Origin of the sequence: Mucilaginibacter sp. UYP27, from assembly GCF_040547175.1 — a bacterium.
GTDB lineage: Bacteria > Bacteroidota > Bacteroidia > Sphingobacteriales > Sphingobacteriaceae > Mucilaginibacter.
On sequence record NZ_JBEPPE010000004.1, the window covers coordinates 57,547 to 115,217 of the forward strand.

The 57,671-nt window shown below is 42.5% G+C and carries 55 protein-coding genes and 1 tRNA gene (2 of these 56 only partly in view); 29 read left to right on the forward strand and 27 right to left on the reverse strand.

Annotated elements, in window-relative coordinates; genetic code table 11:
• The 3 genes from ABIB39_RS14440 to rseP all read left to right on the forward strand — a co-directional run.
• Window positions 1–1,220, forward strand: partial view of a GH3 auxin-responsive promoter family protein gene (locus ABIB39_RS14440; RefSeq protein ID WP_354430869.1) — the 3' portion only. 280 nt of this gene lie to the left of the window's left edge; 1,220 of the gene's 1,500 nt are visible here — the last part of the coding sequence; the start codon falls outside the window, past its left edge; the stop codon is at window positions 1,218–1,220.
• 69 nt (window positions 1,221–1,289) lie between these two features.
• Window positions 1,290–2,465, forward strand: a complete 1,176-nt coding sequence (locus ABIB39_RS14445) for a 1-deoxy-D-xylulose-5-phosphate reductoisomerase (RefSeq protein WP_354431162.1) — start codon at window positions 1,290–1,292, stop codon at window positions 2,463–2,465.
• 16 nt (window positions 2,466–2,481) lie between these two features.
• Window positions 2,482–3,813 carry an RIP metalloprotease RseP gene (gene rseP, locus ABIB39_RS14450; RefSeq protein WP_354430870.1) on the forward strand — a complete coding sequence of 444 codons (1,332 nt, stop codon included), beginning with the start codon at window positions 2,482–2,484 and terminating at the stop codon, window positions 3,811–3,813.
• A 242-nt stretch (window positions 3,814–4,055) separates the two neighbouring features.
• On the opposite strand, the gene ABIB39_RS14455 is transcribed toward rseP, so the two are convergent.
• The 4 genes from ABIB39_RS14455 to ABIB39_RS14470 are packed head-to-tail and all read right to left on the reverse strand — an operon-like array spanning window position 4,056 to window position 8,695.
• A complete protein-coding gene (locus ABIB39_RS14455) occupies window positions 4,056–4,658 on the reverse strand; it encodes a DUF4199 domain-containing protein (protein WP_354430871.1) in 603 nt (200 codons plus the stop codon).
• 25 nt (window positions 4,659–4,683) lie between these two features.
• Complete coding sequence (locus ABIB39_RS14460; RefSeq protein ID WP_354430872.1) at window positions 4,684–5,352, reverse strand: hypothetical protein; 669 nt, start codon at window positions 5,350–5,352, stop codon at window positions 4,684–4,686.
• An 11-nt stretch (window positions 5,353–5,363) separates the two neighbouring features.
• Complete coding sequence (locus ABIB39_RS14465; protein ID WP_354430873.1) at window positions 5,364–6,617, reverse strand: dihydroorotase; 1,254 nt, start codon at window positions 6,615–6,617, stop codon at window positions 5,364–5,366.
• A 20-nt stretch (window positions 6,618–6,637) separates the two neighbouring features.
• On the reverse strand, window positions 6,638–8,695 hold the full coding sequence (locus tag ABIB39_RS14470; RefSeq protein ID WP_354430874.1) for a BatA domain-containing protein: 2,058 nt from the start codon (window positions 8,693–8,695) through the stop codon (window positions 6,638–6,640).
• Between the two features lie 241 nt (window positions 8,696–8,936).
• Here ABIB39_RS14470 and ABIB39_RS14475 point away from each other — a divergent pair, with 241 nt between their 5' ends.
• A complete protein-coding gene (locus ABIB39_RS14475) occupies window positions 8,937–10,493 on the forward strand; it encodes a M28 family peptidase (protein WP_354430875.1) in 1,557 nt (518 codons plus the stop codon).
• A 91-nt stretch (window positions 10,494–10,584) separates the two neighbouring features.
• On the forward strand, window positions 10,585–11,349 hold the full coding sequence (locus ABIB39_RS14480; protein ID WP_354430876.1) for a DUF72 domain-containing protein: 765 nt from the start codon (window positions 10,585–10,587) through the stop codon (window positions 11,347–11,349).
• Here the strand turns inward: ABIB39_RS14480 and ABIB39_RS14485 are convergent.
• From ABIB39_RS14485 to ABIB39_RS14505, 5 genes are all read right to left on the reverse strand, one after another.
• Window positions 11,306–11,593 carry a hypothetical protein gene (locus tag ABIB39_RS14485; protein WP_354430877.1) on the reverse strand — a complete coding sequence of 96 codons (288 nt, stop codon included), beginning with the start codon at window positions 11,591–11,593 and terminating at the stop codon, window positions 11,306–11,308. The two genes, ABIB39_RS14480 and ABIB39_RS14485, sit on opposite strands and share 44 nt — an antisense overlap.
• 59 nt (window positions 11,594–11,652) lie before the next feature.
• On the reverse strand, window positions 11,653–12,381 hold the full coding sequence (locus ABIB39_RS14490; RefSeq protein WP_354430878.1) for a hypothetical protein: 729 nt from the start codon (window positions 12,379–12,381) through the stop codon (window positions 11,653–11,655).
• 15 nt (window positions 12,382–12,396) lie between these two features.
• Window positions 12,397–14,712 carry a family 20 glycosylhydrolase gene (locus ABIB39_RS14495; protein ID WP_354430879.1) on the reverse strand — a complete coding sequence of 772 codons (2,316 nt, stop codon included), beginning with the start codon at window positions 14,710–14,712 and terminating at the stop codon, window positions 12,397–12,399.
• Between the two features lie 181 nt (window positions 14,713–14,893).
• The gene (gene trxB / locus ABIB39_RS14500) at window positions 14,894–15,850 is read right to left on the reverse strand and encodes a thioredoxin-disulfide reductase (protein WP_354430880.1); all 957 of its coding nucleotides are present in this window, start codon (window positions 15,848–15,850) and stop codon (window positions 14,894–14,896) included.
• 150 nt (window positions 15,851–16,000) lie between these two features.
• The gene (locus ABIB39_RS14505) at window positions 16,001–17,176 is read right to left on the reverse strand and encodes a dipeptidase (RefSeq protein ID WP_354430881.1); all 1,176 of its coding nucleotides are present in this window, start codon (window positions 17,174–17,176) and stop codon (window positions 16,001–16,003) included.
• 215 nt (window positions 17,177–17,391) lie between these two features.
• Here ABIB39_RS14505 and ABIB39_RS14510 point away from each other — a divergent pair, with 215 nt between their 5' ends.
• The 3 genes from ABIB39_RS14510 (at window position 17,392) to ABIB39_RS14520 (ending at window position 18,718) form a co-directional block, all read left to right on the forward strand.
• Window positions 17,392–17,709 (forward strand): ArsR/SmtB family transcription factor, encoded by a 318-nt coding sequence (locus tag ABIB39_RS14510; RefSeq protein WP_354430882.1) that lies wholly within the window; start codon window positions 17,392–17,394, stop codon window positions 17,707–17,709.
• Window positions 17,709–18,212 carry an SRPBCC family protein gene (locus tag ABIB39_RS14515; RefSeq protein ID WP_354430883.1) on the forward strand — a complete coding sequence of 168 codons (504 nt, stop codon included), beginning with the start codon at window positions 17,709–17,711 and terminating at the stop codon, window positions 18,210–18,212. Before ABIB39_RS14510 ends, ABIB39_RS14515 begins: the two co-directional genes overlap by 1 nt.
• Before the next feature lie 77 nt (window positions 18,213–18,289).
• Complete coding sequence (locus ABIB39_RS14520) at window positions 18,290–18,718, forward strand: VOC family protein (protein WP_354430884.1); 429 nt, start codon at window positions 18,290–18,292, stop codon at window positions 18,716–18,718.
• Window positions 18,719–18,970: 252 nt separating this feature from the next.
• Here ABIB39_RS14520 and ABIB39_RS14525 read toward each other — a convergent pair whose 3' ends face one another.
• Complete coding sequence (locus ABIB39_RS14525; protein WP_354430885.1) at window positions 18,971–20,599, reverse strand: acyl-CoA carboxylase subunit beta; 1,629 nt, start codon at window positions 20,597–20,599, stop codon at window positions 18,971–18,973.
• 146 nt (window positions 20,600–20,745) lie between these two features.
• On the opposite strand from ABIB39_RS14525, the gene ABIB39_RS14530 reads away from it, so the two are divergent.
• The gene (locus ABIB39_RS14530; protein WP_354430886.1) at window positions 20,746–21,207 is read left to right on the forward strand and encodes a hypothetical protein; all 462 of its coding nucleotides are present in this window, start codon (window positions 20,746–20,748) and stop codon (window positions 21,205–21,207) included.
• The gene (locus tag ABIB39_RS14535; protein WP_354430887.1) at window positions 21,207–21,701 is read left to right on the forward strand and encodes a T6SS effector amidase Tae4 family protein; all 495 of its coding nucleotides are present in this window, start codon (window positions 21,207–21,209) and stop codon (window positions 21,699–21,701) included. The genes ABIB39_RS14530 and ABIB39_RS14535 overlap by 1 nt, the downstream gene beginning before the upstream one ends.
• Here ABIB39_RS14535 and ABIB39_RS14540 read toward each other — a convergent pair whose 3' ends face one another.
• On the reverse strand, window positions 21,702–22,286 hold the full coding sequence (locus ABIB39_RS14540; protein WP_354430888.1) for an LOG family protein: 585 nt from the start codon (window positions 22,284–22,286) through the stop codon (window positions 21,702–21,704).
• 123 nt (window positions 22,287–22,409) lie between these two features.
• On the opposite strand from ABIB39_RS14540, the gene ABIB39_RS14545 reads away from it, so the two are divergent.
• Complete coding sequence (locus ABIB39_RS14545) at window positions 22,410–22,934, forward strand: hypothetical protein (protein WP_354430889.1); 525 nt, start codon at window positions 22,410–22,412, stop codon at window positions 22,932–22,934.
• 107 nt (window positions 22,935–23,041) lie between these two features.
• On the opposite strand, the gene guaB is transcribed toward ABIB39_RS14545, so the two are convergent.
• The 3 genes from guaB to ABIB39_RS14560 all read right to left on the reverse strand — a co-directional run bounded on the left by guaB (window position 23,042) and on the right by ABIB39_RS14560 (window position 27,321).
• Window positions 23,042–24,511, reverse strand: a complete 1,470-nt coding sequence (gene guaB, locus ABIB39_RS14550; RefSeq protein WP_354430890.1) for an IMP dehydrogenase — start codon at window positions 24,509–24,511, stop codon at window positions 23,042–23,044.
• Between the two features lie 189 nt (window positions 24,512–24,700).
• Window positions 24,701–25,984 carry a M16 family metallopeptidase gene (locus ABIB39_RS14555; protein WP_354430891.1) on the reverse strand — a complete coding sequence of 428 codons (1,284 nt, stop codon included), beginning with the start codon at window positions 25,982–25,984 and terminating at the stop codon, window positions 24,701–24,703.
• Window positions 25,985–26,052: 68 nt separating this feature from the next.
• Window positions 26,053–27,321, reverse strand: coding sequence for a M16 family metallopeptidase (locus ABIB39_RS14560; protein WP_354430892.1), 1,269 nt, complete (start codon window positions 27,319–27,321; stop codon window positions 26,053–26,055).
• A gap of 258 nt (window positions 27,322–27,579) precedes the next feature.
• Between ABIB39_RS14560 and ABIB39_RS14565 the strand changes: the two genes are divergently transcribed.
• Window positions 27,580–28,137 carry a HEAT-like fold family protein gene (locus tag ABIB39_RS14565; protein ID WP_354430893.1) on the forward strand — a complete coding sequence of 186 codons (558 nt, stop codon included), beginning with the start codon at window positions 27,580–27,582 and terminating at the stop codon, window positions 28,135–28,137.
• Window positions 28,138–28,183: 46 nt separating this feature from the next.
• Here the strand turns inward: ABIB39_RS14565 and ABIB39_RS14570 are convergent, their stop codons facing one another.
• The 3 genes from ABIB39_RS14570 to clpB form a co-directional block, all read right to left on the reverse strand.
• Entirely contained in the window at window positions 28,184–28,528 is a 345-nt protein-coding gene (locus ABIB39_RS14570) for a phosphoribosylpyrophosphate synthetase (RefSeq protein WP_354430894.1), read from the reverse strand.
• 145 nt (window positions 28,529–28,673) lie between these two features.
• Complete coding sequence (locus ABIB39_RS14575; RefSeq protein WP_354430895.1) at window positions 28,674–30,290, reverse strand: hypothetical protein; 1,617 nt, start codon at window positions 30,288–30,290, stop codon at window positions 28,674–28,676.
• Window positions 30,291–30,494: 204 nt separating this feature from the next.
• Window positions 30,495–33,092 (reverse strand): ATP-dependent chaperone ClpB, encoded by a 2,598-nt coding sequence (gene clpB, locus ABIB39_RS14580; RefSeq protein WP_354430896.1) that lies wholly within the window; start codon window positions 33,090–33,092, stop codon window positions 30,495–30,497.
• A gap of 61 nt (window positions 33,093–33,153) precedes the next feature.
• On the opposite strand from clpB, the gene ABIB39_RS14585 reads away from it, so the two are divergent.
• Window positions 33,154–33,309 carry a hypothetical protein gene (locus ABIB39_RS14585; protein WP_354430897.1) on the forward strand — a complete coding sequence of 52 codons (156 nt, stop codon included), beginning with the start codon at window positions 33,154–33,156 and terminating at the stop codon, window positions 33,307–33,309.
• A 296-nt stretch (window positions 33,310–33,605) separates the two neighbouring features.
• On the opposite strand, the gene ABIB39_RS14590 is transcribed toward ABIB39_RS14585, so the two are convergent.
• The 3 genes from ABIB39_RS14590 to ABIB39_RS14600 form a co-directional block, all read right to left on the reverse strand.
• Window positions 33,606–35,033 (reverse strand): ATP-dependent DNA helicase, encoded by a 1,428-nt coding sequence (locus ABIB39_RS14590; protein ID WP_354430898.1) that lies wholly within the window; start codon window positions 35,031–35,033, stop codon window positions 33,606–33,608.
• A gap of 421 nt (window positions 35,034–35,454) precedes the next feature.
• A complete protein-coding gene (locus tag ABIB39_RS14595) occupies window positions 35,455–36,150 on the reverse strand; it encodes a hypothetical protein (RefSeq protein WP_354430899.1) in 696 nt (231 codons plus the stop codon).
• A 41-nt stretch (window positions 36,151–36,191) separates the two neighbouring features.
• Window positions 36,192–36,899, reverse strand: a complete 708-nt coding sequence (locus ABIB39_RS14600) for a hypothetical protein (protein ID WP_354430900.1) — start codon at window positions 36,897–36,899, stop codon at window positions 36,192–36,194.
• A 196-nt stretch (window positions 36,900–37,095) separates the two neighbouring features.
• Between ABIB39_RS14600 and ABIB39_RS14605 the strand changes: the two genes are divergently transcribed.
• The 4 genes from ABIB39_RS14605 to coaD all read left to right on the forward strand — a co-directional run bounded on the left by ABIB39_RS14605 (window position 37,096) and on the right by coaD (window position 39,726).
• Window positions 37,096–37,908: a DUF3822 family protein gene (locus ABIB39_RS14605; protein ID WP_354430901.1), complete on the forward strand. Its 813-nt coding sequence runs from the start codon at window positions 37,096–37,098 to the stop codon at window positions 37,906–37,908.
• The gene (locus ABIB39_RS14610) at window positions 37,884–38,417 is read left to right on the forward strand and encodes an RsmD family RNA methyltransferase (RefSeq protein ID WP_354430902.1); all 534 of its coding nucleotides are present in this window, start codon (window positions 37,884–37,886) and stop codon (window positions 38,415–38,417) included. The genes ABIB39_RS14605 and ABIB39_RS14610 overlap by 25 nt, the downstream gene beginning before the upstream one ends.
• A gap of 16 nt (window positions 38,418–38,433) precedes the next feature.
• Window positions 38,434–39,012 (forward strand): GDP-mannose pyrophosphatase NudK, encoded by a 579-nt coding sequence (nudK, locus tag ABIB39_RS14615; RefSeq protein WP_354430903.1) that lies wholly within the window; start codon window positions 38,434–38,436, stop codon window positions 39,010–39,012.
• A 252-nt stretch (window positions 39,013–39,264) separates the two neighbouring features.
• Complete coding sequence (gene coaD, locus ABIB39_RS14620) at window positions 39,265–39,726, forward strand: pantetheine-phosphate adenylyltransferase (RefSeq protein WP_354431163.1); 462 nt, start codon at window positions 39,265–39,267, stop codon at window positions 39,724–39,726.
• On the opposite strand, the gene ABIB39_RS14625 is transcribed toward coaD, so the two are convergent.
• A complete protein-coding gene (locus tag ABIB39_RS14625) occupies window positions 39,695–40,282 on the reverse strand; it encodes an NUDIX hydrolase (RefSeq protein WP_354430904.1) in 588 nt (195 codons plus the stop codon). The two genes, coaD and ABIB39_RS14625, sit on opposite strands and share 32 nt — an antisense overlap.
• 49 nt (window positions 40,283–40,331) lie before the next feature.
• Between ABIB39_RS14625 and pyrE the strand changes: the two genes are divergently transcribed.
• From pyrE to ABIB39_RS14655, 6 genes are all read left to right on the forward strand, one after another.
• The gene (gene pyrE, locus ABIB39_RS14630) at window positions 40,332–40,973 is read left to right on the forward strand and encodes an orotate phosphoribosyltransferase (RefSeq protein ID WP_354430905.1); all 642 of its coding nucleotides are present in this window, start codon (window positions 40,332–40,334) and stop codon (window positions 40,971–40,973) included.
• Window positions 40,974–40,981: 8 nt separating this feature from the next.
• Entirely contained in the window at window positions 40,982–41,377 is a 396-nt protein-coding gene (locus tag ABIB39_RS14635) for an SRPBCC family protein (protein WP_354430906.1), read from the forward strand.
• 594 nt (window positions 41,378–41,971) lie between these two features.
• Window positions 41,972–42,463, forward strand: a complete 492-nt coding sequence (locus ABIB39_RS14640) for a hypothetical protein (RefSeq protein WP_354430907.1) — start codon at window positions 41,972–41,974, stop codon at window positions 42,461–42,463.
• Between the two features lie 155 nt (window positions 42,464–42,618).
• Window positions 42,619–43,155, forward strand: a complete 537-nt coding sequence (locus tag ABIB39_RS14645; RefSeq protein ID WP_354430908.1) for a hypothetical protein — start codon at window positions 42,619–42,621, stop codon at window positions 43,153–43,155.
• Between the two features lie 10 nt (window positions 43,156–43,165).
• Window positions 43,166–43,906 carry a sensor histidine kinase gene (locus ABIB39_RS14650; protein WP_354430909.1) on the forward strand — a complete coding sequence of 247 codons (741 nt, stop codon included), beginning with the start codon at window positions 43,166–43,168 and terminating at the stop codon, window positions 43,904–43,906.
• Between the two features lie 74 nt (window positions 43,907–43,980).
• A complete protein-coding gene (locus ABIB39_RS14655) occupies window positions 43,981–44,652 on the forward strand; it encodes a response regulator (protein WP_354430910.1) in 672 nt (223 codons plus the stop codon).
• A gap of 130 nt (window positions 44,653–44,782) precedes the next feature.
• Here the strand turns inward: ABIB39_RS14655 and ABIB39_RS14660 are convergent, their stop codons facing one another.
• Window positions 44,783–47,038 (reverse strand): hypothetical protein, encoded by a 2,256-nt coding sequence (locus ABIB39_RS14660; RefSeq protein ID WP_354430911.1) that lies wholly within the window; start codon window positions 47,036–47,038, stop codon window positions 44,783–44,785.
• Between the two features lie 346 nt (window positions 47,039–47,384).
• Here ABIB39_RS14660 and ABIB39_RS14665 point away from each other — a divergent pair, with 346 nt between their 5' ends.
• Together ABIB39_RS14665 and ABIB39_RS14670 are read left to right on the forward strand one after the other, a co-directional pair.
• Window positions 47,385–49,013: an ABC-F family ATP-binding cassette domain-containing protein gene (locus ABIB39_RS14665; protein ID WP_354430912.1), complete on the forward strand. Its 1,629-nt coding sequence runs from the start codon at window positions 47,385–47,387 to the stop codon at window positions 49,011–49,013.
• A 30-nt stretch (window positions 49,014–49,043) separates the two neighbouring features.
• Window positions 49,044–49,862 (forward strand): carboxypeptidase-like regulatory domain-containing protein, encoded by an 819-nt coding sequence (locus ABIB39_RS14670; protein ID WP_354430913.1) that lies wholly within the window; start codon window positions 49,044–49,046, stop codon window positions 49,860–49,862.
• Between the two features lie 6 nt (window positions 49,863–49,868).
• On the opposite strand, the gene ABIB39_RS14675 is transcribed toward ABIB39_RS14670, so the two are convergent.
• Complete coding sequence (locus ABIB39_RS14675; protein WP_354430914.1) at window positions 49,869–50,756, reverse strand: class I SAM-dependent methyltransferase; 888 nt, start codon at window positions 50,754–50,756, stop codon at window positions 49,869–49,871.
• Window positions 50,757–50,887: 131 nt separating this feature from the next.
• On the opposite strand from ABIB39_RS14675, the gene ABIB39_RS14680 reads away from it, so the two are divergent.
• A complete protein-coding gene (locus tag ABIB39_RS14680; RefSeq protein WP_354430915.1) occupies window positions 50,888–51,082 on the forward strand; it encodes a hypothetical protein in 195 nt (64 codons plus the stop codon).
• Between the two features lie 74 nt (window positions 51,083–51,156).
• Here ABIB39_RS14680 and ABIB39_RS14685 read toward each other — a convergent pair whose 3' ends face one another.
• From ABIB39_RS14685 to ABIB39_RS14695, 3 genes are all read right to left on the reverse strand, one after another.
• Window positions 51,157–51,330 (reverse strand): hypothetical protein, encoded by a 174-nt coding sequence (locus tag ABIB39_RS14685; protein ID WP_354430916.1) that lies wholly within the window; start codon window positions 51,328–51,330, stop codon window positions 51,157–51,159.
• A gap of 66 nt (window positions 51,331–51,396) precedes the next feature.
• Window positions 51,397–51,990 carry a response regulator gene (locus ABIB39_RS14690; RefSeq protein ID WP_354430917.1) on the reverse strand — a complete coding sequence of 198 codons (594 nt, stop codon included), beginning with the start codon at window positions 51,988–51,990 and terminating at the stop codon, window positions 51,397–51,399.
• Window positions 51,991–53,177: 1,187 nt separating this feature from the next.
• On the reverse strand, window positions 53,178–53,471 hold the full coding sequence (locus tag ABIB39_RS14695) for a Bor family protein (protein ID WP_354430918.1): 294 nt from the start codon (window positions 53,469–53,471) through the stop codon (window positions 53,178–53,180).
• Between the two features lie 255 nt (window positions 53,472–53,726).
• Between ABIB39_RS14695 and ABIB39_RS14700 the strand changes: the two genes are divergently transcribed.
• Window positions 53,727–53,803 (forward strand) — tRNA-Lys (locus tag ABIB39_RS14700).
• An 88-nt stretch (window positions 53,804–53,891) separates the two neighbouring features.
• Window positions 53,892–55,214: a phage integrase SAM-like domain-containing protein gene (locus tag ABIB39_RS14705; protein WP_354430919.1), complete on the forward strand. Its 1,323-nt coding sequence runs from the start codon at window positions 53,892–53,894 to the stop codon at window positions 55,212–55,214.
• A gap of 148 nt (window positions 55,215–55,362) precedes the next feature.
• Here ABIB39_RS14705 and ABIB39_RS14710 read toward each other — a convergent pair whose 3' ends face one another.
• Entirely contained in the window at window positions 55,363–55,857 is a 495-nt protein-coding gene (locus tag ABIB39_RS14710; RefSeq protein WP_354430920.1) for a hypothetical protein, read from the reverse strand.
• A gap of 525 nt (window positions 55,858–56,382) precedes the next feature.
• Here ABIB39_RS14710 and ABIB39_RS14715 point away from each other — a divergent pair.
• Window positions 56,383–57,671, forward strand: the 5' portion of a protein-coding gene (locus tag ABIB39_RS14715) for a DEAD/DEAH box helicase family protein (RefSeq protein ID WP_354430921.1). The gene runs 553 nt beyond the window's last position; the window shows 1,289 of its 1,842 coding nt (coding positions 1–1,289); its start codon is at window positions 56,383–56,385; the stop codon falls past the right edge of the window.

Below are 57,671 nucleotides of genomic sequence, written 5' to 3' on the forward strand. Positions count from 1 at the left end.
CCTATCTTGCAAAAACTTCGGGCACAACATCGGGCGTTAAATATATTCCCATCTCTAAAGAGAGTATGCCCGAGCATATCAAAGCCGCGCGAAATGCGTTGTTAAGCTATATCCACGAAACAGGCAAGGCCAACTTTGTAGACGGTAAAATGATATTCCTGCAAGGCAGCCCCGTGCTGGCAGAAAAGTATGGCGTACAAACCGGGCGCTTATCTGGCATTGTAGCGCACCATGTACCTGCTTATCTGTTGAAGAACCGACTGCCATCGTACCAAACCAACTGTATTGAAGACTGGGAGGAAAAGGTAGATGCCATTGTAAAGGAAACCGCCAATGAAGATATGCGGCTGATCTCGGGCATACCACCCTGGTGCCAAATGTATTTCGACAGGCTCTCGGCAGTATCTGGCGGTAAAAAGATCAGGGAAATCTTCCCCAACTTTAAACTGTATGTGCATGGCGGTGTGAATTTCGAACCTTACCGCGCCCGTATGGAGGAGAGCATCGGTTTCAAGATCGATAGTATCGAAACCTACCCTGCATCCGAAGGGTTTATCGCCTTTCAGGATTCGCAAAAGGATAAGGGATTGCTGCTGATGGTCGATGCAGGCATTTTTTACGAATTTATTCCATCGGAAGAGTATTTTAACGACAATCCAACCCGCATCAACCTAAAAGATGTGGAGCTTGAAAAAAATTACGCGCTCATCATGAACACCAGCGCGGGTTTATGGGGATATAGTTTAGGTGATACGGTAAAATTCGTATCTAAAAACCCTTATAAAATTGTGGTAAGCGGCCGCATAAAACATTATATCTCCGCCTTTGGCGAGCATGTAATTGGTGAAGAAGTTGAGCAGGCATTAATGGGTGTTGCTACAGAAGAGGGCGTTGACGTTATTGAGTTTACCGTTGCGCCGCAGGTAGCCCCTGCCGATGAATCGTTGCCCTACCACGAGTGGTTCATCGAGTTCGGTAAAGAACCTAAAAATATTACAGCATTTGCTTTAAAGGTAGACAAGGCGCTTCAACAGAAAAATATTTACTATTTTGACTTGATAGAGGGTAACATATTGCAAGCTTTAATAGTCAGAAGTTTAAAAAAAGATACTTTTATAAACTATATGCGCAGCCAAGGCAAACTCGGCGGCCAAAATAAAGTACCGCGCCTGTCGAACGACAGGAAGATAGCTGATGAATTGCAAAAGTTTATACAATAGTTAAAACGCAAGAAACAACGTCGTTGCGAGGCACGAAGCAATGACGTATAACATACATATTTGGACAAAATCAAAAACATAGCCATCCTTGGCTCTACAGGCAGCATAGGCACACAAACACTTGAGGTTATCCGCGATAACACTCAGCTGTTCAGGGCTTTTATGCTTACTGCACATTCAAATGCTTACTTACTTATCGAGCAGGCTATTGAGTTTGCGCCGGCCTACGCCATCATTTGCGACGAAAGTAAATACCTGGAAGTTAAAGTGGCCCTTGCCCATTTACCTACCAAAGTTTTAGGCGGATACGAGGCTATCAAAGAAACGGTTACCCATCCGGATATCGATGTGGTGCTTACCGCAATGGTTGGCTTTGCAGGCCTTGAGCCTACCATCAATGCAATAAAGGCAGGTAAAGACATCGCATTAGCAAACAAAGAAACCCTGGTGGTTGCAGGTGAGATTATAACCGGCCTGGCTAAAGAACATGGCGTTAATATTTTACCTGTTGATAGTGAGCACTCGGCTATTTTCCAATGCCTCGCGGGCGAGCAGCGTAATAAGATCGAAAAGATAATCCTGACTGCTTCCGGCGGGCCGTTCCGTGGCAGATCTGCCGAGTTTTTGGCAAATGTAACCCGCGAGCATGCCCTTAAACACCCCAACTGGGTTATGGGCGCCAAGATCACTATAGATTCAGCATCGTTAATGAACAAAGGTTTGGAAGTGATAGAAGCCAAATGGTTGTTCGATTTGCAGGCCGACCAGATAGACGTTATTGTCCATCCGCAATCTATTGTACACTCATTAGTGCAGTTTGAGGATGGCTCGATAAAAGCGCAGATGGGCTTGCCGGATATGAAGTTGCCTATCCAGTACGCCTTAACCTACCCTAACCGCGTTAAAACTAACTTTAAGCGTTTTAATTTTATTGATTACCCAAGCCTGACGTTTGAGCAGCCGGATCTTGCTACCTTTCGTAACCTTAAACTCGCTTTTGATGCCTTGGAACGTGGTGGTAATATGCCCTGCATAATAAATGCCGCAAACGAGGTGGCGGTAGCCGCTTTCCTGAAGAATGAAACAGGATTTTTAACGATGAGCGATATAATTGAAACCTGCATGCAGCAAATTAGTTATATACCGGCACCGTCGTTAAACGACTATTTGAATACTGATAAAGAAACACGCATATTTGCGCAAAATTTAATACAAAAAATGCCGTTAAAGGCAGTACGATCTTAATACATAAATATAACGGATGAGCGTTTTGATAATGGCCGGCCAATTAATACTTGGTCTTTCAATTTTAGTGATACTACACGAGTTTGGGCACTTTTTAGCAGCCCGCGCGTTTGGGATAAAGGTTGAGAAATTTTACTTGTTTTTTGATGCCTGGGGAGTAAGTCTTTTTAAATTTAATTATAAAGGTGTTGAGTACGGCATTGGCTGGTTACCATTAGGTGGCTATGTAAAAATTGCCGGTATGATAGATGAATCTATGGATACCGACCAACTAGCAGGCCCGCCGCAACCATGGGAGTTCCGTTCTAAACCGGCCTGGCAGCGCTTAATTGTAATGCTTGGCGGTATCATCGTTAATATTATAGTGGGTATTTTCATTTTTTGGGTGTTAACCATCCGTTATGGCGAAACCTACACGCCAAATGCTAATATCAAATACGGTATTGTACCAGGTAAGATAGGTACCAAAATGGGCCTGAAGGCAGGTGATAAGATCAACGCGGTAAATGGCAAGCCTATTGTTAGGTTCGAGGACCTTATAAGCAGTAAGGTGTTGCTTGATAAAACCGTACTAAACGTTCAGCGAGGTAATGAGACTCTTGACATACAGGTACCTCCTACCATCTTGAATGATCTTTCTGATTTTGGTATAGAAGAATTTATAAACCGTGCCCCTCGTATTAAATTTACTATAGGTACAATTGCGCCTAACGGCGGAGCACAAAAAGCCGGTTTAAAAGTTGGCGACAGTATAGTTGCCGTTAATGGTACACGGGTAGACTATTTTGACCAGATGCAGGATCGGTTGCATGAAAATAAAAATAAACAGGTAGATCTTTCTATAATCCGTAACAATACGCCCTTACAGGTTAGGGCCCAGTTAGATACAGCAGGTGTTTTAGGTTTTAAACCAAAGCCCGATCTGCCTAAAGAGATAACCGTTAAATATGGTTTTTTTGCATCACTACCTATCGGAGCTACCAAGGCATGGGGTATGTTTACCGACAACGCTAAGGGAATAGGTAAAATATTTACCGGTCAGGTTAAAGCTCGAAAGGCCATATCAAGTCCTATAGGCATAGCGGTAATGTTCGGCAGCCATGTAGACTGGATCCGTTTTTGGAGCCTTGTGGGCTTTCTTTCAATGGTATTAGCGCTAACAAACCTATTGCCTATCCCGGGATTAGATGGCGGGCACACCGTTTTCCTCTTAGTTGAGATGATAAAGGGCAAACCGCTTAGCGACAAATTCCTGGAACGCGCGCAGATAGTTGGTTTTGTGTTACTGATATCCCTAATGGTATTTGCCTTTGGTAACGATATTGTTAAACAGGTAATGAAAAAATAATTTTTTTCAGAACGAAAAGATAATTTAAAAGCCGCTTCAGTTTGAAGCGGCTTTCTTGTTGATATTATATGATACTGCAAATGTTCTGATTGTGGTATTGCCATGCATGTTAAATACCAGGGCGGCGGCCCTGTAAACTATCACAAGCGTCCCGCATGTGGTAGCATCAGTAGGTGACTAAACACTAACAAACAAGCCCGTCTGAATAACAGACGGGCTTGTTGTATTTACATCAGCGAAAACTATACTGTTGGGTCACTTTCTAATTCGGCATCAGTGCTAAACGTATGGCCTTCCTTTTTAAGGAATGCTGCAAGTATTAAAGAAAGCACAAACAAAAATATAATTGTGATAAAAACTGCTTGCACTTGCTTGCCAATTGTTGGGGCCTTTTGCTCATCAAATTTCTTCTGAATGTCGTCTACCTGTTTATCAATAGCTTCCTGGCTGGCATTGCTTTTTTCGAGCATCTGGGTGATCGCGGTGGTCATCGACGCTTCCATTTTCGGAACCATGTCTGGCTCTATAACTTTAGCAAAAAGCATATCCCTAACCAAAAATTGTACAGCAAACGATATAAGCAACATGATAAAGATGCCCGATGTTGCCTGCCTGAAATTCCAAAAACCACCAATTTTTGTTCTTAGTTGTTTACTGTATATAACAGCCAGTGCTATCGGAATTATAACCGATAGTAAAACCGGGGCGGCAGAGATAAGTATGATAGACGTTGTAGAGGTCATCACGTAAAATGAAAGGATACTTACCACTGTAACTATTACACCAAGTACCAACCCCAGCGGAATAGCATTCTTTTTAATTGATTTGTTTAGATCTTCACTCATGATAATGAACAGGTTTATATTAGGTTTATTTAAAGCTATACAAAATTTCTACAACGGCCATATCAAATGGCTTATTTACGGCATTTTCTGCAATAGCTGTTTTATCCGCATCACCAGCTTCCGGGTTTTGGAAGAAACAAATCATTGGGTAAAACAACTCTTTTACTTCAGAATCCTCCGGGATGGTTTTAGCTACTTTGGCTACTTCAGCAACGGGGCTTTCTATTAATATCTGGTGGGCTATAACGGGCTCGTAAATGCGGTATTCGTCTTGAAACTCGTCCTCATCTACCAATAAAAATTCTTTCAAATAATCTTCCAGTTCCGGGTCGATATCTTCATCTTCGCACTCGTTTAGATATAAAAGCAGGTTTAAAAGCTCGGTGCCACGGTCAAGGGTTTGCTCCTCAATAGCTTCCCACTCCGGGGTTTCCAGGTAATCGTCGTCCAGTTTTTTAACGTCTTCGCTAAAAAAGTTGATCATCAGCAGATCGAAGAAAACTTCACGAAGTTCCTCCAGCTTTGGTTCATCGTCAAATACGGCGTCAAGCGATTCAACTTTGGTCATAAAGTCATCGTCTGACGAAAAAACCGCTTCGAATTTAGCGGAAAGGGCTGCGGCATCAAAGTCACCATATTGCGTAAAAGCCTGTAAAGCGCCGTTAACGGCTGAGCTTACTTTCGGGTCGGTCATGATTTATATATTTAGTTTTTTAAAACTTTGTTGTTATTACAGGTTAACAATACTTTTCCTTTTAAGTTCTGCCCCATAAATGGCGAATTGTAACTTTTTGAACGGTTGCTTGCGCGGCTGTACTCCCACTCGCCATCGGTGCTGAATACCACCAGGTTTGCGGTTGCACCTTCTACTATGGATGCGGGATCAATATTTAAGATCTTACGCGGGTTGATAGCTAATTTCTCTACGATCTGCCCAGCATTTAACCCCGACTGCAAAGCCAGCGAAAAAGCTGTTTGCAAGCCGATGATGCCATACTCGGCAACTTCAAACTCAACATCTTTAAACTCAATTTCGTGCGGGGTATGCTGTGATACAATGGCGTCTATAGTACCATCCTGCAAACCTGCTCTCAAAGCATCAACATCCTTTTGGGTACGCAGGGGTGGTTTAACTTTATATAGGCTGTCGAAGCCCATTAAAGCCTCATCGGTAAGTATTAGGTTATGTGCAGCAACATCGCAGGTGACTTTTACGCCTTTGCGTTTTGCTTCGCGGATAAGCTCTACAGCGTGTACGGTAGATATGGTAGTAAAATGGATCTCTGAATTGGTGTCCTGGGCCAGGTATAGGTCGCGGGCTATCATAAGTTCTTCGGCAAGCGCGGGGATACCCTTCATGCCCAGCATGGTGCTTACCACGCCCTCGTTCACCTTTGCTTTACCGGCAATAGAGGTATCTTCGGGATAAGAGATCACCTTTGCGCCAAAGTTTTGTACATAAAGCAGGGCGCGCTCCATCAGGCCGGCATCCTGCACGGGGTGGTTGCCATCAGTAAAAGCTTTTGCGCCGCTCTTGAACATGTCAAACATTTCGGCCATGTCTTTCCCCTCCCGTTTGGTAGAGATGGCACCCAGCGGATATATATCTACCAAATTGCCTTTGGCGCGATTAAGCAGGTATTCTACCTCGGCCTTTGAATGTACCGGGGGTTGGGTATTTGGCATCAGCGCTATCCCCGTGAAACCACCTGCGGCTGCTGCTGCCGTACCTGTTTGCAAATCTTCTTTTACTTCTAAACCAAGTTCGCCGACGTTACAATTAAGGTCGAAGAAGCCCGGTGAAACATAATAACCTTTGGCATCAACGGATTTCACATCAGCATCTATCGATTTGGCTATTTTAGTGATGATGCCTTTCTCTATCAGGATATCGGCAACCTTGTTATTAAACGGAGAAGCGGGGTCTACAACAGTGGCGGATTTGATTAGCAAATTCATTTGCGCTGTTTTATGATGGGTTAGTTGATATCTGCGGGTTGCGTTATGTTTGCTTTACCAGTTTTATAGTACCGTATCAGCAAGGTTTCGGCAGCCAGAAATATCAACGCCAAAATTATACAAAGTTTCCATAATTGAAGGCCCGATTTTGTTGCACCTGCAATACTATCTGCATTTAGTTTTTCCGCGTTAAGCACCGCGGCATTTTTAGGGAATATTTTCCCCAGATCTGCAGGGGTTAAATAACTTAGGTCGCTTTCGCTGCGGTTATCATTGAAGGCCAAAACAGCAGCAGTGCTATCCTGTTTTTTAAGGTCGTAGATGCCTGTTTCGGTCAACTGTTCAGGCAGATAAAGCATAGTGCTCCCCTCCTGTTGTTTTACATCGGGGATAATGGTTTGATTACCTTTAATTAGTTTCACCAATTGTTTTTCTGTCGATTGCATCGGCACAGTTTCTATCGGTTCGTTATTGCCTGTGGTGTAGAATAAAGGCTGGTCGTGCCCGCTTAATAATGCTATCCTGAACATTACCGGCACAAACAGCGCGTGCACCGGCAGGTTGCTGTAAGTTTCATCTATCGCTACGGCAGCTACGTAAACCCTGCCCCGGCCCGAAGTTGAGCCTTGCCACATGGTAGCGCCATCTTTTAACTTCATCAGGTATTCGCCCGGGTGGGTGCCGCTATTTAAAGAGTAATATTTATACACCAGCGGCAGATCGGGGTTTTGCGGCGATGTTTCAAAGATGCTTTTAAAGATCCGGCTTTGCAGGTTGATTGCCGATACCGTGGTGGGTACCTCTACCAGGTCTGTTGGATATGCTGCCCCAATAGGTTGTAGTAAGGCCTTATAACTATTAAGATCTGCATGTATCGACGGGAACACCATAAGTGTACCGCCCTTGCTTACGTATGTTTTTAATTGCTGTGCCAAACCTGCCGATACGGTTTTGATATCGCTTAACACGATAATGGGGTAAGCTTTAAGCCCTGCATAATCTACATTACCCTCCGGCACTTGTTTGGGTGCGAAAAAGGCGTCCGTTGAAAAAACGGCACTTAAATATTTATTGGGTGTGCCCCCGTTTATCAGCAGTACGGGCAGCTGCTTGGTAACGTTAAACGTAAAGTAGAATTTATTATCGAACGTAATGGGATTATCCTGTAACTGGATCTCGGCACGCTGCCACCCTCCCTGCAAACCAGAGAAAGACAAAGTATCTGTTTGTGGCGACCGCGCTTTCACCGTAAAGCTGCCGATGGCTTTTTGTACACCGTTTACTATCAGCTTTAGTGGGATCTTCTCTGCCACTTTATCGGCATAATTACGCAGCCTTACCACCATCTTTTCGCTTTCGCCGGGGCGATGCGTGGCATTGAGCATCCACACAGAATCTACAGCCACGTTGGGTAATGGGTTAGCTTTTAATTGTACCAGGTTAACCGGGAAACCGGCATCTGCAATGGCGGACTTACTTTCTATATTCCTTTGAAAATCTGACAGTATGAAAACGTTTTTTGACGCACCGGCCTGCATATCCAGCAAGCTTTTTTGCCTTGCCAATATTTGGCTTAGCTGCCTGCTTTGCGGGCTTATCTTTACGGCATCTACCGCGTCATTAAACTCGGTACCGGTAAGCAGGCGCTGGTGTTTACCCTCAAAATCTTGCGTAAGCAGTTGGAAACGGTCGTTAATATTATATGCCGCGGCTATTTGTTTGGCCAATTGTTTGGCTTCATCAAGCAGGCTTCCCTCAGGGTTGAGGGTTTGCATGGAGTAGGAGTTATCTACAAAAACGCTAACTACCTGCTGCTTGCCTGCCGTAGCTTCATCTTTACCGGGGATGTACGGACGGGCAAAGGCAAGAATCAAAAAAAACAGGGCTAATAATCGAGAAGCCAAAATCAACCGCTCTTTTAAATTACGGCGACTGGCCTGCTGATCCTGCACTTCTTTTAAAAACTGCACATTGCTGAACAATACCTTTTTATAGTGCCTAAAATTGAACAGGTGAATGATGACCGGGATGGCCAGCGTTAACAATGCAAATAAAAAAGCGGGATATAAAAAATGCATTACGCAAATGTGCAAATTATTGAGCAGATGCAGAGAGGTTATAATGTTAAATTGGTTTAAGGGCGCTATGCATAGCTGGAGACGTGAAGCATCGCGCCTCTACATAATTTTACCGTAGAGACGCGATACTTCGCAGCTCAATTCTCATCTATCGTCCGCATCCCCACAATTGCAGCAAGAAAACTTGCGCTTATAATAACATTGCAGTAGCTTTAACAAAACTTAACTTTAACCACTAACAATGAAACACTTAACCTTAAAACTGTTATTAGCCGCGGGATTGCTTGGTGGCGTTTCGGCATTTGCACAATCGCCGGATACCGCTGTTTTTAACCGCATCCGCCGTGCCGAAATGAGCAGTTCGCAGATCCCTAAAATTGCACATTACCTAACCGACGTGGCCGGCCCGAGGCTTACAGCTTCGCCGGGTTATAAACGTGCCGCCACCTGGGCGGTAGAAACCATGACCAAATGGGGACTTACCAACGCCAAAATGGAACCGTGGGGCGACTTTGGTAAACAGTGGGATCTGCAGGATTTCAGTATTATCATGAAAGTGCCTTATGTACAACCCGTTATGGCCTACCCAAACCCATGGAGCGCAGCCACAAACGGCATACAGCAAGGTCAGGTTACCATCATAACCCCTGCGCAGGCGATGGATACCATTTACATCGCGCAACATGCAAACGATTTAAAAGGCAAATTCATCCTGATCGCCGGCGGTGGTGGCCAAAAAAAAGACGTAAATTTCAAACCCCTGGCCCAACGCTTAACAGACGAAGAACTGGCAAACATGAAGGATACCTATATGGTTACCCGTGAGCAAATGGCGATGTACGCCGGATACTCTAAAATAATTACCCGGGTTGATGTATTGATGAAAAACTCCGGTGCTTTAGGCCTTATCAGCGCATCGGCAAATAACAACAACGGTACTGTATTTGTACAAGGCTTTGCCGAGCATAAGCTAAACGCGCCTGCCGCTATTGCCCAACTAAGCATGGCTTATGAGGATGGACATAAAATTAAACGCCTGATCCAAAGCGGCCATCCGGTAGAACTTGCGGTAAACATCCAATCAAAAACATACACCGATGACATTAAAGGTTATAACGTAGTTGGAGAAATTCCGGGTAGCGACCCTAAATTAAAATCGCAGTTGGTGATGCTCGGCGGCCACCTCGATTCTTGGCAGTCTGCTACCGGCGCAACGGATAACGCCGCGGGTTGTATTGTAATGATGGAAGTAGTTAGGTTGATAGATTCGCTTGGCCTTAAACCAAAACGCACTATTCGCATTGCTTTGTGGGATGGCGAAGAGCAAGGCATTTACGGCTCCTTCAATTACGTCAAAAACCATTTTATGGGTACGGATTACAAGTTAAAGCCTGAGCAATCGAAAGTATCGGCTTACTACAACCTTGATAACGGCACCGGTAAGATCCGCGGGATCTATACCCAGGGAAACACTGCCATTCATCCCATATTTGAAAAATGGTTTGTACCATTTGCAGACCTTGGCGCTAAAACCGTTACCGATAAAAACACAGGTTCTACAGATCACCTATCATTCAATTGGGCAGGCATCCCCGGCTTCCAGTTCATCCAGGACCCGATAGATTACGAAACTAAAACCCACCATAGTAACCAGGATAATTACGACCACCTTCAAATTGAAGACCTAAAGCAAGCAGCTATTATTGTGGCATCGTTTGTTTACCAAACCAGCATCGAAAAAGATATGATGCCACGCAAGCCGCTGGTAAAAGAACCTTATGTTTTTGACGGGTTGTAGGAATACTCTTTTCATAAAACTACCTTAGCAAATTGCTAAGGTAGTTTTTATATTAGCTCAAACAAAAGCACCCCCCAATTTTTATATTGATATGGATTGGCATATCGGTTGCTCTGGATTTCATTATAAACATTGGCGCGGTACCTTCTACCCAGAAAAACTCGCCATGACTAAATGGTTTGATCATTATTGCAAGCATTTTTGCACGCTGGAGCTGAATGTTACCTTTTACCGCTTTCCGCAGCTGTCATTTTTACAAACCTGGCATGATAAGAGCCCCACTAATTTTAGGTTTGCCGTAAAAGCACCAAGGGCAATTACCCATTTTAAAAAGTTTAACGATACAACACAAATGCTCACCAGCTTTTACGACACTATAAATGATGGTTTGCGGGATAAACTTGGCCCGGTACTGTTCCAGATGCCTCCTAATTATAATTATACTGATGAAAAGATGGGCAAGATACTTAAGGCCCTTAACCCTGCTTTTAAAAACGTACTGGAGCCAAGGCATGCCAGTTGGTGGCGCGAGGATATTTACAAAAAACTGACCGACCACAATATAACTTTTTGCGGCATGAGCCATCCCCTGCTGCCGGATGATGTTATACAAAATACACCTGTTGTATATTACCGTTTTCATGGCATGGAGCAATTATATCACTCTCTGTATTCAAAAAAATATTTGCAGCGCGTTATTGACGTGGTAAAAGCAAACGATAGTATTAAAGAAAGTTGGTTTTATTTTAATAACGATATAGAGACCCACGCCATTTACAATGCTAAGGATATGATGGAAATGGTTGGCTTAGCTACTCCTCAATCTGAGTTATCAGGAGCGATAGACCTGTCTTAATTTTTTTGATCAAGCCGGCCAACTCTTCTTGCGACATATTTTGTTGCAGGTCTTCTTCGTTAATATCGTTCATTTTATCAAGGATTTTGTCTAAACCCAAGTCGTGTTCCTGGTTCAGGTTGTCGCCGTCCAGCTCCAGCACTACAAACAAGCTGGAGATGCGCTGGTAATAGTTTTCCTTATCAACCTTATCCAACGTGTGGTATTCCAGTTTTAGTCGGTATAAAAATTCCTCTAATATCATGTGGGTTAAAATAAAAAAGGTGGTTTAGTAATTAGCTAAACCACCTTTTAACGTTTATATTATCTGCGCCTGCGGCGTTTCTTTTTTGTTTCGGTTTGCCTGCGCTTTTTAGTTTTACTTACAGTTTGCTTCTTTTCTGGCTCCGCTTGTTTTACATCTGCTTTTGTATCGGTCGAATCTTTACTTAGTTGTGTAACGGTGAAGTTGTTGCTGCGAAGGCCGTATTCCAACTGGCGTTTTGCTCCGGTTGGTTTAGCGGTAGAATCGTTGCTGTCATAAATAGGAAACTCGCGGATCAACTTGCCATCTTTGATATAAAAGTTATCGTTACCGCGGTAACCCTTCCGCTGAGACCTGGTGAGCTTCGGGAAATCGAGACTATTGGCATTGTTGTTATTAAACTCAAAAGCGTAAACCTTGGCATAGTTAACCGTATCCTTTCCTTTCGATTGAATTAGTATCTCGGGGTTACCGTCAACATCCATATCAGCATTAAACACATCGCTTATGGCGCCGTCAAGATCGCCGGTGGTGGTGGTGTACTTCATCCTGGCAGAATCTGAATGCAAAATGGCATACGAGCCTACCTGCGTCGAACCCCTGCCCCAGCTAACCACATCATAGGTTTGGCCCGGCGATACTTCTACCGCCTTATGAAAACGAAACGGCGCCATAACAGTAGGTTTAGCAACCACATTGTTATTTACCGCAGGTTTTTTATCCCCGCTGCCGCAGCCTGCTATAGATAGACAGGTTGCTGAAATGAATAAATAGTTTCTAAAATTCATTCGTGAATATAGCGATTAATTAAACATCATATCCGGCGACACCTCTCCTTTTGGCTTACCCGGTATAGTCATGTAAACCCGCAGGCCGCTTGCCGATGAGTTTGCATCAACATATTTGATGGTGATCTTGTGGTAACCTTGCTTTAACGGAATAACGCCCTGCTGCTCAACAAGGCCGGTACGGCCGTCGTTATCTACAATTGGCACATCATCTATCAGCAACACCGAACCGTTTGATGATGCTGTTGAGAAACCATAGTTACCATCAACATCGGCCTTTAAATAGCCGTTAAATACTACCCCATATTTATTGAACGCTTTCTTAAACGCGCTTAGTGCGGTGCTAAAGCTTTTTGCCACTCCGGTATCAATCACTGCCGCGGAATTTATCTGCGTAGTGTTTATATATGTTCCTGCTGATGCCTGGTATTTTAAGCCCGGTGTGTTCCCGGTATATGCTACTGCCGCCAAAGGTGCTTTGTTAAACACTTTTGCCGCTGTAATATTACTGCGTTTGCCGGATGGGGTTATCACAATGGTTTTAAGGTCGCGGTATTCGTCAAGGGGCACGGGATAGGTCATTGGGCCGGTGTATAATAATTCTGTTTCACGCGGGGTGTAGCCGTCAATGGTGTAATAAACCTTAGCCCCCTTTACCGGCGATTTTAAGTTAACCGTCATGGTAGATCCTATCATCACCGTATCGGCACCGCCAATTGCAGGCGGCACGCGATAGTTGAAACCGTTTCTATCTAACCGAGCTAAATGACTTGGCATGCGGGTCTCCGAAAAATCTTTGTAGTTTTTATTGGCTGTGGGCGTCCATGCCACTTCAGATAAGGCCAGCATACGCGGCAATATCATATATTCTACCTTGGTTTCGGTGGTGATGTATTCCGTCCAAAGGTTGGCTTGTACGCCTTTAATGTATTTCTGCTCATCAGGCGTTAAAGCTGCCGGGGTTGGGTTGTATGCATACGTTTTTTGGATAGGCGCACTGCCGCCAATGCCAACAGGTTCCTGGTTTATTTTACCCTGCGCGTGGTCAAAATAGAGCGCCTGGCTGCTTGGCGTCATTATAACATCGTGGTGTTGTTTGGCTGCTTCTATGCCGCCTTCTTCGCCCCTCCAACTCATTACGGTTGCGTTTGGTGCAAGGCCTCCTTCTAAAATCTCGTCCCAGCCAATAATACTGCGGCCTTTGCTGTTCACAAATTTCTCCATCCGTTGTATAAAGTAGCTTTGCAAGCCATGCTCGTCCTTCAGTTTCAGGCGTTTAATAAGCTCCTGGCAAAATTTATTTTTCTTCCATATATCTTTCGGAGCTTCGTCGCCCCCAATGTGGATGTATTTACTTGGGAATAAATCTATTACCTCGGTTAAAACATCCTGCAAAAAGCCAAATGTTTTTTCTGTAGGGCAAAAGATATTGTTGAATACCCCCCATTTTTCGGCCAGGGCGTAGGATTGACTTGGGTCGCAGCTTAATTCCGGGTATGCGGTTAAGGCAGCCAATGCATGGCCCGGCATTTCAATTTCGGGGACTATAGTAATGTACCTCTCCGATGCATACTTGATCACGTCGCGGATTTGGTCTTGCGTGTAGAAACCGCTAACGGGCACGCCATCGTATTGCAGCGGGGTGCGATCTTTAAAGTTACCGATAACGCTTTGCGCACGGCGACTGCCCACAGTGGTTAATTTAGGATATTTTTTGATTTCGATGCGCCATCCCTGGTCGTCAGTTAAATGCCAGTGGAAGGTATTCAGCTTGTAAGTAGCCATCAGGTCGATATACCTTTTCACAAACTCTACAGAAAAAAAGTGGCGGCAAACATCCAGCATCATACCGCGGTAACCAAACCTTGGATAATCCTCGATAGTTATGGCAGGCAATTTCGCGGTGGCAGCCCTTTCAAGCGGCATTAACTGGATCAGGGTTTGGATGCCGTAAAATAAGCCCGCGCCTTTACCGGCAACGGTAATTTGCTGCGGGGTGATGGTTAACCGGTAACCTTCGGCAGGCAAGCCTTCGGTATTGGTTGATGTTAAATATATGGATGTAGTGCTAACGCGTGCATTGCGTAAACCAACCTGCTTGTTGTAAGCCATGCTGTTGGCCAAAAACGATGAAAAGAATTGCACCGCTTTATTACTCGGGCTATCGGCTTGTATAACGGTTTCCTGGCTTAAAATAAACTCGCCCGGTGTCTTCTTAACGGATACCGGGGCGGGGATTATACCGGCGTATGGGTCGGTGTCCTGGGCTTTAACAATAACCGATGCGGCCATCAAAAGAGTAAGCAGCGTTACAGAGATCTTTTTATTCATAGTAAAACAAATACAGGTAAATAATGAGCCCGTAATTTAGCATTATTTAAAAAAAATGCACTATAATCACTCAAATATTACACTAACAGAAACAAAGAAGCCGTATTCTTATTAGGAATACGGCTTCTTAAAATATTTTAATTTGTACAATATCGGAAACGAATTATCGCGTCTCTACGCGTTAAGCTGTTACAACGTGCTCTTTTGCAGCAAGGTAACGCTCAGCATCAATGGCGGCCATACAACCTGTACCTGCCGCGGTAACGGCCTGGCGATAAATATGATCTTGCGCATCGCCACAGCAAAATACACCTTCTACATTGGTTTCGGTTGAACCCGGGTGGGTTAAGATATAGCCGGTTTCATCCATATGGATAGTGCCGCGGAATATATCGGTATTTGGTTTGTGGCCAATGGCTACGAAGAAACCGGTAACATCCAATATTCTGTCTTCATTAGTAACGTTATTGCAAACCTTAACCGCGTTTACGCTTTGTCCGTCGCCTAAAATTTCAATGGTGTCGGTGTTGTATAAGATCTCGATATTGGGGGTATTCAGCACACGGTGAACCATTGCTTTTGAAGCACGGAACTCGTCGCGGCGAACTATCATGTAAACTTTACGGGCCAGTTTAGCCAGGTAGGTTGCTTCTTCAGCAGCGGTATCACCGGCACCAACAATGGCAACATCCTGCCCTTTAAAGAAAAAGCCATCGCAAACGGCACAGGCAGAAACGCCAAAGCCACTGTATTTCTGCTCCGAATCTAAACCCAACCATTTTGCAGATGCACCTGTAGAAATAATAACAGTATCGGCCAGGATGGTTTTGCTTTCGTCCACCGTAACCTTGTGCGGTAACGAGCTAAAATCAACTGAACTTACGTAACCGAAACGAATATCGGTACCCAGGCGTTCGGCCTGTTTACGGAAATCTTCCATCATTTCGGGACCCATGATGCCATCCGGGTAACCCGGAAAATTCTCAACATCGGTAGTTTGGGTAAGCTGCCCGCCGGCAAGCATGCCTGTGTACATTACAGGGTGAAGGTCGGCACGTGAAGCATAAATGGCTGCGGTATATCCCGCCGGGCCCGAACCTATAATAAGGCATTTTACGTGTTCAATATCTTGTGACATTTGTATCTTTAATGAGATGCGAATTTAATATTTATACCTGAATGTGCCAATAGGCAATAGTCAACATACTGCCATACGTTAATGACTATTTACCAACATTACGCAGGTTAACGCCGTTGTCACAAACGAGATATTACCGTATAAAATCTATCATTTCCCCGCATTGGCTTTTAGCACCCTTATAAAATTACCGCCCAGGATCTTGTCGATATCTTTTTCGCTGTAGTGTAGCTTCAATAACTCTGCTGTTATTTTTGGATAGTCTAAAACGCTGTCTAAACCTAACGGGTATGATTCCGCGCCGTCAAAGTCAGATCCTATCCCCACATGGTCGGCACCTATCAGCTTCACCATATAATCGATATGTTTGACAAGCATACTTAGCGGCGGGCGCAATTGGTCGGCTTCGGCCTTATTGATCACATTAAGGCGGATGCTGGCAAGGTCATAATCATTATAGACCTTTATCAACGAATCCATTTCTGTTTTATGCCTGATGAGGTAGGCATCGTGCGGGGTATTATACGCGCTATCTACAAAGCCGCTATAAAAGTTAAGGAAAACCACACCGCCATTTTTGGCTATGGCTTTCAATTGATAATCTTTAAGGTTGCGGCGGTGCGGGTCTAAAGCGTAAGCGCAGCTATGCGACGCGATGACCGGCTTTGTGGTCAGGGCCATTACATCGGTAAAGGTTTGCTCGCCGGGGTGAGACAGGTCTATCATCACCCCTAATTTATTAAGGTGCTGTACTAACTGTTTGCCAAGATCAGTTAGGCCTTTATGTTTTAAACTATCCGCATGCAGGGTTTCATCCCGGGCGGATGTTGCCCAACTGGTGCTGTTGTTCCAGGTAAGTGTTAAGTAAACCATGCCTCGTTTATGCAGGCTGTCTATATAATCCAGCCTGTCCTCTATCATGTGGCCGCCCTCTACCCCTATCATGGCTGCAAGCTTTTTTTGTGCTACGGTTTTTTGCAAATCGGTAGCAGTGCGTACCAATTTTATTTTAGTTGGATATCGTTTAATAAGCGCGTATAACGAATCTATCTCGCGGTTAGCGAAAGCATAGGCCGTGCCGTTTCCATATTGGTCGCCACACCAAACGGAGAACACCTGCACATCCAACCCACCTTGTTTAGCGCGTGGGATATCAAAATTGCCTGTGGTTTGCAACTTGCCCAGATCAACCCCGGTAATAAGTTGATTAGAAAGCGCGTCGTTATGCGTATCTACCAAAATAGCCCGTTGATGAATCTGTTTAACATTTTGTGCCGATGCGGATAAGGTAGATATCAGCAGAAATGGCAGGAGCAGCTTTTTCATTGTAATGAAGGTAGGTAATTTCCCTTAAATGTTTTCACATTGTTGCGCATCTTGGATGGATTGTACACTACATTGATTTTTTCCTTCGGTAGGACGCCCGCCCTTTAAGATTCCGATCCTTCCCTCCCCAAAAAATATTTTAAAATAAATTTGCGCAACCCGAAAGTTGCACATATATTTGCAACCTACAGGTTGCTTATTTGAACATTTGTAAAATGAAACAAGACATATTTCAGGCAATAGCCGACCCAACTCGCAGAGCTATTTTAGCTTTAATTGCTATGCAAGCGTTAACACCAAATGCTATGGCAGAAAAATTTGACATGAGCCGGCAAGCAGTATCGAAACATATTAAAGTATTACACGAATGCCAATTGATTAAACCTGAGCAGGCTGGGAGGGAAATTTATTATCACTTCAACGCAAAAAAAATGCAGGAGTTTGACAATTGGTTAGCCCAATTCAGGCAAAACCTGGAAGTTCAATTTAACCAACTCGATGAAGTATTATCAACACTTAAAGAACAGAAATAATGAACAACGACCTACTATTTGATTTCACTGTTGACAAAGCAGCGAAAACGGCATTTATAACCAGGGAATTTAACGCCGGACTATCTTTGGTATGGGATGCTTTTACTAAGCCGGAACTACTGGACCAATGGGCAGCGCCTGCACCAATGCGTGCCGAAACTAAGTATATGGATTTTAAAGTTGGAGGGCAAAGGTTTTATGCGATGATAAGCCCCGACGGACAAGAGCGGTGGGCAATTCAGAAATATACATCAATTACTCCTAAAACAAATTTTAAAATGTATAATTCTTTTGCAGACAAAGACGAAAACCCGGAACTGCCGGGTTCTGAATGGGATTACAAATTCAGCGAAGAAAATTGCAAAACAAAAGTAAGTATCACCATTTTTAATGAATCCCTTGCCCGCATGAAGAAGATGATTGAAATGGGCTTCACAAAAGGATTTGAGATGACAATGAACAATTTGGATAATCTGTTAGCCACTTTATCGCCGAAATTGTAACAAGAAAATTGTCAATTACATTAACAACGGGAATGCTGATTGGCTTGAGCAGAAAAAATTAAACTTAAAATAAAATTATGAGAACAATTAATCCATGGATCAACTTCAATGGCAACGCCGAAGAAGCATTCAATTTTTACAAATCAGTTTTTGGCGGCGAGTTCACAAAGATCATTCGCTTCAAGGATCTGTCTGGTCCTGAATTTCAGGTTGCAGAAAACGAAGCAAATAAAATAATGCACATTAGCTTACCTATCGGCAAGCACAATTTATTAATAGCCAATGACGTTCCGGAAGTTATGGGGCGGGTAAACGAAAATGAAAACAGGTCTAAAATATTTGTAAGCACCGAAAGCCGTGAAGAAACCGACAAAGTATTTAACGGATTATCGGCGGGCGGAGAGGTTGAAGGGGACATTGGCGATACGCCATGGGGCACCTATGCCGGAATGTTTAGAGACAAATATGGTATTGAATGGATCATTGAGTTTGACTCGAGCTTATAACGGATAAGTTTAAATAATAAACCGACCCCGCCCGGCTAAGCGTTTAATAAAAAGGTACATCTCTCAACGCCATTGCTGGAACGAAGCATTTCTCTACTTTGAGGCCAAAGCAAATAGTCCCTCTGCAAGTTGGGGATTGCTTCGTTCCAGCAATGACGTTTTTTTATTTTAAACAGCATCTAATAAACACGCGTGAAGTGACATTCCCTACCATTTTAAAAGAGACACGAAGTATCGCTTCCCTGTCTTCTTCTACGTTTGTATTATCCCTACATTAAAAGCTTTTTCTATCGGCGCGTGGTTGGCTGCTTCTATCCCCATGGATATCACCTTACGGGTTTCAAGCGGGTCGATAATACCATCTACCCAAAGCCTTGCGGCAGCATAGTATGGCGTGGTTTGGGTATTGTATCTGTCGGTGGTTTGTTTAAGCAGTTCGGCTTCTTTGGCTTCATCTACCTCTTCACCTTTTGCTTTTAGGCCTGCCGCCTGCATTTGTACCAACACCTTAGCTGCCTGCGCGCCGCCCATTACGGCTATTTTAGCCGATGGCCATGCGTAGATCAGCCTTGGATCATAAGCCTTGCCGCACATGGCGTAGTTGCCTGCGCCGTAAGAGTTACCTATCACGATGGTAAACTTTGGCACCACAGAGTTTGCTACAGCATTCACCATTTTGGCACCATCTTTTATAATGCCACCATGCTCGCTACGGCTGCCTACCATAAAGCCGGTAACATCCTGTAAGAAAACCAGGGGGATCTTTTTTTGGTTGCAGTTCATGATAAAGCGGGTTGCCTTATCTGCCGAATCGGAATAAATAACGCCCCCAAACTGCATCTCGCCTTTTTTTGATTTGATAACCTTGCGCTGGTTAGCCACAATGCCAACCGCCCAGCCATCAATACGGGCAAGGCCGCAAATAATGGATTGGCCATACCCTGCTTTATACTCCTCAAATTCCGAATCATCTATCAAACGTTTGATGATCTCGTTCATATCATAGGCTTTATCGCGGGTTTCGGGCAGGATGCCGTAAATATCTTTCTCGTTTAATTTTGGTTCCGATGGTTTGATGCGGTCGAAACCTGCCTTATTATAATCACCCACCTTGTTCATAATGTTGCGGATAGAATCCAGGCAAGCTTTATCGTTAGGGTGCTTATAGTCTGTTACGCCCGAGATCTCACATTGCGTGGTTGCTCCCCCAAGTGTTTCGTTGTCTACATCTTCGCCTATGGCGGATTTAACCAGGTATGATCCCGCAAGGAAAACCGAGCCTGTACCCTCTACGATCATGGCTTCATCGCTCATGATAGGCAAATAGGCACCACCCGCCACACACGACCCCATGATGGCCGCTATCTGGATGATACCCATGCTGCTCATTTGCGCGTTGTTGCGAAAGATGCGTCCAAAGTGCTCTTTATCCGGGAAGATCTCATCTTGCAAGGGCAAATACACCCCTGCCGAATCTACCAGGTAAATAATAGGCAACCGGTTTTCCATGGCTATCTCTTGCGCGCGCAGGTTCTTCTTGGCGGTTATCGGGAACCAGGCGCCGGCTTTAACAGTTGCATCATTAGCTACAATAACACACTGCCTGCCGCTAACATAGCCTATGCCGCAAACCACACCGCCACTTGGGCAGCCGCCATGCTCGGCATACATGCCATCGGCTGTGAAAGCGCCTACTTCCAGCCAGGGCTTATCATCATCTATGAGGTAGGCCACACGCTCTCGGGCAAGCATTTTGCCTTTTTCCTTTTGTTTGGCAGCGGCTTTTTCGCCACCACCCATGAATATTTTTTTGAGCTTTGTATTAAATTCGTAAACAAGCTGTTTGTTAACATCCTCATTTTTATTGAATTCCAGATCCATACGTATCTATTATAGGTTATGTAATTTTAGGAAAATAAATTAGAAATACCCTACACCTGTTGTAATTTATTATGCAAGCATAGCAATAACCTATAGTTAATTTAAAACATTTTATTAACTATAGCGTTAATTAACAAATCTTAGCCATGCGGATACCATCAATACTTATCGCTTCAATACTATTTTTTGCTGCCTGCAAAAGCCCCGAAAAAAAGGCGATCATAGTGAGCCGGGACACCGTAGCCACGGTTAAAGACACCACAAAATTCTCTGCACCGTTGGTAAAAAGCCTTTACAGCAATTCGGATCTTGTTGCCAAAATAAAGGTAATCAGTACCGTTAAACAACAGGAAATTTACATCATAACCGCTCAAATGCTTGAGGCATATAAAGGGCAGGCAGCTAAATTATCCGAAATAAAATACGAAGCTTTTTTAGAAGAAGGCGACTACAAAGAATTTGTTGATAAGACCCTAATCATTTTCCTGAAAACAAATACACAGGATAAACAGCTTTATAGCCAGGGTGTACATTGGGGGCGAACCGAACCGAACGTAGAATTCGCCTATAGTGATTCCCTTAAAAACCACATCTTAAATATCAAATAATGCTATTACCTACTTTTCAAAGTTTAAACTCTAACTACCCGGGGAGTAACTACTCGTCTGCACAAGTTAGGGACCTGATCAAAGGCGAAATATCATCTCATTCTCCGTCGTTTAGCAATACCTGCGTTATTAGAATGAGCAGGGCTTTTAATTATGCAAATATGGGTAAGCTGTTCGATATCCCGGAAAACCCATCAGGCATGCTTACTTTTAAGGGTGAAGACAAATTAAACTATGCAATCCGTGTTGCGGAGTTCAACACCTTCCTTCGGCATAAGTATAGCAAACCGTCTGTCGTACTAACCAAAAAAAATGGTGAATATGATTTAAGCACAATTAAGAATGTATCGGGCATTATAAAATTTGATGTAACAGGTTGGAACGACGCTACCGGGCATTTTACCTTATGGGATGGATCATCATGCGTTTATTGCGGCGACCATAATTATTTTGAAATGAAACAAACCGTTTCAATTTCGTTATGGAAGTGTTAACTACGTCAAATTCCTGTCCCTAAACCAAACCTCATCGGGTTTTATGTCTATCTTTTCCATCAGGTCAACCAGTTCTATCGGGTCGGCACAGGTTAATACCAGTTCACGATTAGCAGGTTTTAGGTAGCGTTGTTGTACCATTACATCCATTTGCGTTAACAGGGCATCGTAAAAGCCACCTGTATTTAAGATCCCCACCGGGTGATTATGCAAGCCCAATTGCAACCAGGTAAGCACTTCAAAAAATTCTTCAAGCGTACCAAAACCGCCGGGCAGCATGATGATACCGTCGCAAAGGTCGTTCATCATTTGCTTGCGCTGGTGCATGTTATCAACAATGTGCAGTTTGGTGATTCCGGAGTGGCCAACTTCTTTATCCATCAAAAACCGGGGGATAACGCCTATAACCTCTCCGCCCCTGCCTAATACGGCATCGGCCAATAAACCCATTACGCCAACATTACCGCCACCGTATACCAGCTGGATATTTTTACTTACCATAACATCGGCCAGTAATTCAACCGCTTGTTTAAGTGCAGGGTCGCCATTAAAATTGGCACCACAGAATACGCAGATAGCTTTCATGGCGGCAAATATATAGTGCTAAACCTGATCTGCATAATTATCCATTAATTTAACAGATACATCTATTTAAATGGTAATATTACTGTTGTAAGTTTATCTAAACCATTCAAACCAGACACCTACATGAAAAGAACCTCATTACTAACGGCAACCCTGCTTATAGCTTGTCTTTATTCTTTCGCCCAAAATATTGTTAATCCCCGCATAGAAAACAGGGACAGCCCTTCAACCGTTATCAGCAAAATTGAAACTGATAAACAGTACACCATAGTTAGCTTTGAACATTATGCTCAAAACAATAACGCATGGGTTGTTTTAAATAAGGAAACTTATATTCAAACAGATGTAAGCAATAAACATTACGAATTTGTAAAAGCTGAAGGTATTGCCATAGAACCCGAAGCGAAAACCATTATTGCCAAAATGGGAGATAAACTTTCGTTTAAAGTATATTTTAAGAAAATACCAGCTAACGCAAAATTGATTGACATCATTGAGCATGCCGGCAAGCGTGCCGATGGCATTACGTTCTTTAATTTTTATAATGTGGATCTAACGCAATCTTACCCAAGCGAAGAGCATGTAAAAATAACCGAAATTAAAAGAAGGATTTACTTACGAGCAGGCTATCAGAATATTAACTGCTAATCCATTAATACAAATGACAGGTTCAGCGGGTAAATAGCCTCAAACTTTGCCGCATAAAAAAGGGGGATACAAAACTGTATCCCCCTTTTTTATTTCTATCGTAGACCTTACCTTGTATAATTTGGAGCTTCTTTGGTAATGGTAATATCATGCGGGTGGCTTTCGCGCATACCGGCAGCGGTGATACGTACAAACTTGGCTTTTTGCAGGTCTTCGATATTGGCAGCACCACAGTAATGCATACCTGCGCGTAAACCACCGATGTATTGGTAGATCACCTCTGCCATGTTGCCTTTAAATGGTACGCGGCCAACAATACCTTCGGGAACGAGTTTAGTTACCACGTCGGTCTCGTCCTGGAAGTAGCGGTCTTTTGAACCCTTAGCCATCGCCTCTATAGAACCCATACCACGGTATGATTTAAACTTACGGCCTTCGTATATAATGGTTTCACCCGGTGATTCTTCCACACCTGCAAACAACGAACCTGCCATAATTGAGCTTGCACCCGCGGCTATAGCTTTCACCATATCGCCGGTTTGTTTGATACCGCCATCGGCAATAACCGGGATGCCGGTACCTTCAAGCGCCTTGGCACATTCGTAAACGGCATACAGTTGAGGAACGCCCACACCTGCAATGATACGGGTGGTGCAGATAGAACCAGGGCCTATACCAACCTTAACCGCATCGGCACCTGCTTCGGCAAGGGCTTTAGCTGCATCGCCGGTGGCGATGTTACCTGCAATAACCTGCAAGTCCGGGTAGAGCTTTTTAACGGCCTTTACCATATCTATAACACCTTTTGAGTGACCGTGTGCGGTGTCAACTGTAATAACATCAACACCGGCATTAACAAGGGCAGTAACGCGGTCAATATTATCTGCAGCTACACCAACGGCTGCACCCACTCGCAGGCGGCCAAACTCGTCTTTACAAGCGTTAGGGAAGTTTTTAACTTTCTGGATGTCTTTATAAGTAATCAATCCTACCAATTTACCGTTCTTATTTACAACGGGTAGTTTTTCGATCTTATTATCCTGCAGTATCGCGCCTGCGTCCTGTAGAGTTGTACCTTCAGGAGCTACTATAAGGTTTGTTTTGGTCATAACCTCGCTAACCGGTACGGTTAGGTCTTTCTGAAAACGCAGGTCGCGGTTGGTGATGATGCCCGTAAGTTTGCCGTCAGCATCAATTACCGGGATACCACCTATGCTGAACTCGCGCATGATGTTTACCGCATCAGATAGCAAGGCATCTTGCAATAAAGTAATAGGCTCTTGGATCATGCCACTTTCAGATCGTTTTACTTTACGTACTTCGTCGGCCTGTTGTTGGATGGTCATGTTTTTGTGCAGCATACCAATACCACCTGCCTGGGCTATGGCAATAGCCAAACCAGATTCGGTTACGGTATCCATGGCGGCCGAAATGATCGGGACGTTCAAACGGATCTTTTTGGTTAAAAAGGTGCTCGTGTTGACTTCGCGCGGTAATACTTCTGAATATGCGGGGAGTAATAGTACGTCGTCATAGGTTAATCCTTCGGCGACAAATTTGGATGGGTCTAACTGCATGGCAAATAATTATTTGGAGGTATTATTTGCCGGGCAAAGCTATGAAAAATTATGGGATTTGGAAAGGAATTGATGTGCAAATATGCATATGTGCGGATATGCAGATCATTTGACATTACATTGATGAATTCAAATATCGAAATCTTTTTTCATCTGCACATATATATATCCGCACATCTCCACATCTTTCTAATATTTCCCTACTATCACTTTATAAAAATTCTCAAAATTAAAGTATTTATTCGCAAGAGCCTTCAGGTCTTCGGCGGTGATGTTTTTTACTGTCTGGGTGTAGCGTTCGTAATAATCGTAGTCCAGGCCGGCAAAATATAAGTTCTTAAATTTATCGGCATGCGACAGCACATTTTCGAGGCTCCCTAATAGTGAACCAAGCATAAAGTTGCGCACAAGCGATAACTCTTCTTCGGGGATAAGTTCTGTTTTTAACAGGTTTACCTCCTTTTCTATCTCAGCTACGGCAGCTTTACAAACATCGGCACCAACCTCTGACGCGATGTATAACGAGCCGGTTTGTTTAAATGACGACATTCCCGACCCAATACCGTAGGTATAACCCTTATCCTCGCGGATGTTAGCCATTAGCCTTGAGCCAAAGTACCCCCCAAGCACAGTATTAAGCACCAGCAACCCCGGAAAATCCGGGTGGGTACGGTTCACAAAAGGTGTACCTATGCGGATGGCGGATTGCAAAGCATCCGCTTTCTCCTTATAAATAAATCGCTCGGAAGATGGTTCCAACGCAGGCTGGGTAATATCGGCAGGTGTTGAGGTTGCGCCCCAAGGGCCTTCAAAAGTTTCGGTAACGGCTTGTAAAATGTTAGGGTCAGCTTTCCCGGCTATTACAATATTACAGTTGCCCGGCTGGTACATTTCCATGAAAGCTTCCACCAGATCCTCCCTTTTCAGGGATTGAAAATCTTCGGGCTGGGCGGCAAGGCCGTAGATGGTTTCGCCGTAAAGCGCTTTATTAAACTCACGGCGGGCTACAACATCATTTTTTTGCAGGCTTACCTGTAGCTTTTGCTGCTGGTTACGGATAAATGTACCCAACTCCTTCTCCGGGAAGATAGAATCTGTAAGGATCTCTTTGATGACAGGCAGCGTAGCGTTTAAATGCTTGGTAAGTGTGTATAACGTTACCTGCGAATGGTCGTAACTAAAATCTACCTGCAAAAAAGCGCCGTAAAAGTCTATCTTATCAGCAATTTGTGTAGATGTCAGTTTAGTTGTCCCCTCGGTAAGCATGGTATTTACAGCCACGTTAAGCAATGGCTTGGCCGGGTTAAAACGGATGTTATGGAAGATCCATTCTATCCGCACCAGGTCAAGGTCGCCCGAGTTAAAGGTGAAAATATTGGCACCATTGTTAAGTTTGGTAGCTTCGGGGCGGATCAGGTTTATATTTTCAACACCGTTAAATTGCGGTGGTGTTTGTCTGTCGAGTATAGTCATTGATTTATCGGGTCATTAAGTCATCGCAATGCGGAATCCCACATGGTTCAAACAATTCAATTGATCTTTTATTCGTTAATCAGTTGTACCGGCTCATTCACGGCCTGCGCCAGGTACACCAGCGTAGATGAATTTTCTTTACGGAAAATCTGGTTTGCATGCGCTTTGATCTCCCCGGCCGTCACCGCCAAAAACTTAGCAGATTCGTGGTTAAAGCCATCTGCATCGCCCATCAATTCATACATGGCAAGGTTCATGGCTTTGTCTAAAAGCGACATTTCCGAGAACACCATTGTACTTTCCGTTTTGTTCTTCACTTTGGTTAGTTCATCAGCAGGCACCTCATCATTCTTCAGGCGTTCAACCTCAGCCCAAAGCGCAGCCTCGGCTTGCTCAATACTTACGTGTTCCAACGGTTTACCTTCCAACACAAACATGCCTTTGTCAAGGCTGCCTGTTATGTAGGCATGCACCTCACTAAAGAGCTGTTTGTCTTTTATCAAACTACGGTGCAGGCGCGATGAATTACCCCTCGAAAGGATATCAGACATCAGTTCGACCGCATAATAACTCTCATCCAAACGCCCCGCCATCTGGAAGGCGATGTACACATCGTTAAGCGGCACTTTCGCGGTGTGCGTATCGCGGCGCTCTTCATGCTGCGTCTGTTCTTGAGGCAGGTCGCGTACGTACCTTTCGCCGGCAGGGATCGGACCAAACCATTTTTCGGCCATAGCTTTTATCTCTCCGGTCTTAACATCGCCACCAACTACCATAATGGCGTTTTGCGGGTTATAATGCTTTTTAAAGAAGGCTTTTACATCTTCTATTCGTGCGTCCTCGATATGCTTGATGGTTTTACCTATAGTTGCCCATTGGTACGGGTGGCTTTTATAAACCATTGGCCTAAGCTTTAACCATACATCACCGTAAGGCTGATTGAGGTAGCGCTGTTTAAACTCCTCTATTACCACGTTACGCTGCACCTCGAGGCTTTTCTCGCTAAAGGCAAGGCTCAGCATTCGGTCGCTCTCCAGCCAAAAGGCGGTCTCTAAATTGGCCGATGGCAGGGTGATGTAATAGTTAGTAATGTCGTTGCTGGTGAAGGCGTTATTTTCGCCGCCAACACGCTGTAACGGGCCATCATAATTGGGGATGTTTACCGATCCGCCGAACATCAAATGCTCAAACAAATGCGCGAAGCCGGTTTGTTCGGGGTTTTCATCCCGCGCGCCAACATCGTAAAGAATATTGAGAACGGCCATCGGGGTAGTACTATCTTCATGAACAATAACGCGAAGGCCATTATCCAGTATAAATCTATTGAATTTAACCATGTAATAACGATTAATTAACGGTAGACAAATTTATAGTTTTTTGCTGCCGAAGGGTTTATATGATGTACGGAGAGTGTAAAAAAATTACGATCAACCGTACTTATCAAACATAAAAAACAATATTATAATTACACTATGTTAAACAAATAAACACTAAATGGTTGTAGCGTTTTACAATAACTAAGTATGAATTATATGAAATAGGTTATATATTACTATTAAACAGGTTTTTATAAATTTACATCATTGACGAATATCATGCTCAACACTGCCCGATTTATAAAAGAACTAACAGACGACCCGACAAAGGGCTTTATTGAGCGGCTTGCCATGACCTTGCGCGCACAGGACTTTGATTTAAATGAACTTGTAGACCTTACTTTTCACCCCAATATCCGGATTGGTTTCCGCGCAGCGTGGTTATTGGATACCATGATGCTTGCCCAGCCTGAACTTTATATAGATAACCTGGAATATTTTGTAAAACGCATGGCGGATGTTACCAACCAAAGTTGCAAAAGGCATTACGCCCGTATTATGATGCATTTAACCCTGGCGAATGCGCCAATAATAATCCAACAAAAATTAGCGGCAATAGACCTGGAAGACGTGGTTGAGAAATGCTTCGATTGGCTGATTGACCCAAAAGTAAAAGTAGCAGTAAAAGTTTTCGCGGCAGATACCCTTTTTAACCTGCACAATCGGTACGATTGGATAAAAGAGGAACTTACGAACCAGGTAGCCTTTATGATGCGCAATGGCGGCCCGGCAATACAATCAAGAGGAAAGAAAATTTTAAAAAGTTTGCAGTTGTAAGTGGGCAGTTTGCAGTTCTGTTTACTGCAAACTACCTACTGCAAACCTACTCCGTAGGTCTATCTGCGCCGTTCAGGTTATCGCTAACCTGGTGGTGATGTAATTTAGCAGCAATGGCAGACGAACTATCATCGGCGTACATCCCGTAGGCATTTATTACAATACCCTTCAAATTATATTTTGCCGAACTTATGCCGTAAACTATTGACATATCTGACGGGTTACTTTGCCCCTCGAAACGGTAAAACTCGTCTATCTCAAAATCATCGGCAGTCATGTGTATATCCTGCGATTTATCGTCTATGGTATCGCCTTCAAGGCTTAAGTTTGCTGTATATCCTCTTTTGGTAAGGTCGTTAGTGGCATCCACTAAGGTTTCAAAATTTTTCATGGTAGTAGCGTTTATGTTGTTGTGATAACGATTGTACCTGAATAACCATTAAGGTTAAAGGTTGTTTGCATAATTTACCAACGCGGCTAAACAAAAACAGCGGTAAGATAACCTACCGCTGTTTTGAGATTTGTATGTATATAAACTACTGCGCTTTAGCAGCCCAAAGCGCCGCATTTAAATGCAATGCCGGATGCGAGGTAAAACCTGATGGTGAATCGCCCGACCATCCGTTAAACAAGTTATCGCCGGTATCACCGGTACCATCATCAGATGGCGAGCTGTCGCCAATAAAGAATATCCTACCGCTACCATATGTAGAAAGCAAAGCCATTACACTGGCGCTACCACCATTGGTTGCGCTGTTACGCCAAAATAAACCTTGTACATTGGCATTGTTTGCAGGGGTTAATGTTGCCGTTGACCCATTGTAGAACGCCAGTTTTGAAGCGGTACCTGCCGCACCATTCAGTACTTTTTGCGCGTTTGCGTTGGCACCTGTATAAACGTTTGTAGAAGGGCCTTCGCTGATGTCAACATAGTTTATGGTGAAGCCAAACGGATTACTGTTGTTAATGCCGTTATTGGTCATCAGATCATTCCAAACACGTGGCGAATCAAACCCATCGCCATCAAGGTCTGACGGGTTATAGCCATTGGCATCGGTACCGGCTGTGGTTGCAGCGGTATGGTCGGCAACCATAACAAGGCCACCACCATTGCTAACAAAATTCATAATGGCGGTTTTCTCGGTAGCTGTGAACAAACGGTTTGGCTCTATAACCACATATACATCGTAATTACTCAGATCCTGGGGGTTTGATGCGTTACCATAAGTAAGCGCTGTGCCAACCGGTAAGGTTTCTACCAATTCACCTTTTTTAACCAGTTCAACAGCCCATGCAGACATGGCACCCTTCCAATAAGTTTCTGAAGTGCTTGCAGTTATGCCGGTGTATGATGGAGTTGGGATACGTTGGGCCTTGGCTTCTACTGTTGTGCCGCCAGTGTACATTGGGACATTTTCGGTACCATCAGCATCAATTTGCCAATCGGCGCTTCCGGCGTTTTCAAGATGGCTGGCGTCAAACAGGAACTTTTTACCTGTTAACACCGTACCGCCACCAGTGCCACCACCAGCGTTATCGTTTACAGTAATATCATCAATATTGATACGGTTTGTGCCACCGCTAAGTTTACGGAGTTCTAATCGCACATTCCCGGTTTGGGTGATAGTGAACGTTTTTAAAGTAAGCGTTGATGTTGTGGTAACCGCAGCGCCAGACTGTGTCCAGGTACTTCCACCATTTACAGAATAAAATAAACCTATGGTACTTGCTGCGTCTCCGCTGTAAGTTGCACATTTAAAAGTGACGGTACTTATACCGGTAGCTACGTCAAATAGCATGGTAATTTTACCTGTATTACGGACCCGTGCCGACCATGACCCCGCTTTTTGATCGGCTGCTAAATTACCAATTAGTGCATCATACAAGTTCCATGTGCTACCAGACAGGGTAACGTTATCACCACTTGATGAACCTGTTGGCGATACATCATACGCTGTTTTTGGGCTTGTTGTGCCAACCTCAAAACTTTGAGTAAGCGAAACCGCTTCTGTTTTTAAAGATGACGATGGTTTAACTTCAATTGATTGCGCTGTACCTGCTTTAACGCTTTCGTTTTTTTGGCAACCCGCTGCCAATAAACCCGCCGCAAATAATGCGATAACTGGTAATTTTAGTTTTGTAAAATGAGACATGTTTTGATTTTTAGTTAAGTTGATATTTCTTTACACTTAATTATACGATCAAATCTCTATAATATGTTTCAATTAGTTTTACACATATTATTAACTTATTATTAAGTTATTACACAATTGCGAACTAAAAAACGATTGCCTTTTACCAACGAAGGCCGCCTTGAGGCAGCCTTATTGTATAAATGCGTCACGCTACTCTTCAAATCACTCACCCGCATTCATAAACACAAAGTTGTTATCAAACATATCCAGCTTTATCTTGCTGTCACGGTCCACCTTCCCGGCCAGTATCTGTTTTGATAATTCGTTCAGTATTTTCTTTTGGATAACCCTTTTTAACGGACGGGCACCAAATTGAGGGTCGTAGCCCAGTTGAGCCAGCCAGTCTAACGCCTCGTCGGTTGCATCAATGGTAACACCCATTTCTGCCAGGGTTTGCTGCACTTGCCTGAACTGTAGTTTCACAATATCGCCTATCTCGTCCCTGCTTAGCGGGGTAAACATAATTATCTCGTCTATCCGGTTCAAAAACTCGGGACGGATTGTTGCACGCAAGAGGGTAAATAATTCATTTTTGGTTTTGGCGATAATTTCCTCGCGGTTATTATCTTCCAATTCAGAAAAATTCTCCTGTATAATATTCGACCCGATGTTAGAGGTCATGATGATAATGGTGTTCTTAAAGTTCACCACTCGGCCTTTATTATCTGTTAAGTGCCCGTCATCAAGCACCTGTAACAGGATATTAAATACATCCGGATGTGCTTTCTCAATCTCATCCAGCAATACCACGCTATATGGTTTGCGGCGCACGGCTTCGGTTAACTGGCCGCCTTCATCATAACCCACATAACCCGGAGGCGCACCTATCAATCTTGAAACAGAATGGCGTTCCTGGTATTCACTCATATCTATCCGCACCAACGAATTTTCGTCATTGAAGAGGTATTCGGCAAGGGCTTTGGCAAGCTCGGTTTTACCCACACCTGTTGTACCCAAAAATATAAACGACCCGATAGGCTTACGTTTATCCTGCAACCCGGCACGGCTGCGGCGGATAGCGTCGCTTATGGCCTCGATAGCCTCCTCCTGCCCTGCTACACGTTTGTGCAACTCAGCTTCCAGGCTGAGCAGCTTCTCACGTTCGCTCTGGATCATTTTACTCACAGGAATGCCCGTCCAGCGGCTTACCACTCCCGCGATATCGTCGGCAGTAACTTCCTCTTTCAGCATGCGGCTATCATCCTTGTTTTCGGCTAAGGCTTCTTTTAGCTTATTAACTTCGCGCTGTGCGTCTACAATGGTGCCATAGCGCAATTCAGCTACTTTACCGTAATCTCCGGCGCGCTCGGCCTGTTCGGCTTCCAGTTTGTAATTCTCTATCTGTTCAACCTTTTGATTGATGCCATCTACAATATCTTTTTCGCCCTGCCATTTTGCACGTAACGAATCACGGTCGGCAGATAGGTTAGCTATCTCTTCGCTTAGTTCTTTTACCTTATGGTCATCTTTTTCGCGTTTGATGGCCTCACGTTCAATTTCCAGCTGCATAATGCGGCGTTCCAATTCGTCCACCACTTCAGGTACCGAATCCATTTCTAAACGTAGCTTAGATGCAGCCTCGTCCATTAAATCTATTGCCTTGTCAGGCAAAAACCGATCAGAAATATAACGCTGCGACATTTCAACGGCTGCGATAATAGCCTCATCCTTGATGCGTACTTTGTGGTGGGCCTCATAGCGTTCCTTCAACCCACGCAAAATAGAGATGGCATCGGCAGTATCCGGCTCGCCAACCATTACCTTTTGGAAACGTCGTTCAAGCGCTTTATCTTTCTCAACATATTTCTGGTATTCGTTTAGCGTGGTTGCGCCAATAGCACGTAATTCGCCACGGGCAAGGGCCGGTTTTAAGATATTGGCGGCATCCATGGCTCCTTCGCCACCACCTGCGCCAACCAGGGTATGGATCTCATCAATAAACAAAATGATCTCGCCATCACTCTGGCTAACTTCTTTTATAACCGCTTTAAGGCGTTCCTCAAACTCGCCCTTGTATTTGGCACCTGCTATCAGCGCCCCCATATCCAGCGAATAAACGGTTTTAGTTTTCAGGCTTTCGGGCACGTCACCCTTGATTATACGGAAAGCAATACCCTCGGCAATGGCAGTTTTACCTACACCAGGCTCACCAACCAAAATAGGGTTGTTCTTTGTACGGCGACTCAAAATCTGAATTACCCTACGAATCTCTTCATCGCGACCGATTACCGGGTCGAGCTTGCCGCTTTGGGCATAGTCGTTAAGGTCGCGGGCGTATTTGTTTAAGGCGTTGTAGGTTGCTTCGGCATTTTGGTTGGTGACTTTGCTATCACCGCGCAAACTGGTGATGGCTTTTTTAAGGTCCTTTTCATTTACACCGGCATCTTTTAAAGCGCCTGAGGCTTTATCGCTACCGCTTAGTATGCCTAACAATATATGTTCTACAGATACAAATTCATCCTTAAATTCTTTTAGGTAACCATTTGCTTTTTGTAATGCTGAATTTACGGCTGATGACAAATAAACATCGCTCCCGCTAACTTTTGGGAATGACTTTATCTGCGTATCAAGCGTTTCGTTTAGCCTGTTTAGGTTAACGTTCATTTTTTTTAGGAGATAGGTAATAACGTTCTCGTCAACCAATAACAGGCCTTTTAGCAGATGCGCGAGCTCGATAGCTTGCTGCTGGTTGCCTGTCGCAATTTCGGATGCCTTTTGTACAGCTTCCTGGGCTTTTATGGTAAAGTTGTTAAAATTCATAGTACTCAATTACACTCAAAACAATTGCCACATCTTAATACAGGAACAAATGTCATTAAATTTGAAAATCAACAGACATTTTGGCAACCACCGGTCTACAACTTTAGGAACTTTACTATTTGGTATCGTAAAAGATATTGTAGAAAGCCAAAGCGCTAATATCACTGTAGAAAGCAAAGGCAGTACCTTTACGATTATGCTACCGATGGTAGAGTAGATCAGTTGTGGTTTATAGGTAATCCCGTAGTGTCCCACTTTTTATTATATAATGCGGTACGAAAACGTAATAGTCTAATAATTAAATACTTACATAAATATAATATTACGTTTCTGCTAAAGTAATACATCTTTAAATCTATATTAACTAATTAAATATAAGTTACTTATATGTTTTAGTTGTACTGTACTGAACGGTACACCGTGGGACACCGTGAGACACCCGAAAAATTTGTAGATTAAAAAGTAGGCTTTTGGATTTTGCGCCTCAATTTCGACTCAGAAATTACAGTAATATCAAAACTCCGGCTCCAATTTTTCAACAAAAAACTTCTTGTTAAAGTTCACCAGGTAAAGCTCTTGTGTGGCCCGGGTACAGGCGGTATAAAACCAACGGAGAAAGTCGGTGTTCACCATTTCATCCGTGAGGTAGCCCTGGTCAACAAATACGGCTTCCCATTGGCCGCCCTGTGCCTTATGGCAGGTAATGGCGTAGGCAAATTTAACTTGCAGCGCGTTGTAATATGGGTTTAGTTTAAGTTCGTTATGCTTGTCGCGTTTGTTGGGGATGTGCTCATAATCCTTCATGGCCTCGTTGTAAAAACGCTTTTGGTCATCAGGCAATAAAGCGGGCGCTTCCGAGTATAATGTATCCAGTAGTATCTTGCAATCCAGCACCGGGTCTTCAGCATAATCCGTAAATTCCAGCTGCACGTCGGCAAACCTAAAGCCGTACATATCTTCTATTTTACGTACTTTTCTGATCCGGGCAATATCACCATTCGCGATAAAGCCTGTACTTCCTTCCTCCTGGCCTTCCAGCCAAAAGTAATTGTTCTTTACGATCATCAGCTGATCGCCGCCCGTTAGTTCCTCCTCGCGCATCAGGATGCGCCCGCGAATTTGCCGGTTATACATATTGGCGTTTTTGTTACTGCGGCAAATGATCAGCGTTTCATCGTGCCCGTATTTGCTGTAGGCGTAGTTAAGGCCTTCCTCCAGCATATCGCTGCCCATGCGGTAAACATCTTTGTAGCCCTTGGTCACAATCTGCGGCATTATCTCTTTACCCTCCCGAATGATATCCCTCACCTTGGTTACATTGAACAAAATCCCCGAGTCCTTTTGCTGGCGCAGCACATCCGTCAACTCATAACCAAAAATGGTTAGGCCAAAGCGGTCTTTCATTAATTTGGCATCCAGCGCGGGGCTATCGTCTGCGCCAACAGGCGGTAACTGGGCGGTATCGCCAACCAGTAACAGCTTACAGTTTTTAGTATTGTAAACGTAGTTGACGAGGTCATTCAGTAAACTACCGTGGAAACGCCCCGATTCATCCGACACCATCGACGCTTCATCTACAATAAACAACGTATTAGTATTCATATTTTCGGCAATGGCGAAACCCTCGTCCATATTTAGCGCCGATTTTTTGCGGTAGATGCGCTTGTGAATGGTAAATGCTTTGCGGCCGCTATAGTTGGTAATTACCTTGGCGGCGCGGCCCGTCGGTGCTAATAGCACCACTTTAAATTCGTAAGCAGGCAAGGCTTTTACCAAAGCGCCTACAATGGTAGTTTTACCAGTGCCCGCGTAGCCTTTCAAAATAAAGCAATCATCTTCCTCGCCGCTGGTTAAAAATGCGTGCAGCTTAGTAAACAACTCCTGCTGTTGGGCTGTGGGCTCATGCGGGAAAGCCTGGCGGATATGATCAATTGTTGGCACACACAAATGTGGCGATAAGAATGGTAAATGGGTAATGTGGCGGGATTAATATTTTACTCACCCCGCGGCACTACGTGCGCGACCCTCTCTGCTGCGCAAAGAGGGTGAAATCAAACCCTCTTTCCGCTTGCGGAGAGAGGGTGGTCGAGCATAGCGATGGCCGGGTGAGTAAAAACAGTTGGCAATCTACTCACCCCGCGGCTCTTTGTGCGCAACCCTCTCTGCTACGCAAAGAGGGTGAAATCAAACCATCTTTCCGTTTGCGGAGAGAGAGTGGTTGAGCGTAGCGATGACCGGGTGAGTCCACTTTGCGCCTAATAATCTACTCACCCTGGTAAAAACTCACTTAAAAAAAAGAACATGTAAATCGCTACTTCTCCTTCAGAAAGCCAATCGCGGGTGAGTCAAAACACATAGCAATTTATAACGGTCCAAGTAAATAATAATCGGCAGTGCCAGCTTTTTGTACAATCATTATTAATATACCATTTTGTACTATACTAAAGCCCATATAATTAACGCCGTTGTACATTCCTTTCCAAGCCCCGGCGCAAAGGTCATAGTAGCTGCTCCATCCTGCGCCTGCGTAATCGCTTTTATTACTTATAGCAAAATTATGGTCATTAGAAAACTTCATGTAGGTTGTCGGATTCTCCGAATTTCTGAAACGGGTATTAGCAAAGGACGGAACATCGGCATTTTTGGTCATCACAAGTTGCATTTCTATCGATGCATCACTTTGTTTTTTATAAATGGCGTTTGCCATTATCAATTGCCCTTTATCATCTTTGGCGAATGTAAATGTATAAGTAACTGTTCCGTCCCCTAACTGGTCTAAAATCCAGGTATTATTTACCAGGTTCACGGTATATATCTTCCGGAAGGTTATCCCGTCTAAAGTCGCTTTTATATCGTTACCATCTTTATTAAAGTAAATAACACGAAGGCCCAATTCTGAGCCTAAAGTTATATCAATGCTGTAGGCCAAAAGGTCGGCGGTTGTTATCGGGGTGTTTACTTTAACTTCCGGTTTTACGCCGCCATCTTTTTTGCAGGATGCAAAGGCAAGTAATAAAATTAACGAACAGGCTTTTAGTATGGGTTTCAAATTTTTCATAGTCGTGTTTTTATGTGGTTTACATGTTCAATTAATTGCGTCTACTGCGCGATCAAAATGTGTAGTTCTTTTTCACCCGCCTTTTGAAAAAGCATCCCAACAACCGAATTACTATTTTTAATACAAATACCCATATAGCTTACCCCTTTATAATCACCTTTCCACGCTCCCGGGCAAAGGTCATAATAGCTTGAATATGCCGCTCCTGTATAATTTTTATTATCGCTTACGGCAAAATTATGGTCGACCGTAAATTTTGCATAAATGGGCTGGTCGTCATCTGAAACAAATTTCAAATTGGCAAATGTTGCCAGATCAGATTTTTTGTACAAAAACGCACCCATTTGCACAGATGCGTCGTTCTGCTTTTTATAAGTAGATTTAACAAGGCTCAGTTCGCCTGTGTTACTTTTACTAAATTCGAACGTACAAATCAGCGAGCCGTCGCCATTCAGATCCAAAGTCAAAATATTATTTGATACAACCACCGTGGCAATTTTTCGGGATATTACACCATCATAGGTAGCTTTAATATCGTTGCCGTCTTTATTAAAATAAATGATACGAAGGCCTCCAACCATATTTATTTGAGCCGGTATAACGTAACCTAAAAGATCGGTAGCTGTAACTGGTGTATTATTAATTACAGGGTCTTTATCAGGTTTTACGCCGCCATCTTTTTTGCAGGATGCAAATGCAAGCAATAAAATTAATGAGCAGGCTTTTAGTATAGGTTTCAAAGTTTTCATAGTAGTTTATTTGTGTGATTGATGACCTGAAGGTACGATTAGCCTGTTTATGCTTTTAAAGGAATGAGCGAATGACCCGTTTGGCTGCGTTAATACATAGTTTGGGTTAGCGATAAATTTAACCTGATGATAAAAACGGTCTTGGTAGGTATGTTAATTACATAATCCGGAAAAAATATTACTTTTGTTAACCCGCATGAGCGAACACAGACACCACTATACCAGCGACGACCTAAGCCTTACACAGGCCCACAGCTACACCCTGTTATTACAGGTTGATGTAAACAGCTTTAGTTATGCCGTTATTAACGGTAAACAGCTCCTGTCATGGGGCGAAAATTATTCGCTTAGTGAACTGCGCGACCCGCAGCAGCTGCGCGATGTTTTAGCCGCTAATTACAAACTGGTAGTTACGGGCCTGCATGCCACGGGTTTCACATTGTTACCGGAAAGCCTTTTTGAGAAAGACCGCCTTGCCGATATTGCACGCCTGCTTGATGTTACCGATACCGAAAAAGTGAAGTGCGAAAAGATAGACAACAAAAATGTGATCATTTACAAGGTTGATGAAGCTTTGATCTACGCCATAAAAAACCTTGATAATCAAAATGTTATCCATGTCGATGCAGGGTTAATTAAAGCCATATCACAAAATCACCCGCGAAGCACCGATCTATACCTTAACATTGGCAACGATGTTGTTTCGTTTGTAAACTTCACCAACGGCAACCTGCGTTTTTATAATACCTTTGAGTTTAAAAACCACGAAGAGCTGGCCTATTTTAGTGCCCTGGTGGTTACCGAACTTGGTCTGCAAGCCGACCAGGTAAAACTGATACTTAGCGGCGACATCAACGATACCGACCGTTACTTTTTATACCTCAAAAACTTCTTCGGCCAGGTAAAGGCTAACGACATTCCTGTTTTGGATCTGCCTAACGGTACCGAATCTCACAAAATATTGGCCCTTGCCGCTTTATCGCTATGCGCATCATCGGAGGAAGATTAAAGGGTTTAAGGCTTAACCCGCCAAAAAACTTACCCGTACGCCCCACTACAGATCTTGCCAAGGAGGCGCTCTTTAATATCCTGCTCAACCAGATAGAATTTGAGGACCTGAAAGTGCTTGACCTGTTTAGCGGCACGGGCAACATTGCCATGGAATTTGCATCGCGCGGGGCAGAAAAAGTTACCGGGGTTGACCGCGCCATACAATGCGTGCATTATTTGAAAGATGCATCGCGCCAGCACGGTTTAGATAATATTGAGGTTTTTAAAGCTGATGTTTTTAAATACCTGGACCTGGAAACCGAGCAGTACGACCTGATATTTGCAGACCCACCCTACGACCTGAACAAGATCCCCGAGATCCCCAAAATAGTATTCGATAAAAACCTGCTGATTGAAGGCGGTATGCTGATAGTAGAGCATCAAAGCATGCAAAACCTAAGCAACCACCCTGCTTTTGTAGAGCAGCGCAAGTACGGGCACTCGTCATTCTCTTTCTTTAAAGCTTAACCTAACCAATCTTACCATGAGCGATACTGTCAGAAACGTTCAAACCACCGTGCTATCAGATAACTGGTACACCCTGCGCAAAGTAACCTATGAGTTTTGGGGCCGCGATGGCAAATGGCAAACCCACTCGCGCGAGGCCTACGACCGCGGCAACGGCGCTACCATTTTGTTGTACAACAAAGCCAACCAAACCGTGATACTTACCCGCCAGTTTAGGATGCCCACGTATTTAAATGGCAATGCCGATGGCTACATGATAGAAACCTGCGCGGGATTGCTGGATAAGGATAACCCCGAGGACTGCATCTGCAAGGAAACCGAGGAAGAAACGGGCTACAAGATAACATCGGTACAAAAAGCATTTGAAGCGTACATGTCGCCCGGCTCTGTTACCGAGATCCTGTACTTTTTCACGGCCGAATACACCAAAGACATGAAGGTAAGCGATGGCGGCGGCCTTGCCGAAGAAACCGAAAATATCGAGGTAATGGAAATGCCATTTACAAAGGCTTTGCAAATGGTCAAATCCGGCGAAATAAAAGATGCGAAGACGATTATGCTGCTGCAATATGCGCAGATAAATGGGTTAGTGTAAGCATAGCGGCTTGTTGGCGCCAACAACAACAACAAGGGCGGAAAACCGCTATGTCATTTCGAGGGAAGCGCAGCGACGAGGAATCTTATACAAGCGATAAGTATAAGACACGCATCTCGGATTGCAGGGCGTATAAGATTTCTCCTCGCTCCACCGCACTCCTTACCCCGCTCGTTCGAAATGACATGCAGGGTTTAGTTTTTATAATAGAATTATTAACTACTTTTGAATAAGCACAGTGTTATCACCCATATGAAAATAGCCCTTTTCCCCGGCTCGTTTGACCCGGTTACCAAAGCACACGTTGATATTGTAAAACGATCTGTAAGCCTTTTCGATAAGGTTTACATAGGTATTGGGGTAAACAGCACCAAGCAGGGCCTGCTTAGCGTTGGCAAGCGCGAGGATATGCTGCGAGCGGTTTTCGCGCATGACGACCGCATCCACATAGTAGCTTATGAAGGCTTAACCGTTAATTTTTGTAAAAGCATCGGTGCCGATTATATGATCCGCGGCATCCGTACCGTATCCGATTTTGAGTACGAGAAAGCCATAGCGCAAATGAACCACGCGCTCGAGCCGGAAATTGAAAGTATATTTATTGTGAGCAAACCGGGATATTCGTCCATCAGTTCGAGCATTGTGCGCGAGATAATCCGCTACAATGGGGATGTTGCCCAGTTTATTCCGAAAGAAGCCCTACCGTATTTATAATCAACTCTTCTTTTTCCAACACATCAATAATAGACGGGAAGGTATTGCTCACAATAGTTGGCACATCCTCCTTTTTAAACCAGCGCACATCTGTAATGCCTTCTTCTAATTGCGGCACCAGCTTGGCTTTGCCTTTGTAGGCCATTTTAAACCAATGGGTTTTCTTTAGCACCACCTCGCCTTTGTAGATATAGGTATGGTATGTTTTACAGATCTTCTCTTCCAGCTTATTCACCTTTATGCCACACTCCTCCTCTACCTCGCGCACGGCGGCAATTTTAGTTTTTTCTTTTTTCTCGATCTTGCCTTTTGGTAAATCCCACTTATCGTTGCGGTAAATGAATAGGTGTTCGCCGTTTTGGTTGGTAACCAAGCCGCCGGCCGCTTCTATCAATACATTATTTTTAATAACCTTTTTCAGGAAAGCCCTGGCATTATCGCAAAGCACGTAAAATAATTTGCAAGGCTGTTTATCTACCCAATGGTAAACAATTTTCAGATCAAAATGCTCAGCATCAATCTTTTGATAGTGAGATGCAACTTTGGGTGTTTTCACTGTTAGCAAAATCACTTTTTCGTTAATATAAATTCTGTATTTTTGAGCCATGTATACCAATAGTGAGACCGAACAGCAGGTCGCGGAATTTCTGCTGCAAATTAAAGCAATAAAATTACAACCTAATAATCCTTTTACATGGGCTTCGGGTTGGAAATCACCCATCTATTGCGATAATCGGGTTACACTATCACATCCAACCATCCGTACATACATCCGCCAGCAGCTTACATCGGCCATCCAGGAGCAGTTTGGCTCGGTTGGTTGTATCGCAGGTGTGGCAACCGCGGGCATCCCGCAGGGCGCACTGGTGGCGCAAGAAATGGGCTTACCATTTATCTACGTACGCGCTAAGGCAAAAGAGCATGGTACAGGAAGCCTGATAGAGGGCGAAATTTCTCCGGGCCAGCGTGTGGTGGTTATCGAAGATCTAATATCTACCGGCAAAAGCAGCTTACAAGCAGTTCATGCTTTGCGCGATGCGGGTTACACTGTAGCAGGCCTTGCCGCTATTTTTAGCTATGGGTTTGATATAGCTACCAATAACTTTAAAGAGGCTAAATGCCCGTTCATCACTTTATCTAATTACGACGCGCTTTTAAAATACGCCGAGCAGCATAGTTATATCTCTGCTGCTGATACCGCGGTGTTAAAGGAATGGCGCAAACAACCCTCAACCTGGGGACAATAATAGTTACTATGAGTGTTTTTGAAAGTACAGTAACGGTAAACAAACCGGCAGAACAGGTATATGCTTTTTTGGCTGATATGAATAATCACCGCCAGCTGATGCCAGATAATATTGAAGATTGGGAATCTACCGCTGATGTAGCCAGTTTTAACATCCAAAACATTACAAAACTTTCGATAAAGATTGCGGAGCGTGTGGCCGATAGCCTGGTAAGAATTATCCCGGCCGAGAAACCGCCGTTTGATATGGAACTAAAATGGGAATTGAGTGAGGTTGACGGCGCTACACAAGCGGCCTTTACCATTACTGCCGACCTGAATATGATGATGAAGATGTTTGCTTCGGGGCCGCTTCAAAAGCTTGTGGACGAGGAAACAACTAACTTAGCAAAGTTGCTAAGTTAGTCGATCCTCATTTTCGGGGGTTTAAGATCTTTTTACCTTTAAGTGCTGCACTACTACCAATGCATTCACGATAAACAGACTTGTTACTACAATAGTCATAAAGTTTAAATTAGGGTTTAAATACTTTTAGGTGTACTATTAATCAATTGTTATTAAAAACCTAATCTATGCATTTTAAACGCACATTTACAACTTATTTATAATAAAAAAATTATGAGTTTGGAATAGTGTAAAACGGTATTCTACCCCCTCGCCCGCTACGTTCATTTTTTATCCCAAAGTAATAATTCTACAGCCAAATTACCCTTCGGTTAATAAATAACCGTTTACTGATTTTTTCGTGAAGTTTAAAGTGGCGTATTTATCGCGCCCTTGCAATATTTTGTTTGTTATAGCCTATCTTATGTATCGAGCCGGTCTTATCAACTTAAAAAATCTATTCAGGCTATTAAATGCGTATAAATACGTATTATTTGCAGCATTTATACGCTGTGAATGTAGGCCTGCTGTAGCTATATTAGCATTTACAAACATATAATTACACATTGCATCGTATTTTACTATGATAGCCATAAAACAACCTAAAAATCAATCATGAAACACTTCCAACTTTTGTTATTATCTGCAACGTTTTTTTGCACCACTGTTTTATTTATACAGTGCACGCCGTCCGGTAAGATCCCTTATGACGAGGTAAAGGCAAAAGTGCACTTCATTTCGCTAAACCAAGCCGAACGGTTCACATCCAATTTTAGAAAAGGGAGAGTTGAAATGATGCGCCAGCTAAAAGACACCAACAGCTTTAACACACCACTGGCCGAAAAATTTAACAGGGATGCGATAGCTGCCTTACTTAATCAAAAGGGCGTAACAGATGTCCGTATTTATTTGGGGCAGGATGATAAGGGGTTTATCAGGCTTGTACTTGTGGGTGTTGATAATAAAGGCAACGATATTACCGGGGGCAGTAATAAAATTATGCGGCTTACCAGCAATGAAGAGAGCGAGCCTGCCATAGTTATTGAAGCCGGGCAGCGATGCCCAACCTTGTGCGCCATAAAAAGTAGTTTAGTTAAGCCCAATTAATAGTTGGGATGGAAAACATAACTAATTTTATTTCAAGTCAATCTATATTGATACCAATTTTTATAGGCATTATACGCTATAAAGGATTATACAAAACGTATAATCCTTTTTTTATTTTGCTGATATTGGGGCTTATTGCCGAAATAATTAGTTTTATGTTTATTAACATTTACAGGCATGGTAATGCTCCCGTTATTAAAATTTACAGCCTTGTAGAGTGTTGTATTATCCTGTACCAGTTGTATTTGTGGAAAAGTACAGTTAAATATAAATACCTGTTTTATTTTTTGACGGCTACCTGTGCCGCATTTTGGGTAATAGAAGTACTTGTGTTTGGTAACTTAAATACCTTTAGCCCCTACTTTAGGGTATTTTATGCTTTCATTATTGTTTTGCTAAGCATCAATCAAATTAATGCTATGATGTTTTATCACAATGATATTTTATTAAAAAATCCGAAATTTGTGATCAGTCTGGGGTTTATCATTTTCTTTTTATACCAAATCATCTACGAGGCGTCTTTTTATATCGGGTATAATAAATCAGTCGTGGCTAATAAAATTATTATAGGTTTTGGATATATAAACCTGTTTACTAACCTTATATATGCCATTGCTATATTTTTAATAACCCAAAATAACAAAGACGGTTATAACAGTTTTTTAAGCGATAATAAAAAACAACGCAGCTAATACCTACAGTGTGACGGATAAATTATTTTATACGGTAATAATTACATCGTTATTAATAGCCATAGTAATTATATTTTTTGTTGTATCAATTATACGTTACAACAAGCGCTACATTCAATTGCAAAAAGAAAGGATACAGGCGCAAATTATGATCCAGGAACAGGAGCGTAAGCGAATAGCTAACGATCTGCATGATAGTTTGGGCCCATTACTTTCAACCGTAAAATTATATATGCACAGCATCGTTATCAACAACGATGCGGATAAAGAGGCCCTAAATAAAGCATCCGGTTATATAGACGAGGCCATTAGCAACCTGCGCGAAATATCATATAACCTGATACCAAGCAGCCTGGTAAGAAACAACTTGATAGTGGCGGTAAAAGAGTATATATCGCGTTTAACAAACCGTAACTTATTAAATATCAAATTTGACGTTGCCGACGATATTTTGATATCCAAAAAAATCGAGCTCCATTTATTCAGGATCATACAAGAAATTGTACATAACACTATCAAGCATTCGGGTGCGGCAACACTTAAGCTGACAATCGCAGGCCAGCCGGGCCTGCTTTTTTTAATATCAGAAGATGATGGGCGGGGTTTTAACTTAACCGAAGTGAGGCAAGCATCAGAAGGCCTGGGACTTAAAAGCATAGAAAATCGCTGCGAAATAATTAACGGCACGTTTAAAATTGTTACCACCGTAAATGCCGGCTGTAAAATAATAATCAGGGTACCTAACTTATAGTTATACATGATAGTTATATTATATTCAATTATTTACCTTTATTTAATATTTAATTTCGATTTATTGTAAAGGCCATGTATTATAATAACATCAATATTGTAATTGCAGACGATCATGAAATTTTTTTAGATGGCCTGGCGCTAATGCTTGCCGGCCACAAGGGTTTTACCGTTTGCGGCCGTGCATTAAACGGGCACCAGCTGCTGGAAATAGTAGACCGCGAAAAGCCTGATATTGTATTGACCGATATACGGATGCCCGGTATTGACGGCATACAAAGCGCAAAACAAATATTGGCATCCTACCCGCATATTGGCGTTATTGCCCTATCCATGTTTGATGAAGAAAACCTTATTGTTGAGATGTTGGAAGCCGGCGCTAAAGGTTACCTGCTTAAAAACGCGCATAAAGACGAGATTATTGACGCGATTAACAGCGTTTACCAAAATAAAAATTATTACTGCTCGCAAACCTCGTTCCTGCTGGCTACCATGATAGTGCGCAGCAAGGGTAATCAAAATGTGCAGCAACACCCCGTTGTGTTAAACGAAAGGGAAAAGATCATTATACAGATGATATGCCAGCAGCAAACAACCCAGCAAATTGCCGATAAAATTTATTTGAGCAAGCGAACCATTGAAGGATATAGGGTAAAAATACTGGAAAAGATCCAGGCAAAAAACATCGCAGGTGTTGTAATATTTGCCCTAAAAAATAACATCATCACCGAGGCGGACGTATTGTAAGCGGCCTTATCTTAACCCTCCCCTTTGGATAGGGTTCTTTTTTAATGACGTCCCTTTAAGATACTTTGGGTAAGGCTAACTACAAATGCCCCGGTTATAAAATAACCGGGGCATTATCGCAATAAAATAGCTACGATTTTGGCGCAACAGCTATTGCTGCAATATAGTGGGCATCATACTGGCTAAGCCTGTCGTTACCATTGGTATGGGTTGCGTAAACATTTAAGTTTTCTGAAAACGCGGCCATTGTGCATGTGCCCAACATATCGCTTACCCCTATAGCTTTATGATATTGATCCATATTGGCAACGCGGTTAATCGGGTTTTGCACTGCAGGTGGAGCCTGTGCCGGGCCAAATGTAACCTGCGTTATGTCGTAAACATTATCGCCGGTGGTTACATTTAGCAGGTTATTAGCGTTAGCTGATGTCCCGGCAGATGCGGCAGCGCCCAAAGCGCCGCTATTACCTTTGTAAACATTAAAACCATAAGTGGCAAAATTATGAGCGTGCCCGGCCTGGAAAATTAAGTCAACCTTATCGTTAAACTTATCATCGTAATATCCGGTGCCGCATTCGGTATCGGTAGAGTGCCCGTCAACCAAAGCGTCAGAGATACCGGCATAGCAATAATCATTGTCTACCCGCATCAGGAAGTTAAAGCCAGTTACATGATTGCTTACATCCCGCTTTACATAACCGTTACCGGCAAGGTCGGCGTCAATGGTGTCACCAACTGCGGGCCCGCCATCTGTAGCTATCTTGCTTACTTTAAAAGGATTGTAGTTTAGCGGAACAACTTGACCGTTATTGTTTAAAAGTTCGATAGTGAACTGATATAAGCCGGGTGTCCAGCCAACGGTATTGATATTTATGGCATCGGTATCAATACCGGTATCCCATACGGCATCTGCAAGACCTGTATCGGCGCTGGCATGGATATGCGGAATTTTATACATCACTTTACCTGTCGAATCAAGGTACGGCCCAAGCGCGAAACTGCCCGGCACATGTTCCCAGTCGCCCGGCGCTACCTGGATCCAATGTGAATAAGCCTTAGCTACACTCCCCCCGAGTGTTTCCGGCGAACCCACATTGTTACCCAGATAAGCATCTTTCAGCAATTGGCTGGTCCACCTGTAGTGGGTAACGCCAAAACCTGCCAGGCCATCGCCAAACTGCAGCACCAAAGAAAAGCCGCCGCCAAAAGGGCTAATGTTACCCTTGTTGCTATAAGCTGTTAGCCCAACAGCATTATCCAGATGGCCGCTCGCGGTTTCCTGTTGCTGAATGCTCCTTACGCTTACTCCCCTGTTTACGCTTTTAACCCATACGTAATTAGCTTCAATTGCAGGGCTGTCACAAAAACAAGGCCTTACTGCAGGGTTGGTAACAGATACGTTTATATCGGTGCCGCAAGCATAATTCCAGTAAGTATGGCAGGATATGGCCGGTTTATAAACCGTTACCCAAACGCCGTTTATCAGTACCTCTACCCATACATAAACATTTGGATGGTTTGCTTTAAAATAAAACATGTTATAGTTAAAGCGGCCGTGGCAATCTGTCACTACCGTGGCAATTGGTGTGCTTTTATAAAAATAAGGCCAAAACCAGGGCCACCAGCATAAATAAGGATGAAACAGATTAAAGTTGTTAGCAATAGTTTTGTTAAAGCTCTCCATAGATCCCGAAAGGATGGCATTTTGGATGTTTTCTGGTAGTGTAGGGCGAATAGGCAGTTTTTCTACAAGCTCGTGCACATCTGCCAACTCGTAAAAATTGTTGCCCGGGGCGATGCTTCTTTTTAAAGCATTGGTGAAACTTGTGCGTATTGGGCCGGGATCTGGTATAGGGATCGGTTTTTTGATCACCGCTACCAATCTGTCCCGCAGGTCTTTTAGGATGTTGATAGGTATATGGGGTATCAGTATCCTGATGGGTGTTATATTGCAAATGTGCACCCTTGAATTACATATGTTTAAAACTTCGGGATGCCCGTTAACGTTAAATGTTTTATGCACCGCGCCTGATATATTACACCAGCCAAATTGGAACGGATATGGGAACGCAGGGATATACGGTAATCTGAAAATACCATCTGATGGTATGCGAAGCGATGGTTGCCAAGCCTCCATTTGCTGTAAAACACTTTCTGTTACCGTAGTTTTACCGGCTTCTTTTGGCAGTTCGGGCGCTATATACAGCTTGCTGGCATGCAGGTTGGCTGCCGACGTTGCTAAACGCGCCTCTCCGCTTCTCAACGGGTGCGATTCGGTTACCTTGCCCTCTTTGTCAACCACGTAAGCCATAAGGTTTGCCGCGTTTTTTTCCTCTTCCAATGGTATCTTAATAATCACCGGATTTGTTTGAGTTTCTTTTGCCATGATAATGTGATTTGTTTTTCGCTTACTCTATTTTCCCTTTTCAGCAATCGGGAATTACCGTATTCAAAAAAAGTGTTGGTAGCACAGCTTTTGATAGTTCAAAGATGTAATAACGCGAAGCAGCTGGCAATGAGGCTTATACTTGGTTTAATACGTATAAATACGCTATTTTTAAAACCACTATTTCTAACTGGTTAATATATTATAGTAACTGTTTTATTGTTACGCGGCTGATAGATAAGGGGGCAGCTATTTTAATATATGCACTTGTGCCGATGTGTAAAGTTTTTATCGGCTTAAATAAATTAACTATTTACCGTATTTTTGCGCCAAATACAAGTACAGCATGATAACGGTATCTAATTTATCCTTACGTTACGGAAAACGCACCCTTTTTGAAGATGTTAACCTAAAGTTTAGCCAGGGCAATTGCTATGGTGTAATTGGCGCCAATGGCGCGGGTAAATCTACTTTCATGAAGATCCTTTCGGGCGAGATAGACCCAAGCAGCGGAACGGTGAGCTTTACCCCCGGCGAGCGCATGGCGGTATTAAGCCAAAACCACTACGCTTACGACGAATTTACCGTTCTTGAAACCGTAATGATGGGCCACAAAGAGATGTACGCCATTATGAAGGAGAAGGATGCTATTTATATGAAAGAGGATTTTAGCGATGCCGATGGCGAACGTGCCGGCGAGCTGGAAAACCTTTTTGCCGAAATGGATGGCTGGAATGCAGAAAGCAACGCCGCTACCCTATTGAGCAACTTAGGCATTAAAGAAGAATTCCATTACAGCCTGGTTAAGGATCTGGATAACACCCAAAAGGTACGTGTGTTATTGGCACAGGCCCTTTTTGGTAAACCCGATATTTTATTACTGGATGAGCCAACGAATGACCTGGATATCCACACCATAACCTGGCTGGAAGATTTCCTGGCAACGTATGAAGCTATTGTGTTGGTTGTATCTCACGACAGGCACTTTTTAGATACCGTTTGTACCCACGTTGTAGATATCGACTTTGCTAAAATGACCATTTACACCGGTAATTACACCTTCTGGTACGAAAGCAGCCAACTGGCCCTGAAACAACGCAGCGACCAGAACAAGAAAACCGAAGAACGTGTAAAAGAGTTGCAGGAGTTTATCCGCAGGTTTAGCGCCAACGCATCCAAATCTAAACAGGCAACCAGCCGTAAAAAGGCTTTGGACAAGATCAACCTGGACGAGATCCAACCTTCTAACCGTAAATACCCTGGCATTATATTTAATAACCAGGGCCGCGAAATTGGCGATCAGGTACTGCAAACCGAGAAACTAAGTAAATCGCTTAACGGTGAAGTGCTATTTGCCGATATTAATTTTATGGCCAACAAAGGCGATAAAATTGCCGTGCTATCTCAAAACAGTTTGGCAACATCGGCCTTCTACGATATTTTGGCAGGGCGCGATAAAGATTACAAGGGCAGCTTTAAATGGGGCGTTACCGTAAATCTTGCCGATATCCCTATCGATAACTCATCATACTTTAAAGGTAAAGATGATAACCTGATAGACTGGTTGCGCGAGTATTCGGCAGGTGACAAGGATGACCAGTTTATCCGTGGTTTCCTTGGCCGTATGTTATTCAGCGGCGAAGAGGTATTAAAGAAAAGCAACGTACTATCCGGTGGTGAAAAAATGCGCTGTATGTTTAGCCGCATGATGCTGCAATCAGCCAACTTGCTGTTGCTTGACGAGCCAACCAACCACCTTGACCTGGAATCTATAACCGCGCTAAACAACGGTATGAAGGATTTTAGGGGCAACATCATCTTCACTTCACGAGATCATGAGTTGGTGCAAACCGTTGCTACCCGTATCATCGAGCTAACCCCCGGTGGTATCATTGATAAACTGATGACCTACGACGAGTACATCAACAGCGAAGTGGTACAAAAACAACGCGAAGAATTTTACGCCATGGCGTAACTAATGGGGCAACAAACACGTCTTACTGTTATGAAACGGATCTTGTTTGTTGCCCTTCTTATCTCCTCATCCTTAATTGCAAATGCACAGGTATTTGAAGGCCTTGTAAAAGATGCGAAGACCAACCTGCCCCTGCCCTATGTAAACGTGGGCATTATTGGCAAAAATGTTGGGACTGTTACCGATAGCGCAGGCCATTATAGGTTAAACCTTGCCGGCCATGAAGCTGATACGTTAAAGCTATCTATGATAGGATATGCGCCTTCCATTTATAAGGTAGCATCATTTATTAACGATGCGCATAAAACCATTCTACTGCAGCCATCCATCACGCAACTTAAGGAGGTACGCGTAACCAACCGTAAATGGAAGGAAGGCGTGTTGGGAAACACATCAAAATCTGACAACAGCAATGCGGGCTTTTCTGACAATAACCTGGGCCACGAGATAGGCACGGTTATCAAGATTAAAAAAGCGCCAACTTATCTTAAAAAATTCAACGTACATATTACTAATGCGCCGTTAAACCCGGTAAAGCTGCGCCTCAACTTTTACAACCTTAAAAAAGGCATGCCCGATCAACTGCTGCAAAACCAAAATATTTATGTAGATGTGCTGGCAGGCCAAAAAGACATCGAGGTAAACCTTGAGCCATACAGCATATTTGTTGACGATAACTTTTTTGCCAGCCTGGAGTGGATAGCAAATTCAAAAGGCCGCGGCCTAATGTTCTCTGCTTATCTAAGTATATTCGGCAGCGGGGCGGTTATCTCGCGCGAAACCAGCCAGGCTACCTGGGAAAAAGTGGGCATTGCTGGCATTGCGTTTAACGTATTGGCTGAATATTAATAGCCCCTATTTTTCGGATACCGCTATTCTGAATTTATTGTGATACACCACATGCCCATTAGCTTGAGTATATGGTTGTATAGCTTCAGAAATGGCTTGGTGAACCTTATCAAACCCGCTATGCGCAATTGCTTTGGCTACGGGGCCGGTGGCAAGAAGGCCCTTGATCGCAGTTTCTGTACTTGCGTAGTCCCAAACGGAGGTAACATCTTCCACCTGTAAAAGCTTAAAGCCGGCTTGTTCTAATGTATTTTCCAACAGCCTGTTTTCGGTAAGTGCAAAAGGGCCTGGTGCACCCGGTGCCGGGGGAGGCAAAAGGTTGCCAACAGCTTTTAAGTAGGTTTCCGCTTCGCAGTCTTCCTTATTACCCCAAATCATAGTTACCAGCTTCCCGCCTGGTTGCAACACGCGTTTGGCCTCAACTAAAGCATTTTGGACATTGGCGGCGTATTGGAATGAATTGAACCCGCAAACTATGGTAAATGAGTTATCTTCAAAAGGCAATTCCTCCATCTCCCCGCTCACAAAATGGATAATTGGGTTGCGTTTCTTAGCTCTTTCAATCAAACGTTCACTTGCATCTATGCCCGTAACTTTGGCACCTGTTAAACTCACCAGGTCGCCAAACAAGCCGGAGCCGCAACCAACATCCAATAATCTGTCAGCAGCTGTGGGCTTTAAATAATTTATAACATAATTATAACCGGCAATACCCGTTTGCTCCTGGATGTTTGCCCAATCTTCGGCACGCTCACCCCAAAGTTTCCCCTGTATATCTCTTGAACCCATAATTTGCGATAGATAATGCGTAAGCGCTAAATGTACAAAACCCTTGTCAAAAACCAAATTTGCCGGGTAAATAGAAAGCATAATCCCTCCGTAAAAACAAAACATTGTATCAATGTTTAAATGACAGATATTATTAATACTTTTTCAGCTATTATTGTTCCACATTTATTTGTAATGCGTTAGTAATGACTATATTAGCAGAACATATTATACATTACTTTATCATAACAATAACAATGAGTTTATTTTCCATATTTTGTATTGTGTTATTAGGCATGTCTATCACCCTTATACTGGGAATAGCATTTTTTAGCTATCTTAAATATATCAAAAGGCGCTATTACCCAAATTGGAAATTCCCCGACTATATAAGTGTGGGTTATGCAGAATACCTGTACCATAAATTCATCAAGAAGGACCTGCAAAACTGACGACCGGCAATGAAGCAACTTAACTGTGTATGTTAATATAAAATGTTAATGCCATTAAAAGCGTTTATAACAGCCTAATCCTTTTTCCTGGCTTTTAAAGTTGAAAATTGTGCGATGATTACAAACGCCATGCCGATAATAAGAGCGTAAAATAGAATATTTTGAGTTGCGGTACCAACATCAAGTTGATCTACGAATGTTGTTGAATTACAGCGCATGCGATCCATCAAAAGATTGTAAGACTTCATAGATAACAACTTATTAGTGAAAGCTCAAAACCTGTTTTTACAGGATTATAAGCCGTGCGTACCACATTAATAACAATTAAGGTTAAAAATGGCTCTTATCTTTTCTAACCCGATTGGCTTCCGTATAAGCTCTTCAATAAATGGTATCTTAAGGCTTCTCTCAGTATCAGCCTGCCATAGAGAAGACGTTAATATAAACGTACGTATCCTGCCTAAAGGGTCTATATTAAGTCGCTGAAAGTTTAGAATAAAATCCCACCCATCGCTTACCGGCATATTTAAGTCAAGGAAAATGCAATCGGGCAGTTGCTCTGGAGTATTGATGCTTACATGCAGCAGCCTGCTTATTGCATCGTCCCCGTTGTTAAAGACTTCGATCCTGGTATTATTCACTACCCTGTTAATGGAATGCTTTAATATAATAATATCCAGGTCGGCATCGTCAATTACGTAAACCAACGGGGCATTGTTATCGCTATATAAATCGGGGAAATGGGATTTGAAATCGTAACCTATAGCTTTACCTATGCTATTGATAACTTTGGCACTCAAATCGCTCATTTTAAACCACTTTAAAATTGTCCGCTGACTAACTTTGAGCTTGAGGGAAAGATCATCTACGTTATAACCAAGCTTGCCGGTAACAAATTCTAACTTCATTCCTCGATGCGTTTCCATACCCTAAATTACAACTTCGAGCTATATATTTTAGGTGTTTACCACGTATGGATGGCAATGATATCAAATAAGCCTTTTTTACCCAGATTTAAATTTCAAAATAGGTTAAAAACACCCTTGTTGTAAAATAGTTAATTACTATGAAAAGTATAATGCAGTTTACTTTTAACCGATATGCTATAATTAATTATTTTCTTAAAAGGTGCCATTCTATCGTTCTTACGTTAAATTTTTAAAATCCTTTAAATTCAATGCAACCTAAATATGAGTACAACGTATAATGAATTGTTGGTTAATTGGTTTATGAGTTCAATAGTGAGAGTTTAAGCCTCTAAGTGTTACTTAGAGGCTTTTTTATTTAATACCTAATGCAACTCTGCTTTTTCAAACTCCTTGTTCAATCATAAAAAAGGGTTCCTGCCCCTTGCTGCAAAAGTGTTGGTGTAGCTGATGAATGTTTGATAAACATAAGATCAACCTATGAAAACATTAAAAATTATTTTAGCAGTATTGGCTATTGCGGTCTTCATAATCTCCTTTACATCCTGCAAAAAAGATAATGTAACGCCTGGGACAATGAAAGCTTGTTAATTGGATTTCGGAATATGACTAAGGTGGGGCTGAATTACAACAACGATGGGCAGGTACAAGAAGCTGAGGTATTCCCTGTTCCAAGCAACAAGGGCGCTTTTTTCAATTTTTAAAAGATGGAACCGGAAACTATAATGACAGCAAATAACGGTGAATCAGCGTTGCTACACATTAAAAAGCTTACCACAGTTGATCTTTCTTTTGAAGTAATACAAAAATAATAAAGGCCCAGCACTTTAGTAGACTCTTCAGGCTTAAACAGCCGCTGATTATTATGTCGGTTACTTATCAACAAGCATAAATTTAAAAAGCAATTAACGGGGCTTTTACTAGTCAGAGCCGTTTAAGTCCTTTTTAACAATGGCGCGTCCCGATAAAAATGCAATAAATAAAAAAGCCACAAGTAACAATATATTACCTGTTATGTAACCGAAGCCATAGTTTGTTATTCTTTTAAAAGTGCTTTCGATATCAAGCCCCAAAACATTGATAACAATACTAATTATAAAGATAATGCTTAAGATAAAAACGAAGTATCGCATAAAAATGAAGGCAGGACCTTCGCCCTGCCATTAAAATTACTTTGTTACAGTTGTTGTAGTTGGTGAATAAAGACCAAACGTGATGGCGTTTAATAGTCCATTTACAAAACTGTGCTGAATGGTAACCGTGTAGTCTTGTGCTCCGCCTGCCAAAGTATTCGGATCAGACACACCAACTGGCGCTAAGCCAAACAAGACGTAATGATTCCATTTGGAAACCTTAACATTTGATTGAGCACCTTTTCCTACTTTAAAAGTGTTAACATAGCACGATGAGAAACTCAAGCAAATAAAAGCAAGGAATAAGATAGTTTTGGAAAAATGTTTCATGTAATGAGGTTTTAAATTAGAATGTGAAGATAGTAAAATCCATCAAACCTTCAGATTATTATAAAGAAAGTAGGAAGGCACAGGACCGTAAGTGATATGAAGATATTTACAATTAAAGTTAAACCCATTATGTTACCGGATTAGCAATTCAGGATTTTAGCTACTTTTATAGAAGAATAAAAGTGACTATTAAACAAAATATTAGTAGTTACAACTATCAATCGTATATTTGCAGCCCGTCAAAAACATCAGTATTGACTTGGTAGCTCAGCTGGTAGAGCAACTGACTCTTAATCAGTTAAGCTTGGGCGTTTGACGCCCAAACGGGTCGAGATAAGGGTATCTACTCTAATATACATATGTAATATTCTTCTTTGTTTGCAAATGGTTTGCAAACGATTTAGCCATAATTATCACATTATGGTTTCTTACAAATTAGCTCTTGACGAACGTCGAGCAAAACAAGACGGCACTTTCCCAGTAGTAGTACGGGTAACTTATAATCGTAAGGTTAACACTTATCAAACCGGCATCTTTCTTAAAGCTGAACACTGGGATAAAAACACTCTACAAGTTACAAAAGCTACTCCTAATTCAATTGCGTTAAGCAGTAAAGCCAGCGAATTTTATGTCAAGGTACAGAAGTCGATTTTGAATATTGAAAACGATCAAACGTTCACATTTGATGAACTCAAGAACCGCCTCTATCCTACTACAGTAAAAAGAGAAAAGCAAAAGTCATTCAAGGAATACGCTGAGACCGTAATGGATGACATGCGTAAATCTAAGAGAACAGGAGGTGCTTTAGTATATTTAACGGCGGTTAATCGGGTTATAGACTATTGCGGCAATTCAGATATACTCTTTAGTGATATTGACTACACATTTCTGGATGGGTTTAAAAGCAAGTTGGTTCAACAAGGGCTTAAGAAAAATAGTGTAGGTAATTATCTTAGATGTATTCGCGCGTTGTATAACAAAGCGATTAAAGCTAAGATAGTAAGTAGAGACCTCTACCCTTTCCACGACATACCTATCAAAACAGAGAAAACAGCTAAGAGAGCAATTAAGATTGAAGAATTGCGAAAGCTTTACATCCATCCAAAGGTAGCAGATTCACAAGAATGGCATGCCTCAAACTACCTGTTTCTAAGTTATACACTACGAGGAATATCATTTACAGATATGGCCTACCTTAAAGAAAGTAATATTAGGGATGGGTGCGTAGTTTACCGTAGGCGTAAAACTCATAAGCTATACACTATAAAACTTCATCCGGTTGCAAGGATAATACTTAAGCATTATGAAAACTCAGCCAATGGCTATCTATTACCAATATTTCCAAAAGGAATGGTTGAGGATAGCGATGTGTCTAAAAAGATATCGAGGCAATGGATAAAAACCACTAACAAGTATCTTAATCGTATAGCTGTACAATGTTGTGTGATCGCCAATATTACGACATATGTAATTCGGCATACCTGGGCTACAATTGCAAAACGTCTTGGATATCCAAATGAAATGATTGCGGAAGGTATGGGTCATGAATACGGGAATAAAATCACAAATATTTACCTTGACGAATTCGATACCGAATTAATAGACTCCATGAATGACAAGATCATAATTTCGATTCTACCTTGCCCTCTGCAAATCCCTACAGTCCTTAACTATGTATTTAAACAGAAGCAAACAAGTTCCCTTATAAGAAGTAAGCTTAGTTTATATAACAACTTTTCTTAATAAAATAAAAGCAGGATGGCTGACTGTCCTGTTTCTCTATAAAGTCATGGAGAGTTTGATAGCCTAGAGCTGCAAGATGCAGCGCTACAACTATAAACTAAAAAGCCCACCGTTATGGTGGGCTTAATGTAACATTTGTTATTCTGGATTAGATTACTAATAATGCAAATATGGGTTTATAATAACGCTCTCTCTTTCCATTTGGGCCCATTTTAAGGTAACTTTCAACTATAAAAAGCTTCCCTAACTCCGCGATACATTGTGGAATTATCTTTCCTTTTAAACGAGTTAATTCACTAACAGATCGACTGGAACATATAATAGCGCTTACCTGCCCGCCATCGTATTCAACTCCAATTTTAAAACCTTCTGTTACGCTCCGATTGTACTTTAGATCATTGCCAGTGCTACTATTGGCGGTATCGGACTTATCGCTCACACTTTCAATTCCGTCTTTACCACGTAACTTAATGCTTTTAAGCAAGCTTAAAGTTTGTGTTTTGTATCTCGGCTGAAAGGCATGATAGCGACCCAGCATTGTTGGAGATAGATTTCTTACACTATCAAAGCCAAACTCTTTCTTTTGACTTGATTTTTTTTTGTTGCCATCATTGGCATCCAAAGAACTAGTTTCGTTCTGCATATATTTAAATATTTAGAAATTTTAAAATGCGTATCGTCAATAATTATTGTAAACCAAGATTTCAAAGAACGATAGGTTTAAGTTTAAAGTTGCCGCCGTTGAATAAATTCAAACCAGTGCTTCACTTTTAAAAGAATAACCTAGAAATTAAAAATTAAAAATTAAATCGGCAAAAATCGATACGCTGTTGCCATAAAAAAATTAAAATGCGAGTGTGGTGCATCGCATCTGAGACATCGCAAATATAAAACCTTTGCTGTGATATTAAAAGTTAATCATTAAATAGTTTAATAATATGTAAGCAATTGATTATCAAATAAATTTGATTTACAGGTGGCTTTTTCGTATCTTTACATATCATTTCAGAAGTCAAGAAATTCCCCTAAGCAAGGATGAAAGGTCAGTTTAAGGCTGACCTTTTTGTTTGCCCCAACTTTCCAAAAATTTTGGCTCCTACAGATACTCCTTTTCCCTAGATACATTCAGAAAATAGATAAGCTTGCTTTAAGACTTTTTCAAATTGAAATGTACAAACCAATCGTTAATAAACCGTTAAATATCGGCGACAGATTCAACGTTGCCTTCCCAGATGGAATTCCTTTAAATAGTAATGTAGATAAATCTAAAACCGCGTTAGGTATAACATATGCAGAAATGATGGCACCTAGAAATAGTATTTTGGCGTTATCTAGTGTACCAATAATCGAAGATAAATATAACTCTAAAGATTATGCCCATATTCAACCTTTCAAGATAATTAAGGGCGTTACCTCTGGCATGATAGCCAATGAACTTTTGCGAGAAGATGGTTATAAATATAAAAAACTGCTAGTTACCCCTGAAAGTTTTCCAAAGATTATCGAAGCAGCCAAAAGTATAAGGAAACTTAAATGGCTTTATAATGATTTTTTTCTCTTTCTTGATGAATCGCACTGTTATGCGGTTGAGGCTTTTAGAGAAGATATTTTAAATCCTTTTAAATTTATTGAGCATTTTAAAAATGTTTCAATGGGTTCGGCAACCCCTTTTCCTTATAGTCATCCTAGATTCAATCGGCTTGAAAATTACAAAATAACTTACAAAGAAAAATTTGGAGTTGTAACCTTGATAAACAATGAGCATCCACAAAGCGTTATGATGCACTTTATTAAGAACCCTGATATGTTCCCTGGAAGGGTGCATGTTTTTTTTGCTTCCGTAACAGCTACAGCCAAGCTTATAAACACTTCTGGCATCACTGAAGTAATGGTGGCATGCAATTGTGATAAAAAAAACATGGTAAATTTAGGTGAAGCTATCAAATATTATGTTGAACAGCCATCAGAAAAAGATTTTAAAAAGTTTAATTTTTACACAAGTAGGTATAATGAAGGTTGGGATTTGATTGATGACTCAACTGCCACTATGATTTTCTTAACAGATAAAGCTATACCACATACGTTAGGCGGTATTCAATTTAAAGGGTTCCAATGTGTGGGCAGGCTTCGGTCAAAGCCTGATAATAAGCCAAACAAAATCTATCATATTACAAATAACCTTGAATTAGGCGATATGAAATCTATTGAAGAAATTCAGAAAATAAGGCTATACAATGCTAATGCACATATTAGGCAATTTAATGAACATAAAATTGCTTGTAAAAATGATGGCCAGGTTGACTTAGAACTGCTTTTGCCGGTAATTAAAAACTATACAGATCTTAATAATGGCAAAGCTTATTTGAACTTGGATAAATTGGATCAGCAAAGCTGCGCTCAATATTGTCGGGAAACATATAACAATGCTGAAACCATTAAATCAGCTTGGGAGAAATG

What these genes read in the sequence shown, in the direction of transcription:
- ABIB39_RS14560 (WP_354430892.1), bottom strand. Translation starts at nt 27,321, where the DNA reads ATGGTTAAATTCAATAGATTTATACTGGATAATGGCCTTCGCGTTATT.
- ABIB39_RS14505 (WP_354430881.1), bottom strand. Translation starts at nt 17,176, where the DNA reads ATGAAAAAGCTGCTCCTGCCATTTCTGCTGATATCTACCTTATCCGCA.
- ABIB39_RS14485 (WP_354430877.1), bottom strand. Translation starts at nt 11,593, where the DNA reads ATGATATTAGAGGAATTTTTATACCGACTAAAACTGGAATACCACACG.
- clpB (WP_354430896.1), bottom strand. Translation starts at nt 33,092, where the DNA reads ATGAATTTTAACAACTTTACCATAAAAGCCCAGGAAGCTGTACAAAAG.
- ABIB39_RS14465 (WP_354430873.1), bottom strand. Translation starts at nt 6,617, where the DNA reads ATGAATTTGCTAATCAAATCCGCCACTGTTGTAGACCCCGCTTCTCCG.
- ABIB39_RS14640 (WP_354430907.1), top strand. Translation starts at nt 41,972, where the DNA reads ATGAAACACTTCCAACTTTTGTTATTATCTGCAACGTTTTTTTGCACC.
- nudK (WP_354430903.1), top strand. Translation starts at nt 38,434, where the DNA reads ATGAGCGATACTGTCAGAAACGTTCAAACCACCGTGCTATCAGATAAC.
- ABIB39_RS14510 (WP_354430882.1), top strand. Translation starts at nt 17,392, where the DNA reads ATGAAACAAGACATATTTCAGGCAATAGCCGACCCAACTCGCAGAGCT.
- ABIB39_RS14655 (WP_354430910.1), top strand. Translation starts at nt 43,981, where the DNA reads ATGTATTATAATAACATCAATATTGTAATTGCAGACGATCATGAAATT.
- ABIB39_RS14705 (WP_354430919.1), top strand. Translation starts at nt 53,892, where the DNA reads ATGGTTTCTTACAAATTAGCTCTTGACGAACGTCGAGCAAAACAAGAC.
- ABIB39_RS14495 (WP_354430879.1), bottom strand. Translation starts at nt 14,712, where the DNA reads ATGAATAAAAAGATCTCTGTAACGCTGCTTACTCTTTTGATGGCCGCA.
- ABIB39_RS14690 (WP_354430917.1), bottom strand. Translation starts at nt 51,990, where the DNA reads ATGAAGTTAGAATTTGTTACCGGCAAGCTTGGTTATAACGTAGATGAT.
- ABIB39_RS14520 (WP_354430884.1), top strand. Translation starts at nt 18,290, where the DNA reads ATGAGAACAATTAATCCATGGATCAACTTCAATGGCAACGCCGAAGAA.
- ABIB39_RS14515 (WP_354430883.1), top strand. Translation starts at nt 17,709, where the DNA reads ATGAACAACGACCTACTATTTGATTTCACTGTTGACAAAGCAGCGAAA.
- ABIB39_RS14460 (WP_354430872.1), bottom strand. Translation starts at nt 5,352, where the DNA reads ATGACCGACCCGAAAGTAAGCTCAGCCGTTAACGGCGCTTTACAGGCT.
- ABIB39_RS14490 (WP_354430878.1), bottom strand. Translation starts at nt 12,381, where the DNA reads ATGAATTTTAGAAACTATTTATTCATTTCAGCAACCTGTCTATCTATA.
- ABIB39_RS14660 (WP_354430911.1), bottom strand. Translation starts at nt 47,038, where the DNA reads ATGGCAAAAGAAACTCAAACAAATCCGGTGATTATTAAGATACCATTG.
- ABIB39_RS14695 (WP_354430918.1), bottom strand. Translation starts at nt 53,471, where the DNA reads ATGAAACATTTTTCCAAAACTATCTTATTCCTTGCTTTTATTTGCTTG.
- ABIB39_RS14540 (WP_354430888.1), bottom strand. Translation starts at nt 22,286, where the DNA reads ATGAAAGCTATCTGCGTATTCTGTGGTGCCAATTTTAATGGCGACCCT.
- ABIB39_RS14470 (WP_354430874.1), bottom strand. Translation starts at nt 8,695, where the DNA reads ATGCATTTTTTATATCCCGCTTTTTTATTTGCATTGTTAACGCTGGCC.
- ABIB39_RS14455 (WP_354430871.1), bottom strand. Translation starts at nt 4,658, where the DNA reads ATGAGTGAAGATCTAAACAAATCAATTAAAAAGAATGCTATTCCGCTG.
- rseP (WP_354430870.1), top strand. Translation starts at nt 2,482, where the DNA reads ATGAGCGTTTTGATAATGGCCGGCCAATTAATACTTGGTCTTTCAATT.
- ABIB39_RS14530 (WP_354430886.1), top strand. Translation starts at nt 20,746, where the DNA reads ATGCGGATACCATCAATACTTATCGCTTCAATACTATTTTTTGCTGCC.
- ABIB39_RS14605 (WP_354430901.1), top strand. Translation starts at nt 37,096, where the DNA reads ATGAGCGAACACAGACACCACTATACCAGCGACGACCTAAGCCTTACA.
- pyrE (WP_354430905.1), top strand. Translation starts at nt 40,332, where the DNA reads ATGTATACCAATAGTGAGACCGAACAGCAGGTCGCGGAATTTCTGCTG.
- ABIB39_RS14575 (WP_354430895.1), bottom strand. Translation starts at nt 30,290, where the DNA reads ATGTCTCATTTTACAAAACTAAAATTACCAGTTATCGCATTATTTGCG.
- ABIB39_RS14475 (WP_354430875.1), top strand. Translation starts at nt 8,937, where the DNA reads ATGAAACACTTAACCTTAAAACTGTTATTAGCCGCGGGATTGCTTGGT.
- ABIB39_RS14595 (WP_354430899.1), bottom strand. Translation starts at nt 36,150, where the DNA reads ATGAAAAATTTGAAACCCATACTAAAAGCCTGTTCGTTAATTTTATTA.
- coaD (WP_354431163.1), top strand. Translation starts at nt 39,265, where the DNA reads ATGAAAATAGCCCTTTTCCCCGGCTCGTTTGACCCGGTTACCAAAGCA.
- ABIB39_RS14685 (WP_354430916.1), bottom strand. Translation starts at nt 51,330, where the DNA reads ATGAAGTCTTACAATCTTTTGATGGATCGCATGCGCTGTAATTCAACA.
- ABIB39_RS14570 (WP_354430894.1), bottom strand. Translation starts at nt 28,528, where the DNA reads ATGAAAAATTTTGAAACCTTAGTGGATGCCACTAACGACCTTACCAAA.
- ABIB39_RS14670 (WP_354430913.1), top strand. Translation starts at nt 49,044, where the DNA reads ATGAAACGGATCTTGTTTGTTGCCCTTCTTATCTCCTCATCCTTAATT.
- ABIB39_RS14610 (WP_354430902.1), top strand. Translation starts at nt 37,884, where the DNA reads ATGCGCATCATCGGAGGAAGATTAAAGGGTTTAAGGCTTAACCCGCCA.
- ABIB39_RS14545 (WP_354430889.1), top strand. Translation starts at nt 22,410, where the DNA reads ATGAAAAGAACCTCATTACTAACGGCAACCCTGCTTATAGCTTGTCTT.
- ABIB39_RS14525 (WP_354430885.1), bottom strand. Translation starts at nt 20,599, where the DNA reads ATGGATCTGGAATTCAATAAAAATGAGGATGTTAACAAACAGCTTGTT.
- ABIB39_RS14480 (WP_354430876.1), top strand. Translation starts at nt 10,585, where the DNA reads ATGGATTGGCATATCGGTTGCTCTGGATTTCATTATAAACATTGGCGC.
- ABIB39_RS14635 (WP_354430906.1), top strand. Translation starts at nt 40,982, where the DNA reads ATGAGTGTTTTTGAAAGTACAGTAACGGTAAACAAACCGGCAGAACAG.
- ABIB39_RS14535 (WP_354430887.1), top strand. Translation starts at nt 21,207, where the DNA reads ATGCTATTACCTACTTTTCAAAGTTTAAACTCTAACTACCCGGGGAGT.
- ABIB39_RS14565 (WP_354430893.1), top strand. Translation starts at nt 27,580, where the DNA reads ATGCTCAACACTGCCCGATTTATAAAAGAACTAACAGACGACCCGACA.
- ABIB39_RS14665 (WP_354430912.1), top strand. Translation starts at nt 47,385, where the DNA reads ATGATAACGGTATCTAATTTATCCTTACGTTACGGAAAACGCACCCTT.
- ABIB39_RS14680 (WP_354430915.1), top strand. Translation starts at nt 50,888, where the DNA reads ATGAGTTTATTTTCCATATTTTGTATTGTGTTATTAGGCATGTCTATC.
- ABIB39_RS14555 (WP_354430891.1), bottom strand. Translation starts at nt 25,984, where the DNA reads ATGACTATACTCGACAGACAAACACCACCGCAATTTAACGGTGTTGAA.
- ABIB39_RS14710 (WP_354430920.1), bottom strand. Translation starts at nt 55,857, where the DNA reads ATGCAGAACGAAACTAGTTCTTTGGATGCCAATGATGGCAACAAAAAA.
- guaB (WP_354430890.1), bottom strand. Translation starts at nt 24,511, where the DNA reads ATGCAGTTAGACCCATCCAAATTTGTCGCCGAAGGATTAACCTATGAC.
- trxB (WP_354430880.1), bottom strand. Translation starts at nt 15,850, where the DNA reads ATGTCACAAGATATTGAACACGTAAAATGCCTTATTATAGGTTCGGGC.
- ABIB39_RS14645 (WP_354430908.1), top strand. Translation starts at nt 42,619, where the DNA reads ATGTTTATTAACATTTACAGGCATGGTAATGCTCCCGTTATTAAAATT.
- ABIB39_RS14675 (WP_354430914.1), bottom strand. Translation starts at nt 50,756, where the DNA reads ATGTTTTGTTTTTACGGAGGGATTATGCTTTCTATTTACCCGGCAAAT.
- ABIB39_RS14600 (WP_354430900.1), bottom strand. Translation starts at nt 36,899, where the DNA reads ATGAAAACTTTGAAACCTATACTAAAAGCCTGCTCATTAATTTTATTG.